The sequence below is a fragment of the Alteromonas sp. G4i35 genome (genome assembly GCF_054960375.1).
In genome coordinates, this window is record NZ_JBHNZD010000009.1 from 115344 (window position 1) to 168080 (window position 52737).

Sequence of the window (52737 nt, forward strand, 5' to 3'; positions counted from 1 at the left end):
AAAGCCGGTGATGTGGTCTTCATTCGCTACGAAGGTCCCCGCGGCGGCCCGGGTATGCAAGAAATGCTGTACCCAACGTCTTACTTGAAATCTAAAGGGTTAGGCAAGCACTGCGCTTTGGTAACAGACGGACGCTTTAGTGGCGGTACCAGTGGGTTGTCTATAGGTCACTGCTCACCTGAAGCCGCCAGTGGTGGTGGCATTGGCCTAGTGGAAGATGGCGATAAAATTGAAATAGATATACCCAATAGAAGTATCAATATTGCTATTAGCGATGAAGAACTAGCAGAACGCCGCGCGAAAATGGAAGCCAGTGATAAGCCTTGGAAGCCGAAAGATCGCGTTCGTGAAGTCTCCACATCACTTAAAACCTTTGCGGCGTTAGCAACCAGTGCCGATAAAGGTGCAGTGCGTGATGTGACTAAGCTGGAAAATCTATAATGGCAGCCGAACACGTTAGCGATCATGAATATTTGAAGAAGATCTTACTTGCCCCTGTTTACGATGTAGCAGTGGCAAGTGAACTTTCCTATATGTCTTTGCTTTCAGCCGAGCTTGGCAATGAAATTTTTCTGAAACGCGAAGATCAGCAGCCGGTAAAAAGCTTTAAGCTGCGCGGTGCCTATAACCGTATTTGCTCACTAAGCGACGAGCAATTGCAAGCTGGCGTAATTGGCGCCTCGGCGGGTAATCATGCGCAAGGCTTAGCGTACAGTGCAAAAATGAAAGGTATTCAGGCGACTATTGTCATGCCTGAAACCACGCCTGATATCAAGGTAGACGCAGTACGACGCTTCGGCGGTGAAAACGTGAATGTGGTATTGCATGGCACCAGCTTTGATCAAGCAAGTAGCCATGCAAAAGCATTATGTGAGACCCACGGTTATACCTTTGTTCCGCCCTTTGACGACCCCGATGTCATTGCTGGGCAAGGTACAGTCGCGCGAGAGTTGCTAGAGCAAAACCCACACCTCGATATCTTATTTATTGCTGTGGGTGGCGGTGGTTTAGCCGCTGGTATTGCGGTTTACTTAAAGCAACTAAAACCAAGCATAAAAATCGTTGCGGTAGAGTCGGAAGAATCGGCCTGTTTCATTAAAGCAAAGGCGCAAGGCGCGCCTACCGAGCTTGAAAGCGTCGGCATTTTTGCTGATGGCGTTGCTGTTAAAGTGATGGGGCAGGAAACTTTCCGTCTGTGTAATCGTTTAATTGATGAAACCATTACGGTTACTAATGATGAAATATGCGGAGCAATTAAGGATATCTTTGATGATACCCGTGTTATTGCAGAGCCTGCGGGCGCATTGTCGGTGGCGGCAATTCGCAAGTACGCTAAGCAACACGACCTCAAAGGTAAGAAGTTAGGCGGCATTCTGTGTGGCGCAAACATCAACTTTCATACCCTTCGCTATGTGTCTGAACGCTGTGAATTAGGTGAGCAGAAAGAAGCGGTCTTTGCGGTTAAAATTCCTGAAAACAAAGGTGCGTTTAAACAGTTTTGCGAGTGCGTTGGGGCAAAAGCAATCACCGAATTTAACTATCGCTATGCCAGTGAGAGCGAAGCACATATTTTCGTGGGCGTTAAGCTTAAAGGCGGGCAGCAAGAGTTTGCTGCACTGCAAAGCGACCTTGAAAGCAAAGGGTATGACTGCGTTAACTTAACCGATAATGAGTTAGCGAAGCTCCATGTTCGTCACATGGTTGGTGGCCGTCCGCCAACTATTCTCAACGAGCAAGTCTTCAGCTTTGAATTTCCTGAGCGTCCGGGTGCGCTACTGAACTTCTTAAATACGTTAGGTGAACAGTGGAATATTACCCTATTTCACTATCGCAACCATGGCGCAGCAGAAGGTTTGGTATTGGCAGGTTTTGATATCGCACCAGAAAGTAGAGATGACTTTAACCAGCATGTTGCTGAGTTAGGCTATAAGGTTGAAGAAGTAACAGACAACCCCGCCTATCGTTTTTTCCTGTCGCAACCAGCGAAGGTCTAAATAGCGAAACAGGCGAAACGAGCCTATCTCCCGTTTTCGCTTTGTATTGCTTCGCGTTAAGCGCAGGTTTACCGGGGAGCGATACGAAGCGGCTCTATCTAGCGTCTATCTTTCAATGAAGTATGGGGATTTTCAATGCCTGCCAAGATAGATTGACGCACAATAAAAAGCCCATGCAGTAGCATGGGCTTTCTCTTTTTACCTAAGCTCCGTAGTGCTGGCAAATTCAGCCAGCTAGCGTCGCCTTAATTCGAAGCGTTTAGTGTAACGTTCTCCAAATGCTGCATCATTTCTGGCCAAATCAGGGCCATAACGTCAGCACGTAAGGCTTCACACTCTTCTGAGTACTTCAAGCTGCCATCTTTTTCAGAGTCCAGCCAGTGGTTTTCTTTCAATGCACTGATAAAGCTAGACAACACATTCTTATCGTAAAACTCTGGTGAGCTTAGCCCGTAGAGAGCAGATAAGCGTTCAGCCACTTGCTTACTTTCGCGCTCAAGCGCACTTCGGCTAATCACTTTTTCTTTATCAAGAATGGTCAATACCACCGCGTAACGCTGAAGCGTTTCCTGCATGCATCGGCTTAACAGCCATGCTGAGTGGAATTGTTTGCAGTGTGCATCTGGCGGCAACAGTTCATCGCCCTCCTGACGCAACAATCCTTTGTTTAGTAGCGCTGTTATAAGCGCATCAGTATGCGCAAGCGCTTCATCTTGGGTAAGGTGCAAGAACAGCTCTTTTTGCAGCAACGGATAAAGCGCCGCAATAAGCTGAAAAATACTGTTCTTCGTGGTGCCTTTCTTCGCGAAGATAGATGCCATAATAAGACCTGGGATCGCGAATAAATGCAAAATGTTGTTGCGATAATAAGTAAGGTATACCGCTGATTTTGGTTGAGGACTGATCAAACGCCCATAATCGTCTTCTTTTACGTCAAAGCGGCCTAATTTCAGCGTATCGCGCAGTAGCTCTTCCGCTGATGAATCTGGAATGGTGGCATCATCGCTGAACGGTACCGCTTTAAACAAGTCCATGAAGTCGCCCATTGCTTGTTTTAACTCTGCTTCACTCATGGTCTGTCGTTTAGAAGACAGTAAGCATAACGACGCTAACGCCATACCATTTAATGCCGCTGCGCGATTAATTCGCGTCATGACATTATTGGCCAGTTCGTTAACCGCAGGTGTCAGCCACGCTGGTTTTTTCTCTGGCTCGGCATCGCGACAATCTCGCCAGTTAGGCACATGATTTTCAAGAAACTGGTTAAGCGCAATGGGTTCGCCAAAATTCACGTATCCGTGACCATAATTCTTGAGTTTACGAATAGCCGAGAACACCTGAAGGTTAGATTCCTTTTTTTTCTTAGAGCCTTTGAGTTCGTTCAAATAGCTCTTCACTTCCATCACGTTTTCATAGCCGATATAAACAGGCACGATACTAACTGGACGGTTAACGCCTTTGAGCATGGCTTGAATGGTCATGGCTAGCATGCCCGTTTTCGGTGGGATCAAACGGCCGGTTCGGCTGCGGCCACCTTCGGGATAGTATTTTACCGAATAGCCTTTGTTAAACAGCAGCTCTAGATATTCTCTGAAAACAGCTGTGTAGAGCTTGTTGCCTGCAAAACTGCGGCGTAAGAAAAAAGCACCGCCACGACGGAACATTTTTCCAACCGGCCAAAAGTTCAGATTGATACCTGCAGCGATATGTGGCGTAACCATACCCTCGTGATAAATCACGTAAGTCAATAATAGGTAATCCATGTGACTACGGTGGCACGGTACGTAGATGATTTCATGACCATTAGCCGCCAATTCACGAATGCGATCGGCATGACCTACACTAATACCGTTATAAATTTTGTTCCATATACGGGTAAGTAGCCTGTCGCCAAAACGAATTAGCCCTTCGCGGTAGTCTGCCGCGATTTCTGTGATGTAGGTTTGGGCAGTCTCTTTCGCTTTTTCATGAGACACCTTCTTGCTTCGTGATTCCTCAGCAATAGCGCGACGCACTGCATCAGAGCCCAACACACTATTATTGAGTTCTTGGCGCTCTAACAGCGTAGGGCCAGTCATGCTTTGGCGCTTTCTTTGAAAGTGAGTGCTTGCTACGCGCACAAGCTTATGTGCAATACTTTGGTCACTACCATGTTGATTGGACATCGCGCGTGCAGAAACGGCTTTAGAGTAGTTAATAAAGTTGTCGCGGCCCAAAAACAGCACAATGAACAACTTACGAAGCCAACTTGGCGCCGCTTTATCAGCAATGAGATCGCTTAAGCCTGGCTTACCACGACCCGGGGCACGGCCCCACGTCACATAGACAGGAACAACTTGTAAATCTAGGTTTTCATGGTCTCTATGCAAATGAAAGAGGTCAGTAAAAACGTCTTCAATTCCCGTATCTTTAGCCGACGAACGGAAAAGAGGCTGGGTTTTGCGTAAAAATAAGGTCGACGAATACTCTCGCCCCGCTAATGTGAGGGTTTCTGTAGGACTAGGTAAACCTAGCGCTTTAGTCGACATTCTCAGTGCAAGTTGGTCTGTCACTGAGTTGGTGGGGAGTAGATAAACGATAGGTTTACTTTTATCTATTCCTAATTCGGTTTCAACGTTAACTGGAATGCTGTGGGCTTTAACCAGTAACTTAACAGGATAATGAAATACCGACAGAAGGGCTTTTCGCATCCACGACATGAATTATGTAATCCTATGAAATAAAAACGGGTGAAGTGTAACACAAACGCGTCACAATCTCGCGACAAGCCAATTTCATCGCTTCTCATGCTGTAATGACTATCCATAACATGGGAAGTTCAAAAGCGCCCTTCTCCTTTTCTTGTGAGTCACAGCCATTTCTATAATGGGTTCGAATACAGAGAACGTAACATTAGCTGTATTTAATTGCGGTACAGCCGGACTGTTACTACTTTTATAAGGGCAAATGAATATGAGCAAGCAGTAGTGGATGATCAAAGCCGGTTAAAGACAATTGATGACTTTATGCTCAATAGCGAAGTGCCGCTAGATCTTGATGATTTAATGATGGTGCTCGCAGAGGCATACAAGGTGCCGATCGCACTCATTGGCGTCGTCGGAGAGTTTGAAGAAACCTTTAAAGCACACTACGGAACCACTCTTTCTAAAGTCACTCGTGAACATGCGTTCTGTAGTCACGTTGTTGAAGAGCGCAAGCAGGTGGTTGTTAGCAACGCGCAAGAAGATCCACGGTTTATGCATAATCCTCTCGTCACCGGAGAACCTCACATTTGTTTCTACGCAGGAACGCCGATCGAGATAAATGATCAGGTAATCGGTGCCGTATGTTTAATTGATACCGTGCCAAGAGAAATAGACGCAAAACACTTAGAAGTTTTAGAGAGAATAGGTGCTTTGGTTAGTCAGCATATTTCGCTTTCAAGAGAACACGAAGCGCTTAAACGCGAGCACGGGCTTATTGAAAAGTCTCCTATTGTGTTGGCAACGTGGCGCTATGATACGTCGTTGAGGCTGGTGTATATCTCGAAAAATAGTGAGCGTGTATTGGGAGTTTCACCCCAAGATTTGCTCACTGGAACGGTGGCATTGAGTGAGGTGCTGTCTGAGGAGGCGGAGGGTGATTTTACCTTTGCTATGCAGGCCCACATGGAAGGTGTGGAAACGCACACCTGCCGTCTTCAGATAAGGACGCCAACGCGTACTATTTGGGTGAGCATGATATCAACGGCAAATTTTCGCGAAGACGGCATGTTGTACTCGGTTCAAGCATTTTTGTTTGACACTAGTGACCAAAAGTATGTGGAAGACAAGCTCAATAAAACCAATCAGCGGATGCGTTTATTACTCGAGGCTTCAGAGTTAGGAACATGGGACTGGAACTTGGCCGCCGATGTTAATCAAGTCAACAAGCGCTGGTGCGACATTGTTGGTCTTGAGTATGAATACTATGACAGTGGCTCCCGCTTTTTTAGACAGCTCATTCATCCCGCGGATTACGTCAAAGTTGAAAAGCAGCTCAACATGCATCTAATTGGTAAGAGCAAAGTCTTTAACACCACATTTCGCATGAAACACACTGATGGCTCTTGGGTTTGGGTTGAAAGTTATGGGAAAACCGTTGAGACAGATGCCCAAGGTAAGCCGGTTCGTATAGCAGGTATTCATAGAGATATAACGCAACGAATGGAAAGCGAACTGCATGAGAGAAAGAAAACCCAGCTCCTTCAATTTATCAATAAAACCCGGGCATCATATCTCCAAAACAATGACTTGACGATGGCGTGTCAGTCCGTATTGGCCGAACTCATAGATATCTCAGATAGCCAGTTTGCCTTCGTCGGCCAAATGAAAGGAGCCGGTAGCTCATCTAGACTTTTCATTCATGCGATTTCTGAAATTGTTTGGGATAACAGTAGCTTTTCTCAATATGCAGAATACAAAAAACGAAACCTCTACTTTAGTAACTTCGACAACCTTTTTGGAACCTCAATTTTAACGGGAGAAGTTACCATTAGTAATGCGCCAAACAGTCACCCTAATTCCAAAGGTGTTCCGCACGGTCATCCGCGCATTAGCCGATTTTTAGGCCTACCTATAAAAGTGAAAGATAAAGTAGTGGGAATGGTCGGTTTAGCGAATAAGTTTGATACCTACACTGACGAAGATGCTGAGTTTCTACAGCCCTTTTTAGATGCATTGGCTGGCTTGTTCTACGCAGTAGAGCTTGAGGAAGCCCGAGCCGTTGCTGAAGAGAAGCTTAGGCATTTGGCGATGACTGATTCTTTAACGGGCCTTTATAACCGACGCGCGTTCCTTGACGAGTGCATCTCATTTTCAAAACAACATTGTCGTGGATGTGTTGCTATCGTCGATATTGATCACTTCAAAAAAGTAAACGATACCTACGGTCACGATGCTGGAGATCAGGCGCTTATTGCTGTTGCGAGAAAAATAGCTAAACATAATCAAACGCCAAATGTCGTGGCTCGATTAGGAGGAGAAGAGTTTGCAATAGTCATGATAGGTGACAAGAAAGAAGAGATCCATAGGCAGCTAGAAGCACTGCGCATTGCTGTTGAAGAAGGAAGGGTGACCTACAAGACAGACACGATGAATTTATCGATCAGCGTTGGCGCAACATTTATCAAAGACACCTTTGAGGCGGATTTCAGCGCCCTCTTATCGCTTGCTGACAAGGCGCTGTACAGAGCCAAGGAGCAGGGCAGAAACCAAGTCGTATGGGATGAATAATAATAGTACGTGGCTTCGCCTACATTAAATATAAGCGTATACGCTCAAGGCGCTGTTGCTAGATTGATAAAGTTAAGTTATAAAAAACGAATATTTTATTAAACTTAATAATTAGGCTTGTTTTGAGCTTTTAACTAAAAAGCCGACATGCCTTTTAAATCAGGGACGATGTATGAAAACTTCGCGCTTGGGTTTTTCTGGCCTTTTTTCTCTTTTAGCTCTAACTGCGTGTGGTGGTGGAGGTGGCTCTGATTCTTCTCCACCTACAAACCCACCACCTCCACCTGAGCCGACAGCACTAGAAATTTTATCAAATCCTTTAGATTACTCAGAGTCACGACTAAACTCGGCGGCAACCACCTATGCTGATGCGAACTACAGTGGAGAAACGAAAGTCTCTACTGTGGATATCAGCGCAGTACAAGAGGTTTACATCACGCTCTTTGGTGACAATACAAGTGGCTCACCCTATGTAGATCAATATGATATCTACACCTTCCTAGATGAGAACGGCAACGTTGAAGGTACGACCGAGTGCTATGAATCAGGATCAGTAACATACTCAGGTAAGCTTGATGAAGACACGGGTAAAGGAACGATTACTGTAGACTATGATCAGTGCATTCAATATTACGACTCCACTCGGTATGACGGACAATTTTCGCTAGTTATTACTGACGCAGGTGAAAACAGCTCCGAAGTAACGTCTTATTTCACTACTTTGTCTATGCTAGACGGTGGCGTGCGCACAACATTAAAAGGCTACTTAAGTGTTGATTTTCGCTACCGCCCACAAACAGGTACGTTTTATGAAGAGACGAGGCAGTATCTTACTGTCACGCACAATGGTGAAACTTACAAGGTCAGTGGCACATCAGCAGAAGGGGTGACAAACAACACCTTCGTGTCTGAACTTAATGGTTCAATCTACATTGCGTCTAAAGGCAAATTGGACTTTGCATATTCTTCTGATCAGGGCGACCTTCCCTATTCGTCATCTGGCTCGCTGGTCGTAAAAGGAGATAAAACGGCTGGAATTGACGTTATTGATGGCGCTGTTCGCTATGGCGAAGATAACAACGGCGATGATATTTACGATGTAGGTGTATACTTTAATAATCTAACAGCGTTTGCCAGCGGAAATCATACTGGCCTTGCGCTTTCAGATATCGATGCGATATCCGTACCTCCTGTAGTGAATCAGCCTTATTACTATGCCTATGAGACTGTCTATACCACAGATGAAGTCACCGTTGAGCCTGGCTACTATCATGATTCAGATACTCCCGACTCAGAGCTGGTGATTTCGTTTCGCTGGTATGTAAATGGTGTAGTCCTTGACGATGTTAATGGTACCACGCTGCCACCTTACAGCGCAGTCTTCGGTGATGAAGTTAAAGTTACCATGGTGGTGTCAGACGGTATTAACGTTGTTGAATCCCAGCCTACTTTCGTTGAGATCGGCAATTCTCCTATGACGCTCACTGCATCGAATATGCCTGAAGTAGTAACTGCGGGCGGATACGTAGAGTTTACCGTATCGATGAGTGACCCAGACAGAGTTGACGATGACGTCGCGGGAGAGCTTATTTCAGCGCCTCCCGGTGCTTCGTTAAATGCGGAAGGTCTGATGACCTGGAATGTACCTGCGAATCAACTTTTCAACGCTCAAACTTATATGTTTAGTTTCGCTAGCTTAGACGGAACTGAATCCCAACAAACGCTCGAAATCACTTCTTATGCGGACAAGGCCCCGGCTTATGCTCGTACTACTGTGATGACACCAATTTATAATCACGGCTTTGCTATTGCTTCGACCAATGGTGTAAGTGAACTTATCACGGTAAATGCTCGCAACGTGGGCGGATTTTCGCTAGAAGGCAATACGCTTAAAAATACCTATGTGTATCCGTATAAACTGCCAACTAAAGGCGAAATTAGAAGCGTGCATACCCAAGATGTTGATGGTGACAATAATGATGAAATCTACCTTCTTACTCAACAGGGATTGTCTGTAATAAAAGACCGCGAAAGTAACGCAGAAGCGGTGTTTATTATTGAAGATAGTATTATTTCTGGCTTATTTTACGACATCAATGGTGACGGAGTTGATGAAGTTGCTTATTTATATGGGAGCGAATATTACAATGCGACTTCTATTGCCATTGTAGATGTTCGCACAGGTGAGCAGTTGCAACAGTACGATATTGACGGCGTCAATAACCTTGCTTTTGGTAACGTAGATGATGACGCATCGATAGAAATGGTAACGAACAATGGTTATGTATTTGATATCGAAAGCGGTGCCAACCAATGGCTATACGGTAGCGGGTTCAGCGACGCATTTGTTGTGCTGGGTGATATGAATAACGATGGTGTAGATGAAATCATCGGTGCCGATAGTTGGAATGATATCTCAATCTACTCAGCAGTATCGAAAAGCAGTTTGGCAACGGCGGAACATGGAGACATTTGTGATATCGCCTATAGTAAAGAAAGCCCAGCTACAGAAGGAATAGTGGTTGTCTCCGAGTGTCAGTGGGGACAAGTTAGAGGTTTTGCATTAGAAGCGGGACAAATCTCTGAGCAGTGGGCTCTTAACCACAACACTTACAGTGGCATGTCACTTCTCATTGACGATTTAGACAATGACAATGTGGACGACATTATTTGGACTGGTGATAATCAAATTTTAGTAGCGCAACAAGATGCCAACGGTGAATATGCCTTGTCAGATATAAAAGGTGCGCCGCGCGCGAGTAGATATCATGCCGCGGGTTGGGCACCTTATGGCGATAATGATGAAAGAGCCGTCTTTGTTAGCGATACAAGTAGTTACGAATCATCTATTCAGATTTTATCGGTAGATAAAGAGGATAACTTTGCGATAAGTGCTGAGGTTGGCGAAGATGTCTATAACTATAGCAAACCGGTCGTTACAGACTACAACAATGACGGTGTGGGTGAGTTACTAATAGGGGCACTGGATTATAGTTCGTCGTTTAATGTCGTGAGACTTACAGATAACGCTATTCAGTGGACACTGAACAATAATCAGAATAGTGAAATTTCGTTTATTGAAGCCATTGACGTAAATAACGACAGTTACGCCGATGCAGTTATTATTGAGAACAATCGACTTAAAGCGTTTGATATCGAGAATCAGGTGCTTATCGACTCAATCATTAACGATTTTTCAATTAATGCGCTTGCTGCCTCTGAAAAAGACGGTGTGCATTATTTTGCTGTTGGGGGCTATAGTTCGCTCAAGCTCTATAAAATGCAGGATGGTGAATTTGTTGGATTGAATGAATTGGAAACCAATTGTGACCAATTGCTCACGGTAAATTTTGATAGTGATAGCGAACTTGAATTTGCGTGTTTAAATAGAAACTACAACACCATCAATGTTTATGACGTGGCGAGCGATGCATTAGAACTCAAAGACGCTATAGCACCGTCATTCTACCCTCAGTATATAGCGGCTGTTCCAACGACGTCGTCTAATCAGTCGATTCTCGCTATCTACCAGCCTAACGAGAATGACTATTCGTACAATTATTATGACAGCATCGCATATCGCGTGGTTGAGGTTGATAATAAAGGCAATGTGGTGTGGCAAAGCCCTGGACTTGGGCTCGATAATGTTGAAGGCATGCGCACACGTCAAAATAGTGATGGGGAGCTGGAGTTACAAATTAGTAACCCGAACATGGCTCTTCTCGTAAAATAAGAGGAAAGCACTTGTCGTAGGCTATTGCAGATCGCAAAAGACGCGGCAAGTGCTTGTTATTTAGTTTTAGGTGTATATACTTACAGGAACTGTATGAACAGACAGGTCTTTTATGCGCCCACTCACAGCTCGACAAACCGAAGTTTTAGAACTTATTAAAACAACCATGTTAGAAACGGGAATGCCGCCTACTCGTGCGGAAATAGCCCGTCAGCTTGGCTTTCGTTCTGCTAATGCAGCAGAGGAACATTTGAAAGCATTGGCGCGTAAAGGCGTGATTGAAATTTTGCCTGGTACGTCTCGTGGCATTAAGCTCAATATCCCTCTTGATAACGACGCACAAGAAGAAGAAGGCCTACCGTTAATTGGGCGTGTTGCAGCCGGTGAGCCGATCTTGGCGCAAGAGCATGTTGAATCGCACTACAAAGTCGATCCTGCACTGTTTCAACCCCATGCCGACTTTTTGCTACGCGTTAACGGTATGAGCATGAAAGACATTGGTATTTTAGACGGTGATCTTCTCGCTGTTCATCGCACCACTGATGTACACAACGGTCAGGTGGTTGTGGCGCGTGTAGATGAAGACGTCACCGTAAAGCGTCTAGAGAAACGCGGGCGTGAAGTATTGCTTCATGCTGAGAATGATGAGTTTGCACCAATAAAAGTTGATTTGGCGACTGAACATTTTGCGATAGAAGGCATTGCGGTGGGTGTGATCAGAAACGCTGACTGGATGTAGTATTTTAGCTTGTTTGTATAAAAGCGGCGCGTTAGCCGCTTTTTTTATGTCTTTTGTTCCTGTTTTTTTCCTCAATCTGCCAACTTAGGTTTTATCCTGCCCAGCAAACCTGTTGGTTTTCTGCGCGCTTATTTTTATCATTACTCACGTTATTCTTTCTATGAATGCTTCAAGTATTTTCCATTTTTTATTTTGAATTTTGTTTGAAATCGACATTGAGTAATCGATTACTTATTGATTTCTTAACTAGTTAGTCGAGCATTTACTTTAACCCCGTGTTCAAAATGCCTGTTTGATTCCAAGGGCATCTCACAGCAATGGCTTTCTCTTTTTGCACGTGAAATCCCCCGCGACCATTTTAGTAAATGATTAAAAATTAACCACTTCGTTAAATTTTTAATAGAAAAGACTAGACGGCACGACATTATTGCGCAATTCTTATACAGAGATTAACAAAATAATAACAATGGCTCTAAATTTGTTTTACAAGTTGAGGTTATGGGTCAATCGTTCGCAAACCATTTGGTAGGGCATCGCGCAAATTAATCAGCGTCTTTGACCACGCCATTACGGAGGTGCTGAGTGAAACAACTAACGACCGTTTTCGTAAAATGGTGTTCTAGTATACCAATTTTGCTTTTTTCCCCTTTGCTTTTTGCGCAAGAAGCAAGCGAAGAAGCCTCTTCGCTTAATTTGAGACGCGGTGCTACCGACATCAGTGGGCAGGTATACGACCTCCATATGTTGATGTTCTTCATTTGTGTAGGTATCGCGGTTGTAGTTTTTGGCGTGATGTTCGCCTCAATGTATCTACATAGAAAGTCCCGTGGCGCCAAGCCAGCTAATTTTCACGAAAACGTGAAGGTTGAAATTGCTTGGACCGTTATTCCTTTCCTTATTCTTATCTTCATGGCGGTACCCGCAGCGAATACTCTAATTGCTATGGAAGACACGTCTGAGCCTGACATGACGGTGTTAGTAACAGGCTCTCAATGGAAATGGCATTACAAGTACATGGATAGCGATGTAGAGTTTTATTCTTTACTCGCCACTCAGCGCGAGCAAATAGAGAACAAATTCCAGAAAACAGATAACTACCTGCTTGAAGTTGACCGCCCTCTGGTTATTCCCACAGGTAAAAAAGTACGTTTTCTTATTACTTCTGACGACGTTATCCACTCTTGGTGGGTTCCTGACTTTGCCGTGAAAAAAGATGCCAACCCCGGCTTTATTAACGAGTCTTGGGCCAAGGTGAATGAGCCGGGTATTTATCGCGGACAGTGCGCAGAGCTTTGTGGTAAAGACCACGGCTATATGCCGGTTGTGGTAATTGCTAAAGAACCCGCCGAGTTTGAAAAGTGGATGGGCGAACAAGAAGAGATTGTTCGTAAAGCAAAAGAAGAAGAGCAGCGTCTACTTTCTATGAATATGTCTATGGATGAACTGATGAAAGAGGGCGAGCGAGTATACAACGCAACGTGCGCTGCTTGCCATATGCCAAATGGTGAAGGTTTACCTGGCGTGTTCCCGGCATTAAAAGGCAGCAAGATGGCACTAGAAGATCAGCAAGGTCACATTGACATCGTGCTGCATGGAAAGTCAGGAACAGCCATGCAAGCGTTTGGAAAAATGCTAAGTCTTAAGGAAATTGCCGCCGTAGTCACTTACGAGCGAAATGCCTGGGGCAATAAAACTGGCGATATGGTTCAAGCCAAAGATGTCAACGCAGTGGCAAACGGAAACTAGGAGCAGACAATGAGCAAAGCAACTGAAGTTATTTCGCCAGATACCTCTGCGCCTCATGACGGTCACCTACATGATGACCATGAACACCACGATCATATTCCTAAAGGGATAACGCGTTGGTTGTTTACCACTAACCACAAAGACATAGGCACACTTTACCTGTGGTTTGCCTTTATTATGTTTTTAGTTGGTGGTGCGATGGCCATGGTGATCCGCGCTGAACTATTCCAACCCGGTCTACAAATTGTAGAGCCAAACTTCTTTAACCAAATGACTACGGTACACGGGCTTATCATGGTATTTGGTGCAGTAATGCCAGCCTTTACTGGGCTCGCAAACTGGCTTATTCCCATGATGATCGGCGCCCCTGACATGGCGTTACCGCGCATGAATAACTGGAGCTTCTGGATTTTACCAGGTGCCTTTCTCATTCTATTGAGCTCGCTCTTTATGGAAGGCGGCGGCCCTGCTTTTGGATGGACTTTCTACGCGCCCCTTTCAACGACTTACAGTGGCGATTCGACAGCGTTGTTTGTGTTCTCTGTTCACATCATGGGTATTTCATCCATTATGGGTGCGATTAACGTGATTGTGACCATCTTTAATATGCGTGCGCCAGGCATGACCTGGATGAAAATGCCGCTGTTTGTATGGACGTGGCTTATCACGGCATTCTTGCTGATTGCGGTAATGCCAGTGCTCGCCGGTGCGGTTACCATGGTGTTAACTGATAAGTTCTTTGGCACGAGCTTTTTTGATGCTGCTGGTGGCGGCGACCCGGTTATGTTCCAGCATATTTTCTGGTTCTTCGGGCACCCTGAAGTGTACATTATGATCTTGCCCGCTTTCGGCATTATCTCGCAAATTGTTCCTACCTTCTCTCGAAAGCAGCTGTTTGGATACGCGTCTATGGTTTACGCCACGGCGTCGATTGCGCTGCTCTCTTTTGTTGTGTGGGCTCACCATATGTTCACCACGGGCATGCCGGTGTACATGGAAATGTTTTTCATGTTTGCCACCATGCTTATCTCGGTGCCTACTGGCGTAAAAGTGTTTAACTGGGTAGCGACCATGTGGCGCGGCTCACTGAGCTTTGAAATGCCAATGATGTTCGCTATTGCCTTTATTGTGCTGTTCACCATTGGTGGGTTGTCAGGGCTAATGTTGGCGATCACGCCCGTGGACTTCCAATATCACGACACTTACTTCGTTGTAGCCCATTTCCACTATGTACTGGTAACTGGCGCGGTCTTTTCCATCATGGCTGCGGTGTATTACTGGTTGCCTAAATGGACGGGAAAAATGTATGACACAGCTTTAGCTAAATGGCATTTCTGGTGCTCACTGGTATCGGTCAATGTGTTGTTCTTCCCTATGCACTTTGTGGGTTTGGCTGGTATGCCACGCCGTATTCCTGACTATGCATTGCAGTTCGCTGATTTTAATAAATGGATAAGCCTGGGTGGTTTTGCATTCGGTTTATCTCAGCTCATCTTTCTTGCCCTGCTTATCAAGGCATGCAAAAAGCAAGGTGAGCCGGTATCAGCGCAAGTTTGGGACGGCGCAGAAGGATTGGAATGGGAAATTCCATCACCCGCTCCTTATCACACGTTTGAAACGCCACCTGTCGTTAAGTAACGGTAGGTGGAGTTGTGAATAGGTCATTCCTTTCAACCGGCAAAAGCCGATGGGAATGACATTCACACATTGCAGGTGGTGAGGGAGATAAACGACTAAACAAGCGTTTACCAACCTTCATCTATGGATTTACCCGGAGGTCACGTGATGTCACAGCAAAGCGCAAACAACAAGATGGTTATTAAACTTGTTGCTATTGTCATTGGCATGTTTGGCTTCGGCTTTGCCCTTGTTCCCTTGTACGACGTATTTTGCGACGTTACGGGAATTAACGGAAAAACCGAAGGCACGGCTGCGGTTTATCAATCGGTTGAGATTGATGAGTCGCGAGAAGTGACCGTCGAGTTTATTACTCGCACAAATACCGGTATGCCCTGGGAGTTTCGTGCTGAAACCAAGCGCGTGAAAGTGCACCCTGGCGAACTTAATACGGTATCGTTTTATGTGAGAAACCCTGCATCAAGCAATATCGTAGCTCAGGCCATTCCCTCTGTATCCCCCGGAACGGCAGCACTGTACCTGAACAAGACTGAATGCTTCTGCTTCAATCAGCAGCCATTAGATGCGGGTAGTGAAGCCTATATGCCCATGCAGTTTTATGTAGACCCTCAGCTACCTGAAGAAATTACGTTTTTTACCTTGCAGTACACACTCTATGACGTCACAGCGCGAGCCAGTGACCTAACGACAACACCGAATCCCTTTATGGCTTCAACACCATCAAATGGCGAATAGGCCGAAGGGGTAAGGAGAAGAAAATGCAACCCGAAGTACAGAATCACGAATACCAAAAATATTATGTACCCGCACAAAGTCCATGGCCCATCGTAGGGGCCGTTGCTCTATTTCTTATCGCCGTAGGTGCGGGCAATTATGTGGTGCAAGCAACCAAAGGTGAAACAGGCTATGGCGGTCATATCCTTTTAGCGGGGATAGCAGTATTGCTCGTTATGCTTGTAGGTTGGTTTAAAAATCAAATAGACGAATCTATGGCAGGGCTTTACAGCGATCAGCTGGGGCGTTCATATCGACAAGGTATGAGCTGGTTTATCTTTTCAGAGGTGATGTTTTTCGCTGCGTTTTTCGGCGCCCTCTACTACGCGAGATTTATTTCCGTTCCGTGGCTGGGCGGCGCATCGAACAACGCTATGACCAATGAGGTCTTATGGCCGACCTTTGAGGCCATGTGGCCGCTGGTGTCAACGCCAGGCGGCACTTCCACACAGGAAATGAGTGCTGCGGGGTTGCCCACAATCAACACGGTTATCTTGCTTATCTCATCTATTACACTGCACTTCGCTCATGTGGGACTAGAGCAAAACAAACGCAAACAGCTAACCCTAATGCTGGGTATCACTATCTTACTTGGATGTGGGTTCTTGTTCCTACAGGTAGAAGAGTACATACATGCGTATCGCGACTTGGGGCTTACGCTTCAGTCAGGCATTTACGGCAACACCTTCTTTATGCTCACAGGGTTTCACGGCATGCATGTGACCCTTGGCACCATCATTCTAATTGTACTGTTTTTTAGGGTCTTGAAAGGCCATTTCACGCCTGAAAACCACTTCGCGTTTCAGGCGGGGAGCTGGTACTGGCACTTTGTAGATGTAGTGTGGGTCATGCTCTACATCTTTGTTTACGTACTTTAAAAGGAATCCCCAAACTCAGTAAGGCCTTGGGTTTGGGGTAATTAAACCGGTACCAATAGCGATAAGAATAATAATAACAATGACGGCAGAAGTGAGCACGCGTCGACCAATGTACTTACTCATAGGCCCTTTTGATGTGTCGTTTTTCATCATGATTCGCATCGCCATGAACAAGTTCACAATCATGTACAGCACCAACGCAACAAGGACTATTTTTATCAACATATTCACCTCTGTTTTTATTCTAATTTTGCATGGTGCGAAATAATCATGTTTTCTCGCACTCGCCACGTTATTCCTTGGTTACTCACGGGCTTTAGTGTGGCGATTATGTGCGGTTTAGGGTACTGGCAACTTGATCGCATGGTCCAAAAGCAACAACGCTTAGCTAGCATAGCGCAAAAGCAAAGTAATGGAACCTTGAGTTTAGAAGAGGCGTTGTCTCATGATGATCCTCGGGATATTACCGTATCGTTCAGCGGCGCAATAGACGCTAACCATGTGTTGCTATTAGATAATCAGATTCACAATCAGCGGGTGGGTTTCGATGTCATCGTACCGGTAAATACCAATGTCGGGTGGCTCTTGGTTAACTTTGGCTGGGTGCCTGCGCCAGACTTAACGCGCACGCTACCGGATATAAGTTTTACAAGCCAAACGCGCGAATTAATCGGCGTGCTTAGCGTGCCGGGTAACAACCCCTTAGTGAAAGAAACCAACATGGCTTTGTCGCAAAGCCCCGCGCTGGTACAACACATAGAATTCCCTGCACTAAGCAACGCCTTAGAGCGCAAACTTTTACCCTTTATTCTTCACCTTACCACGCCTGACCCCGCGTTTATTCGTGAACATCAGACCGTCGTAATGTCTCCTGAAAAGCACCTTGGCTATGCAGTTCAATGGTTTGGTTTAGCTATTGCCGCTGCAGCCATTGGCGGCTTTGCAATTAGTAAGAAAGGACGTAGTTATGAGTAATGCTGCTTCGAAAAAAACATTAATTATTATGGTAGCCGTGTTTGTTTTACCTGTTGTTTTGGCAAAGCTCGCACTTGATAACGATTGGTTTACTAAAGGCGCGACAAATAAAGGTCAGCTGCTCGCGCCGACCATCGACATGAGTGCGCTTTTAGAAAACGCGGAACCTAAATGGCGTTTGTTGTATGTGATGCCAAGTAAATGTGACGCAGTGTGCGAGAACGCACTTTTTAGCATTAACCAAGTGTGGCTTGCGCTAGGTAAAGAATCGGACCGTGCTCAAGCAGTGGTCGTTACTACCGCTTCAAGCGACCAAACTGCGATAGCCGCGCTAGAAGACTACCCTTTTGTCGAAACCTTACCCGTTACTACACCAACGGCGCTTGCCTCTAGCAGTGTTTATATTGTTGATACGCAAAATAACGCCATGCTCTTTTACGACATTAAAGACGATAGAAAAGACGCCGTGATGGAAAGCCGCAACATGCTGGCAGATATGAGAAAGCTCCTAAAATTATCGCGTATAGGATAATGGCCATGAAAAAATTAACCCTATTCAGTATTTTTTTGGCGGCGGTCGTTATTATTCTCGGTGCGTATACGCGTTTGACCGACGCGGGGCTAGGATGCCCCGACTGGCCTGGATGCTACGGTAATTTAACCGTGCCTTTGAGTGAGGAAAAAGTGGCACAAGCCAACGCTGCTTTTCCCGAACGTCCAGTTGAGGCGTTTAAGGCGTGGAATGAAATGATTCACCGCTATTTTGCAGGAACGCTGGGGCTGTGTGTTCTGGCTATTGCCATTATTGCTATTCGGCAGCGCGACAAAGGAATGCCCGTTAAATTACCTCTGTTACTGCTGGGGCTTATTATCTTCCAGGCAGCACTTGGTATGTGGACCGTGACGCTCAATCTGCTTCCCGTCGTAGTTATGGGGCATTTGCTGGGGGGCTTCTCTGTACTCTCTTGCCTGTTTATTCTCTACCTCCGCTTGCGCAACACCGCAGGCGATGCATCGAAAACTAAACAAGCGCCCATAGCGTCAGCTATGCATGATCAGGATATTACCGACTTACCTCAAGCCAAAGTCTTTCAACGAAACCTTAAACTTTTCGCCTTCATTGGGCTTGGCGTGCTTGTTACCCAGATTGCTCTTGGTGGATGGACTTCTGCCAATTATGCTGCGTTGGCCTGTACGGAAATGCCGGTCTGTGAAAGCGGTTGGCAGGAAAGAATTGATTTGGCAGGTGCATTCAGTGTGCCTGATGCAGACAACTATGAGTTTGGTGCTCACGATTACGGCGAACGAGTTACCATGCACATAGTGCATAGGTTCGGCGCGGTCATCACGTTTTTATACTTGCTAGCACTAGGTATAAGTGTGTTGGTAAGCCGCTACACCACAAGTAAACAAAAATATGTGGGTGCGTTTATGTTGGTAGCATTGTGCACGCAAGTGGCATTAGGACTTAGCAACATTATCTTTATGCTGCCACTGGCTATCGCTGTAATGCATAACGCGGTCGCAGCCGTGTTACTTCTCTCCCTACTCAACCTCATTTTTACCGTATTTTTGGCACTAGAAAACGATAACGTCTTCGGTACAGAAAAACGAAATACAGGCTCATTCTCAGGTTCGAAACCACTGCAGGGTGCAGGTGCATTTAGCATCCACGAAGCGCCTTTGCACGACCCTTTAAACGCGTCAACGTCTTCTCATATTCTCCCTAAAGCTCCAGGAGGTTTCCATGGCTAAATCGGTCTCTTTACATGCGCGCACTTCACGTCAGCACAATGTAGTCACGTGGCGAGATTACTATGAAATGACTAAGCCTAATGTCGTCATGTTGTTGCTGTTAACCGCGTTAGTAGGCATGTGTTTAGCTACGCCTTCGTGGGTAAACGCAACCGTACTTATCTGTGGCTTATTGGGTATTGGTATGTTGTCTGCGTCTGCTGCGGTTATTAATCACGTTGTCGACCATAAGATAGATAGTGTGATGGCGCGTACTTTTAATCGCCCCGTCGCAAAAGGCAAGGTTAGCGTAAACAACGCGCTGTGGTTTGCAGGCGTTTTAGGTGTGGTTGGATTTGTAGTGTTAGCTCTTTTTGTGAATATGCTAACCGCGTGGTTAACCTTAGCAAGTCTAGTAGGCTACGCGTTTATCTACACGATGTATTTAAAGCGAGCGACACCGCAAAACATCGTGATTGGCGGTTTAGCAGGGGCTGCTCCACCGCTTCTAGGTTGGACCGCGGTTACAGGGGAAATACATGCCCATGCCCTGCTTTTAGTGCTGATTATCTTTACCTGGACGCCGCCGCATTTTTGGGCGCTCGCTATTCATAGAGAAAAAGATTACGCCAAAGCGAAGGTGCCCATGCTGCCGGTAACCCACGGTGTGTCATTTACGAAAACGTCAGTGTTGCTGTATACAGTATTGTTGGGGCTTGTATGTTTGCTGCCCTATCTTACAGGCATGAGCGATCTCATTTATTTGATTGGCTCAAGTGTGCTTAACATTGGGTTTTTATACTATGCATTAAAGTTAAAATTCGATGCAGAGCCACAAACTGCAATGAAAACTTTTAGGTTTTCAATTATTCATCTCATGGTATTGTTTGTCGTATTACTCTTAGATCACTACATACCACTGAGTTTATGAATCAACGAACTACCGTCGGCCTTGTTGCATTTTTAGCGCTATGTGCAGGCATCGTAGGGGCGCTGTATATCGCGCCCCCAAATGTTGAAAGTCAGCCTGAATACTTTCAGACTTACCCAGAGCCGAGAGCATTATCACCGTTTTCACTTACATCTCATGAAGGTGAAGTGTTTGATAATTCGTCGCTTGAAGGGCAGTGGAGCTTAGTATTTGTGGGCTATACCTTCTGCCCCGATATTTGCCCAACTACCATGGCTGAACTGAACGGCATATATCCTGAACTAAAAGCATTAAATAGTGTCGAACCTATTCGAATTGTTTTTGTATCCGTTGATCCAAATCGCGATTCAATTGAAAGACTTTCAGAGTATGTGAGCTATTTTAATGAGGAGTTCATTGCCGTAACTGGAGAGCACAAGGCGCTATTCCCGTTTGTACGTAATTTAGGAATGATGTATGCCATTGCTGAAAGTACCGATAACCCCAACTATTTAGTTGATCACAGTGCATCTGTCGTACTTGTCGACCCTGAAGCTAGGGTGATAGGAAGATTCAAACCAAAAAGAGAGCCAGGAAAGCTATCGATAAGTGATTCCCAGCAAATATTGGCTGATATGCCAATAATAATCTCGAAGCAGTAATATGGAAATCAAAATAAGGCAAGGTGTGGCATCTGATGCTGCGCAAACTACGCCGCTTATATTGAATGCGGCGCAGTCTTTGTTAACGTCTATTTTTGGACAAAATAAAAATAAAACAGCTGAGGGCTACCTGTCTCATGCATGGGAGCTCGGTGGCGGGCAATATGGCTTTAAGAATCATTGGGTGGCGTGTAGCGGCGACGAAGTACTCGGTGTTGTGACCTCTTGGCACAGCAAACTTGGTGCAACATTTGATAGGGCGACCCTTGATAGCATCACATCGTACTTTACCCTCGATGAGGCTATGACAGTGCTCATGCGCAATCAGACCGTGGCCATCAATCTTACGCCGCCTACTAATACCGAACTCATGATAGGCCATCTGTCTGTTGAAGAAAGTGCCCGTCGAACGGGCGTGGGAACGATACTGGTAGATGCTATGCAAGCGCGAGCAGAAAAACTGAACAAACGTAAAGTGGTACTAGATGTTGAAGTGTCGAACGTGCCAGCCATTCGTTTCTATCAGCGTCATAGTTTTGAGGAAGAGTCGATAAATAAAGGTTTTATTCGATTTTCTAAACCTGTATAGGTAAGCGTTTCCTTATATAAGTGCGAGCCCAATCGATATGCGCTCGCGCTCAAGCCTAGATGTGCCTTATCGACATGCCCTAGTCTGGGTAATTGCCGTTCTCATCTGCCACAAAGAAAGGCGTAGAGTACCAATAATAACGCCCTGATTGCGCATTAGACGGTGCTGTACAATTCACACGTGAACGTCCTACTGGAAGCGTTTCATCGAGGGTAAACGTAAGCACATTTTCTTCTAGGCTAGTCTCGATAGGGTCGCCGCCGAAAAAACAATTTACTTGTGTAAGGCGAACATCGTCACTGTCTATCGTTAAACTAATGGGCGATGACAGGTTTCGCGCTGTCATACGAGGGTCTTTATGTGAACTTTGCGTCACTGGCATGGCAAGACTATTAAGCTTGGTCTTTAGCGTTGCCAAATTGGCGTAAGGACCGGCCGCGGGGAAGCGCGGTAGTGCCTGCATGTCGCTAGATGGGCCCACAGCCCCGGAATGCTGCCCGAATCCTATGTAACCTTCAGCTTTGAGCTTCCTAGCGAGCGCCGTATTGTACTCGCCAAATGGATAGGCTAAATATTTAAAACTGATATCTAATTTATCTTCTATCTTCTTTTCAGCACGTGCTACGTTTTGCCATACTTTTTCTAACCATGCGCGTTCTCCCATTTCCTGCTCACCGTTTAGCATATGAAGGTGGTCTAGCGTGTGGTTGGCAAAAACAACGCCATCGTTATGCATAGCAATAACTTGCTCCCATGTTAGCTGCTTAGGACCTACGCCGATTTCATCAGGGTTGATAAACACGGTATAGGGAAAACCTAGGTCAGCCAGTATTGGGTGAGCATTGTCTAAAATGTTTGCGTAGCCATCGTCAAACGTAATCGCAACTGCATTTTCTGGCAGTGTAGTGTTGTGTTGTATCGCAGAAACAACGTCCTGAAGCGAAACAACAGTGTGGTGTGCGTCCAAGTATTCCATGTGCGATTTAAAGGCTTCAGGTGAAATACTGGTACTGGCTGGTGTTGAAGACGACACATGGTGATAAAGCAAAATGGCGGCGTTAGGCGAGGTGCTCACACTAGAGTCGATGTTATTACCACTTTGTTCCTTTGTAGTGGAAGTCGCATCAGCAACAGGGTTTGCATCTGAGCTTGAAGCAATGCTAGGTGAGACCAACAAAACATTGAAAATTCCCGCAAGCATTGAAGATAAGATCTTCAAACGCGTACGACTCGTCGTTCTATTTTGAATTACATTGTTGGTTTTCATATCATCATCCACTGAGTGCCTAATCAAATTCAATAGCATGGTAAACTCCAAATAATGCGACTTGGCCAATCTTATACATGGTCAAGCTGGTACGCATTTCACTTATGCCGCTGCATAGGTTGATAGTATATAGCGAAATTAACCCCTACTGAGATCATTTATGTCCCCTGCCCAACTAACTCAGCGCTCCTTTTTTGACGACCATTCCCGTCTGTTGGCGTTAGCGCTTCCCATGATCTTAGCGAATATTACTACGCCTCTATTAGGTTTGGTGGATACCGCGGTTTTGGGACACATGTCTTTACCAGCCATGCTTGCAGGGGCTTCGGTGGGCGCACTTATCTTAACGCAAATATACTGGGTGTGCGGGTTTCTTCGCATGTCATCAACAGGCTTGAGTGCACAAGCTAAAGGCTCACCGAACAATACATTAGAGTCAGCAAAAGTGCTGTGGCAAACGGTGGCGGTTGCTCTAGTGCTGGGGGCTGTGGTACTTGCTCTTCAATCTCCTATCTTGTCTATAGGTTTAGCTTTAACTCAGCCAAACAGTGAAGTTGCCCTGCATCTTCAAGACTATTTTTCGACGCGGGTATGGGGCGCACCAGCTGCCATGCTTAATCTGGCATTAGTTGGATGGTTAGTAGGGCAGCAAAAAACGCGCAGCGTCATGGCTATTCAAATTGTGGGAAATTTATTGAATGCGGGACTCGATGTAGTGTTTGTGTTCGAGCTTGGTTTGTCTGTAGCTGGCGTGGCGCTGGCCAGTGTTATCGCTGAGTATACCATGGCTATAATGGCGCTAGCGGTGGCGTTTAAGCGCGTTGGCGGTGTCGCGGTGAGTGCATCGTGGTTTAACCGTGCAGCTCGGAAGGTACTGATGAAGCTTAACGGTGACATGCTATTACGTAACTTAGCATTACAGGGCTGCTTAGCGTTTCTCACCATTCAAGGTGCACGTTACGGGGAAACGTCGGCGGCCGTCAATGCCATACTCATGCAGTTCTTTGTTCTTATTGCATTGGGACTTGATGGCATAGCCTATGGGGTGGAAGCGCTGGTGGGTGAAGCCAAGGGGGCGTCAGACAGCAGCGAAGTGAAACGACGCACCTACCAAGGGTTAGTCTGGTCGAGTATTTTTGCCCTTGTTTATAGCTTGATATTTTTCGCTGGCGGTGAGGCCATTATCGCGCTGCTTACCGAACATAGTGACATTGTAAAAGCTGCGCTACCTTATCTTGGTTTAATGGTATTACTTCCTCTATTAGCGCATTGGTGTTTTTTGTACGATGGCGTATTTGTTGGCCTTACCCGAGCCAGCGCAATGCGAAATACCATGATAATTAGTGCACTAGGCGTGTACTTCCCCGTTTGGTATCTCACCAAAAACCAAGGTAATGTCAGCCTGTGGTACGCCCTTCTTGCCTTCTTGCTCGCCCGGGGCGTGACATTGGCTTGGAGCTTTTATCGGTTAAATAAACGCGGTGAGCTAGCGATACCGCAAAGCTAGAGTTTTATAATGCTTCGCTGACCTTACTTAGGGAAGGCGTGCTGAGCACGCTGCCTCTCTCAGTTTTTCTAGGGCATCATTCAGTATTATTCTTGCTACTGTGTTTTTTTCGCGGTTCTTTTTTGCACAATGATAATAGTATGTAGTTCAGGGTGCTGATCGAATTCAACGTGACGAACAAACCCGCCTGCTTCAATCAATATTTCTATGTATCTATGTAGCCCCAGCGAGGCGTAGTAGACTTCTGGACCCATCACTTCGTTTGTGTGTTGGCCGCTTTCATCTGTACCCCCACAGCTAAAAAGCAACACTCCGTCATCGTCTAAGTGAGCCACTAGCTTCTTAAGCAAAGGCTCTTGCTGCGTTAGGGGAATATGCCAAAAGCTATCCCAAGCGCTAATAAACGAATAGTGCTTGGGGATAGTGAATGTACACACGTCGGCGCAATAGAAGGTATGAGCGGGTAATTGGGACGTCGCAATGGCCAGCATATCTTTGGAAACATCAATGCCTTCGTAAGCTAGCCCTGCGCTTTCGATAATCGGAACAAAACGATTGGTGCATCCGCAACCTATGTCTAGTGCGTAGCCTCGTTTCTTTGGTTTGTCTTTATTGCTCGCTTCGCCCTTACCAAGCGCTTCTCCCTTATCAAGCGCTTCGCTGGGCACCGTATCAGGCTCTTGTGATGGGGTGTCCGCTAAAAATGACAATGCTTTTTGGTAGGCGGTTAACCCATTTTTCTGATTAAATTCAGGACGAGTCCAAAGGTGTGTAATGGTGTCGTAGGCCTTGCCAGTTTCTTCAGGTGTCATATTCCCTCTGTTAGCTGCGCTTTTACTGGTTCAAGGTTAATTCATCTAGCAACAATGTATAGTGCAAAGAAGAGAAAAGGCGAAACCCGTTTAGGATATTGAGCGGCCAGACAGTAACACCTATGTAGTTTCGTTTGGTTAGGGCTTATATGTAGACATAACTAGGCATTACCCAAAACGCTATTACTCAAAGTGCTATTATTCAAAGGGCTTTGGGCCAAATAGACAGCTAAAAGTGAATAGCCTGCAAAAAGAGCGTGATCATTTAAGCAGGCAGCACTTGAGCTATTTTCTTACGATGTGCGTGGCACAGAGCTTGTTGCCTGCTGGGTCTCGCAGATAAGCAAGATACAGCTGGCGTTCCCCATTGCCTCGAATACCCGGTGGGTCCTCGCATGGCACGCCCCCATTCTCGCTTCCTACTTTATGCCATTCATCAACGATGTCTGGTGTTCGAGCGGCAAGGCCGAGTGTGGTGCCATTACCGTGTGTGGCAGCCTCTCCGTTAATCGGCTTTGTTAGCGCTAAAATACCTTTCGGCGTATAGTAAAAAACCCGTCCGTATTCATCAAAAACGCCTGGTTCGTATCCTAATACTCCTAAAATAGCATCGTAGAATTTTTTTGATGCTTCAAGGTCGTTCGCACCAATCATTACGTGGCTAAACATAGCTGTGTCCTCTGAAAATAGTAGGGCCAATTCCCTTTTATCAAAGTTAGGTTATGTGTGTTTCGCTACTTACCCTTTGCTAACGCTTTAGGGAGCTAATGCAAAATCTACCGCAGCTGAAGCATGAATAGCGGTAGTATCGTATAACTTAACTTTGGTGTGATGTTGTTGAACTAATAAGGCAATTTCTGTGCAGCCTAAAATGATGCCTTCAGCACCCTCGGCCGCCAGTTCATTTATAATGTCAATATACGCGTTACGGGATTCAACACAAATCACGCCCTTGCATAATTGTTCATAAATAATGTTATGAACCGTGTCTCGTTGTTGGGCATTTGGAGTAACAACCTCAATGCCAAAAATCTCTTTAAGGCGGGATGTATAAAAGGTTTGTTCCATGGTGAAGCGGGTGCCCAGTAGCCCAACTTTCTTAACCCTATCTTGTTGCAACACGCACCCCGTAGCGTCGGCAATGTGAATAAGTGGAATAGTGATCTTCTGCTCTATGTCAGCTGCTACTTTGTGCATGGTATTGGTACAAATTAATATGGCTTTTGCCCCCGCAGTTTCTAAGTGCTTCGCCTCGCGGATCAGTATATCGGCGGTTTTATCCCATTCTCCTTTATGCTGAAGCTGCTCTATGTGGGCAAAGTCAACGCTGCTTATTATCAGCGGTGCGCTATGAAGGCCGCCAAGTCGAGCATTTACACCACGGTTTATGGCTTGATAGTAACTGACCGTTGATTCCCAACTCATTCCGCCAAGCAGGCCCAGCTTCTTTGTTGTATTCACCACAGCTCCCTTTTATTTTGTTAGGCACTTTGCGCAACCTCTAATCTACCTATAACCTGAGACGAGCGCTAGGCGAACATAAATGAACGGGAGACAGCTGCGTAATGTAGAGTATGGCGTATGGGTAAAACTGAGTGCAAGCGACTGGCTTACATAAAGAATAGGGCAAGAAGATATGGCGTAGAGCCGGAAGTAATCAGAATTTAGGCGGCGGCTTTTTGTTTTTCATAAAAGAAAAGCGCTGAATAAAAATTCCCCAGTAACCCAACATGGCGATAGCGAAACCGACAAATAATATAAGAAGGCTCAGGTAATGCAGCGTGATATGAAGTTCACTTAAGGTAAACAACAGCAAGACGCCGACAACGAAAATAGATAGACCTATTTTGAATCGTTGCCAGCTTTTGTGAATGTCTTGCTTTAGCATGAGATAGTTATCGAGATATGCACTTAAGCAAGTGCAATATTACGCTTAGTAGTAAGAGTGCTCACCCGCTTGGTGCTCAGTCGCATCGCGCACGCCCTTAAGCTCGCCAGCGAATTGCTCGACCATTTGCTTCTCAATACCTTCTTTAAGCGTTACGTCTACCATTGAGCAACCATTGCAGCCGCCGCCGAACTGAAGTATGGCATAGCCATCGTCAGTCAGTTCTGTCAATACAACATTGCCACCATGGCTCGCTAACTGAGGATTGATTTCCGACTCAATCATATAGTTAATTCGCTCAATTAATGGTGCGTCGTCAGACACTTTACGCGCTTTTGCATTAGGTGCTTTTAAGGTTAACTGTGAGCCCATTTGATCGGTAACGTAGTCAATTTCCGCTTCCTCTAAATAAGGCGCGCTTTCTTCATCTACGACCGCATCGAAACCATTAAATGGCAAACGGGTATCTGTTTCTTCAACCGCGTCTGGTGGGCAATAGGACACGCCACACTCAGCCGACGAAGTGCCCGGATTTACGACGAATACACGAATATTCGTGCCAGACTCTTGTTTACTCAACAGTTTTACGAAGTGAGCCTGGGCTTCTTCTGATATAGTTATCATCAGCAAGTCCTACATATTTTGAAATTTGGATTATTGTATCAAATTTACCTGAGTAAAACAGTCAGGTATTAATTAAATAAATTATTCCAGTGAATCGAATTTGTTGAGAGGCGTGCACATCGACACTATTCTCAACCATAACAACAAGACGGGAAGCGCTATGTTCGCGAAATTGCATTACACCGCCAAAAAGAATCCATTCTCACTCGTTTCATTATTAGCCCTTGGTACCATCGCCTTTGGGGCAACAGCCAGTCAGAAATCATTAGCACAACCCGCCTCTGCTTCAACTGTTACTATTGCACCTGATGTAGGCGGGCAGCCGGTGACAGCATACTTACCTGACACGGTATCCTACAACCCAGCTATTCCCACGCCTGAATCGATACTAGGCGCCAACATTGGCGAGTGGCATGTGCGTCACGACCAAGTCGTCAATTATATGAAACTACTTGCCGAGAAGTCTGACCGTATCACCATTGAAGAAACCGGCCGTACTCACGAAAACCGCCCACTTCTGTTACTGACAATCACAGCGCCCTCAAATAGAAACAATATTGAGGCGATGAGGCAGCAACACATTGATGCAATGGAAAGCGGCAAGAAAGTAGGTAGCGATGCTCCCCTTATTTTCTACATGGGCTACAGTATTCACGGTAACGAGCCTTCCGGAACCAATGCTTCACTTGCGTTGGCTTATTATTTGGCCGCGGCTGAAGGTAAAGAAATTGATGCCTTGTTGAATAACAATATTGTGCTGTTTGATCCGTCTTTCAACCCCGACGGGCTTTCTCGATTTGCTCAGTGGGCAAATATGCACAAGGGCAAGCAGCTGGTTTCTGACAGTCGACATCGTGAACACGATGAGGGGTGGCCGTCAGGTAGAACAAATCATTACTGGTTTGATTTAAACCGCGACTGGCTATTGCTGGCGCACCCAGAGTCGCAGGCGCGAATTAAACAGTTTCATAAATGGCGCCCACATATCCTCACCGATTTTCATGAGATGGGGACAGACAGCACCTATTTTTTCCAGCCTGGTGTGCGCTCGCGTAAAAATCCACTGACGCCTGATGAGAACGTAACGCTAACTGAAGCGCTTGCCCAGTATCATGCTGCCGCGTTTGATGAGCAAGGGGAGCTCTATTTTACCCAAGAAGCGTTTGACGATTTCTACGCAGGCAAAGGCTCGACCTACCCAGATTTACACGGCAGTGTGGGTATTCTTTTTGAGCAAGCAAGCTCACGGGGCCACATTCAGGACTCTATTAATGGCAAGCTTGCCTTCAAAGACACCATAGCAAATCAAATTACTACGTCTTTAAGCACTTTTAGAGGCGCATTGGCAAATAAGGCTGCTATTCTCGATTATCAATCGGGTTTTGTTAAGAGCACACAGTCACTGGCTGAAAAGGATGAGCAGGTAGGTTTTGTTGTTAGTGCATCGAATGACACAGCTCGCTTTAACGCATTTGTTGCATTGCTTGAACAGCATCATATTAATTACGAGGTGTTAACGAAAGATGTTGAGGTAAGCAAAGTTCGCTATGGTGCAGGTAGCGCGATTTATATTCCTTCAAACCAGCCTCAATACCGTTTAGTAAAGTCAATTTTCTCTACCCAAACCTCGTTTGAGAACAACACGTTTTACGATGTATCAACGTGGAATTTGGCTTTGGCTTTCAATTTGGATTACGCGCCTCTAGATAGGGGCGATGCGCGAAGCCTAAAACTTAGCGACAGCACCGCACTTGCACAACCAACACTTAACGATATCCATCCAGATGCATACGCGTATGCGTTTTCATGGCAGCAGTACTATGCGCCAGCCATGCTGCAAACGCTATTGGAAGCAGGCGTGAAGGTACGCAGCAGTGAAGAAGCGTTCTCTGCTATTAAATATGACGGGAAAAACGTTGAGCTTCAGCCTGGCAGTATTATTGTGCCTAAAGGTTTGGGTCAGCCAGAAAACCTGGCGGCTATTTTGCGTGAAGCGCAACAGCAACTTCAGGTGCCTGTGTTTAGTTTGCGCAGTGGGTTAACACCCACTGGGCACGATTTGGGTAGCCGGAGCATGGCACCTGTTACCTTGCCACAGGTGTTAATAGTGGGCGGCGAAGGCACCAGTGAATACGAAGCAGGTGAAATATGGCACTATTTCGACACAAAAGTGGGGCTGGCTGCCAGTATTGTTGAGCAACAACATCTGACAAGCGCGCTTAATGATCCGAGCGTTACTTATACGCACCTTTTATTCCCTAGCGGTGGATATCGCTTTACCGAAAGTGAAAGAACTCAAATTGAGCAGTGGGTGAAAGCCGGTGGCGTGATCGTGGGGCAGAAATCCGCGTTGCGTTATTTCGCTCAACATAAATGGTTAGACGTAGAAATTGTTAGTCGAGAGAGTATTGATAACGCGTTCGATGAAAGCGAACTCAGCTATAAAGATGGCGCATCGTTATACGCCAGAAAGTTGGTGGCTGGCGCTGTGTTTGAAGCCAATATCGACAATACTCATCCATTGTTCTACGGCTATGATGACGACACACTGCCCATGTTTAAAACCAATAATATGATAGTGGAGGCCAGTAGCTCACCCTTTATAACACCTGCACGCTACACTGATGAGCCTCTCATGGCTGGGTTTAGTGACAAAAGAATGGTTGCGCTAATGGCTGAATCAACTGCTGTGACGACTCAAAAAATGGGGCGCGGCGTTATCATTGGCTTTACCGACAATACGCAGTTTAGAGGGTACTGGTATGGCACGAACAAGATGCTGGCCAATGCAATCTACCAGTCTCACTTTATTCGCTAAATCAGCTTGAAAGGCGCGGCGAATGCCGCGCTTTTCAGTATCACCGCTTCTGCTCACTAGGCTTTCTGATACAGACTGCTTTTAGGCGGTGGCGTAAATGCCGCGACCCACACCTGAATGTGTAAATTTGGGTAGCGTTTTTTGAGCCTTTTACTCAATGTATTCACGGTCACGCCGGTGGTGAGTACGTCATCGACGATTGCAACGCTGAAGTTGCTGCCATCTTTAATGCCTTGCGCTATTGCTATCTCATCATCGATACACTGCGTCGATAGACTAAATACACGGCTTGCGTTTTCGGCTCTCGCCATTTTGGATAAGTGATGCTGCACGCTAAAGCCCCGTCGTTTGGCCCACGACTGGTTAACTGGAACATTCAGCTCACTGCTTATGCTTTCACACAGAAGCGTAGCCTGATTGTAGTGCCGTGTAGCAAGTCGCCATGCACTAATTGGCACCGGAAGCAGCACATTGGGCACTGATAAAGTGCACTGTCGCATTTTATGGACAAACCAGTTACTTAATACTTTTCCTGCCGTAAGGGAATGCGTAAACTTTAACTGGTGAACCAGCGATGACATTGGCCACGTATGAAGTCCCAAAACGCGTAACGCGTCATAGTGGCTATGCTTGACGTGGCCTGCCACAGGGCCATATTGAAGTAAGTTACTTCCGTGCAACGTGGCATCGAAAAAAAATATGTCATCTTCACACCAGTGACATACTGGCGTAGGACTTGCCTGATAACATAGCAAGCATGAAAGGTTCATAGTGTTGATTCCATCAACTTCCTTGAATTGTCGAACGTCGACCTGTTTTCATTATTTCGTGTTGCCTCAAAAACACGTGACTGCCTAAGGAGGTGTAAATGGAAAGTTTGCATACAAACGGCGAGCTTGTCACCCGTACTCAGGGTACAGGCGTAGATGTGGTATTTCTTCATGGTTGGGGTATGAACAGCGGAGCGTTCACATCCTTTATTCCTTATTTAAGCGATAATTTTCGCGTCACCACCATAGATCTTCCTGGGTTTGGGGAAAATGCAGAGTTCGTCCCGTCACCGTATAACGTGGAAACATTGGCTCAATCCATTGTGAACCAGCTTCCAAACCAGTGTGTGTTGGTTGGGTGGTCATTAGGTGGCCTAGTTGCGCAAAAGTTAGCGCTGTTAGCACCAGAAAAACTTACCGGACTGGTAACGATTGCTTCAACACCTCGATTTATAGCAGGGCCTTGTTGGCCGGGTATTGCTGCCGATTTACTTTCAATGTTCGAGACTCAGCTTGAAAAGAACTATCAGAAAACACTGGAACGTTTTTTGGCAATTCAAGCGATGGGCAGCGAAACGGCAAAGCAGGATATTAAGGCGATCAGAGAACAGGTAACCCAATTCCCAGATCCCGCCGAGGAAGCGCTTAAGAAAGGTTTACGCATATTGTCTACTGAAGATATGCGTCAAGACGTGGGGCGAATAACTACACCCACGTTACGATTGTATGGCAGGTTAGATAGTCTAGTGCCGACCAGCGGAATAGATCGTATATGTGAGCTACATCCGCAGGCTGATACCGTTGTTCTGCCTCATGCGTCGCATGCGCCGTTTATTTCACATCCTCAGCAAACTGCTGACATTTTATTTCGCTTTGCCGCTGGCGTTTACCAGCAAAAGGCGTCTTAATAAAGCGATGACATGAAGCTTCAAACCGCGGCTTGCCGATAGTTTGAAGCTTTTCTTATCTTTGACAGCTTAATAAAAATCGCCTGCTTACAATAAGTTAATGACAGGGTGTGATACATGTCTTTCCATTTGTGTGAAATTGGTTAATAATTGCACATGAGAGGTTAGGGGTAGTGTATGACAAGTATTGATGGTTTAGGTGCAGGCTCTGCATTTGCAGCGGCTCAATATGGTTTACAAAATGCCAGCGACGGAATTTCGCAGGCAGCATCAAATATTGCTCAGCGAACTGCTGAGGATGCGGTAGCACCCGCTCAACCTATTGCGACCAATACCGACACAATAAACACGTCATCGAATTCAACGTCTACCTCCACGCGTCTCACTGACGACTTAATCGCGCTCAATGTAAACGAACGTAATGCCCAAGCCTCTGCCAAAGTATTAGGTGTTGCCGATGAGATGCTTGGTACCATCATAGACGTGCTTGCGTAGGTGGAACAGTTACGGTGAATATCGTTACACCAATCCTTAACGCCATTGCTTATCCCACGGCGAACATAAATACAGAGTCTGCACGTAGAGATAACGTGCAGCGTGAAACTATTCCTCAAGCGTCAGATTCCCAGCAAGGGGCTTCTCAAAAAGGCTTGGGGTCAGAAGCCGATAAAGCGAAGAGCCCCGGCCAGCCGCCAGCGCCGGTTACTTACGAACGCCCTCAGGTACAAACAGAACTTCAAGCTGCCTTTCAAAACGTATTTGGGCAACAGAAAGATAATGCGCAAGATGAGAGTGCAGGCAAGCAGGGCGCGCAAGACAGGCAACAAGAACAGCAAGAGAAACAAGACGCTGCTGAAATTGAGCAGTTAAAAGCCCGGGATCAGGAAGTGAGGGTTCACGAGCAAGCGCATGCTTCAACAGGCGGTCAGTACGCCGGTGCTCCGCAGTATGAATACACTACAGGCCCTGACAATAAACGCTATGTGACCGATGGCGAAGTGTCGATTGATGTTTCAGAAGAAAAAACGCCAGAGGAAACGCTGAAAAAAATGGAGCAAGTGCGCGCAGCCGCCCTCGCACCAGCTGAACCTTCATCACAAGATTTAAAAGTGGCTGCAGAGGCTTCTCAAAAAGCCACAGAGGCCCGTAGCGAGATTGCCAAAGGCCAAACAGAAACGGCTTCAGCAGGTTCTACCTCAGCACAAAGCAATGGCATTGTTGCAGACACTGGGGCAGCCGTGCAGCCCGATACAAATATAGGCACCGCAACCGATTCTATTGCGGATATGGTGTTAGATAATCAATCTTCATCAGCAGACACACAAGGCTTTCAGGCAAATGAGTCTAATGTGATGCAAACACGAATTGGCCGCATTCAAAATGCTTATTTGCAAGCTTACACCCCCTCTAGAGAAGGTTTATCGCTTCAAGCATGATAACGTGCAATTAACGCTAGCTGCTTAACATTGCACGAACGATTTAGCCCGTCATAGCTAAGGGCTAAATCGCGAAAAAAGCACTTTCACTTCCCTTGCATTGCCTTCAAACCAGCAGGCCCTAATAATCCAGTATTGCCTTTGTAAACGGATATTTAGGTGAGCCGCCAGTGATGTCTGAAAGTACCGAGTTCATGGTATCTACGTCGCTATCGAAGCCGCCGTGGGACGTGGCGGCGGTGGCATCACCTACTTTCCCCTCACTGTACTTAAACGTCACGTTAGGCAGCGGCTGATTAAACACAGCCATACCTAACAAGGGCATCTCTGGTTTGGATTCAAACGCATTTGATACTAAATAGAGCAACGACTTCTGGTAAATGCGCGCCACGTGGTCATCTTTTTCCAACGCTTCAGATAAGTTGTAAACCGTGGTCGATTCAATGTGTTTCCTTTCGATAAGCTCAGAGAGCTTTTCGTTGAATAAGGGGTAGCTAATGGCTGGAGCCAGTAAATGCAGACTCTTAATCGTTATGTTTTCATCAACTTTACACAGCCTAGATAGGCTGTGGGCATGAAAAATAGAGCCTGCCGAATGACCGACGACATGCAGCTTAATATCTGAATTGCCTTTCAAGTAGGCGGCCAATTGCGTTAGGAAGTACGTACCATCTGATGTGGTACGGGTAAAGGGCGTGCAAGCGTCTGATTTCATTTCTCGCCACAGTGCGCCGCCTACTTTACGTGTTGCCCATTCTAGTATGCGGTCAGTGTAGTCAGTGAAGGCTCCAACTTTGTTGCTAATCTCTTTATTCTTAAAGCCCAGAATATCCTTGAGTTCTTCTAGCATACCCGTGTCGTACATGAAGTGAATGGGGTAAATATCGTTTTTAAGAAAGGTGTCTTTCATTGCTGCAATGCGTTTAGCCGAAGCTTTTATGCTATTTAAGCCGCCGTGTGCATATAGCATTACATGGCGATGGTTACTTTCGGAAAGTTTTTCAATAATGGCATCGACGTGGTTTTTATTGCTCCAATATTTACTTCTGGTATCAAAGTGTCCGTCGTCGAAATGAACGAAGTGATCTTGAATGCTCACCCGTGGTGTGGAGCGAGAAAACAAACCCTGTGCAATAGAGCGCGTAGCCTGATGGTAAGTTCCTGTGCCTGAAATAGGAAGTGCGAGTTGAACAACCCATGCATCCATAACGTTTAACGCCCAGTCATCGTAACGCCAAAGTGCCAGCCCTGACTTCTTCCAATCCGTCCCCCAGGAGTTTTGGATCCAGAACCCTTCATCGTTATAGCCAACAATGGCAAACGCATGGCCACCCATGGGTTCAGGCCTTAGGCTTATTACATCACCTTCGCTATCTTTCCAGCCTTCATGAATTCTGGCAGAAACAAAGATTACGCCCACTTCGTTAAGCGCCGCATGAAAATCGCTAATTTCTCGTTCAATACGGTAGTACGCACCTAGCCTGTGATTGCTTGCATTGTTAGCAATAGCTAGGGTCATTTCAAATTCGTTGCTGTGCTTAATATCTTCAGTTAGTGACTCGTTACATACGCCACTGTTGTACCACCCCTTAATTGCACCGCGGCAGCTAGAGCCTTCATACGCTTCACCTAACCACTCATCATTACGTTTAGCCATGGCATAAAGCATCCACGGGCTAACAGTATGTTTTCGGCCTTGCTGACGGTAAATGAAATTAATGGTAGCGGCCAATGCAAAGCCGGTACACGCTCCATCTTTTCCTTGGTCTAAAATAACCAAATTGCCTGGCGGGTCGATAAAAGGCTTAAGTGGAGTAAGATTCGGTTGGTAATAACGATCCCGAAGGTCGGGGTAATCGGCGCTGACATTCAGCATGTTTTTTGAGACAGGCGAGTTCATAAAATCATCCTTTGATGAGGGCAGATAATCTTTGCTGTACAGTTGGATGATTACGCTCGTACACCAAAGGTTAGTGGCCCTTAGCTCATTATGGTTGTCCGAAAGTGCTGCCTAGAAAAAGGCTGTGGTCAAATGAGCAACATTACCTTCGTTAAACGTTAAGGCTCTAAAAGCATGTCAACGGCCTTGCTAAACGCTACCAATATACGAACTTCGGTTTCGGTGTGACCTACACCTCTTCATTATTTCGGTATTCTCTATTTTGGTGCTTTTGGTTAAAGAGTTTTTGGGCACATAAAATTTCTATGCGCCCGAACTAATGTACCACAATCTAATGTAGCAAAAACGGCAGGCTAAATGGAAGCGTGATACAAAAAGGGCCTGTCAGTGACAGGCCCTCTATAAGCAACAGTAAATTCGCTACTGTTTACTTTTTTGCTTTAGCAAATGCATCAGCAAAGGCGTTGCCCATGGCGCTGTTTTGAGGCTGGCTGTTGCGATTGCCGCCACCCTGATTTGAACGAGGGTTTGCTTTTGCGTTAGCACGCCCAGCCCCTTTACTTTGTGGTTTTCCTGCTGCTGGTTTACCGCCTGCATTATTGCTTTGACTCGGTGTATCGTCTAAGCGCATGGTGAAGGAGATACGCTTGCGAGGTACGTCAACTTCAAGCACTTTTACTTTGACGATATCGCCTGCTTTAACTACCTCGCGTGGGTCTGAGATAAACTTGTTAGTCAGTGCTGAAATATGCACCAGTCCATCCTGATGTACGCCTACATCAACGAACGCGCCAAAATTGGCTACGTTGCTAACCACACCCTCTAAAATCATGCCTGGTTTAAGATCGTTAATGGTTTCAACGCCTTCTTTAAACGCGGCAGTTTTAAATTCTGGACGAGGATCGCGGCCTGGTTTATCCAGCTCTTTTAGAATGTCTTTAACCGTTGGCAAACCGAATGCGTCGCTGGTAAAGGTGTCTGGCGACAGGCTTTTTAGCAGCTCGGTATTGCCGATGATGTCATTAACAGCAACAGCAGTCGTATCTACAATTTTATCTACTACTGGGTACGCTTCGGGGTGAACCGCAGAGGCATCAAGTGGGTTTGTGCCGTTTACAATGCGAAGGAAGCCTGCCGCTTGCTCAAAGGCTTTAGGCCCTAAACGTTCGACTTTCAATAGCGCTTTACGGTCTGGGAAAGCACCATTGATGTCTCTGAAATTAACAATGTTATGCGCTAGGGTTTTATTTAAGCCCGATACATAGCTCAAAAGCGCGGGCGATGCAGTGTTTAAGTCAACGCCAACGGCGTTTACACAGTCTTCAATAACACGGTCTAGCGACTTGCCTAACTGGCTTTGGCTTACGTCATGCTGATATTGGCCTACACCAATAGCTTTAGGCTCAATTTTAACCAGCTCTGCCAGCGGGTCTTGCAAGCGTCGAGCGATAGACACTGCGCCGCGGATTGACACGTCAAGGTCAGGCAATTCTTTTGAAGCAAGCTCAGAGGCTGAATACACCGATGCACCCGCTTCACTGACCATAATTTTTTGTGCAGTAAGCTCGCTGTTGTTCTTGAGCATTTCGCCAACGAGTTTGTCGGTTTCGCGTGAGCCTGTACCGTTGCCAATGCTGATCAAATCTACCTTGTATTGCTTGCACAAAGTGGTGAGCGTACGAATAGATTTATCCCACTGGTTTTGTGGTGCATGTGGGAATATGGTGTTGGTTGCGACCACTTTTCCTGTGCTGTCTACGACCGCTACCTTAACGCCGGTTCTCAAACCTGGATCTAAACCCATAGTGGTTTTTGCACCTGCAGGTGCAGCCATCAACAGGTCGTTTAAGTTTTTAGCGAATACCTCAATGGCTTCCTCTTCAGCGCGCTCACGAAGGGCGCTGAATAGCTCAGTTTCCATGTGTAAACCAATTTTGATTTTCCACGTCCACTGTACAACTTGAGCTAAGAAGTCATCTGCACCACGGCCGCGGTGCATAATATCGTAATGGCTGGCAATAATATGTTCGCAATGCGATGGGCCGTTGTCTTCTGACTGCGGGTCGGCATCTAGCTGAATGTGTAGCATGCCTTCGTTGCGGCCTCTAAACATCGCCAGCGCGCGGTGAGATGGTACGTTCTTGTACTTTTCACTGTGTTCGAAATAGTCTTTATATTTGGCGGCTTCTTGCTCTTTACCTGATACAACCGTGCTTTTTACATAAGCGTTTTCAGTTAAGTACTTGCGCACTTTTGCCAGCAGTGTAGCGTCTTCGGCGAAGCGCTCCATTAAGATATAGCGGGCGCCTTCTAATGCTGCTTTAGTATCAGCAATGCCACTATCTGCGTTAACGTATTCGCTTGCTGCACTTTCAGCATCGGTATCTGGGGTAGAGAATAAGGTATCAGCGAGAGGTTCAAGGCCTGCTTCAATCGCTATTTGGCCTTTAGTGCGTCGGCGAGGCTTGTACGGTAAGTACAAATCTTCCAAGGTAGTTTTGCTGTCAGCACTGGTGATACTGCTTTTAAGCTCGTCGGTTAGTTTGCCCTGTTCCTCGATAGATTTAAGGATTACATCGCGGCGCTCTTCAAGCTCTCGCAGGTAGGTTAAGCGCTGCTCCAAGGTACGCAGCTGTGTGTCATCAAGGCCTTGTGTCACTTCTTTTCGGTAGCGCGCGATAAAAGGTACGGTAGACCCTTCATCAAGAAGTTTAACAGCGGCAGTTACTTGCGAAGGTTGAACGCTAAGTTCATCTGCAATTTTATTGATAATCATAAGTCGCTCTAAGATACTAAAAATTCGCGTCAGGCAATGGCGAATAAACGGTGTGTGAAAGGCTTATATACACAGCGTCGGTAGTGAAAATAGGAGCGGTGAGTATATCACCGCGGTGTAGGGGAAGTCGTCTGATCATTGTGTTACAAATGGGTGATTAAATAGGGCATATTAGTGCTCACAGTTTGTCTGTTGCGTCGTACCAAATACGGTTTATCCACCACTCTTTCGTGCCCGTTTCGGTTTTTACAACAAACTCATCGTCTTCTTCTTTGCCAAGCAGTGCTCGCGCCATCGGAGAGTCGATAGAAATGTAATCCTTTCGGCCGAAAATTTCGTCGTAGCCCACGAGCCTAAGTTCCATCACCTTGCCCGCTTCGTTTTCAATTTCAACCCAGGCACCAAAGAAGACCTTACCCTCTTGCTGTGAATCGTAGTCCACAACCTTTAGGTTTTCCAAGCACTTGCGAAGATAGCGTACGCGGCGATCAATTTCCCGTAACTTCTTCTTATTGTACTGGTAGTCGGCATTCTCGCTTCTGTCACCAAGGCTCGCTGCCCAGGTTACCTTGCGAGTAATTTCAGGTCGTTCTTCACGCCACAAGAAATCCAGTTCTTGTTTAAGCTTTAAGTAGCCCTTTCGAGTGATAAGCGGTGTTTTCACAATGTCCTATAAATAATCCAGCTAATTACCCCTACTTTATGTGGGTAATAAGGCAAAACGCAATCTTTCTGTACGTCAAAAAGTGACAAAAGAGCCAGATTGAATAATTATTGAACATAAACCTTTCGTTTAGTGTCGTAGTATAAATAATAGTCAAACCATTAGGGGAAATGAATGCGTAACAGGATACCAATGTTGAACCGTCGAAGGTCGGGGAACGATCCGTTCCAAACCAGCGGTACTATCATCGGTTTTATGCTGTTTTTAAGTGGCGCGCTGTTATTGTTGTATGCCTTGCTTGATATCGTTGTTCGCTTAAATAGTATGCAAACCGTGATATATCTTATTTTAGGTTGTGCTATGTATAAGGTGGGTCAGTCTCTGTTAAATCATTTTGCTACGTTTAAGGTACACACAGAAAGACGGCGCGCCCCTCAGCGTTAAAACCTTTTGTTTTAAGCACCAAGTTTTAAGGCGAAATTGTTCCAAAAAGGCTTGGAATAGACCGTGAAATTTGGTCGATTTAGACTAAGCTTATTAGTGTAATTCGAGGCACCAAGCATATTGAATAACCCACTTTACTATTTGGGTACGCGCGTGGTGAAAACCCACTGGCTCGTAGGGAAAAGGTAAGCAAGGATCACGCTGACTCACTAAAACAAAAAAGCCGACGCTATGCGTCGGCTTTCTCTTTTTCTTAAAGCACTAACTTATTCCGTTGGCGCTTCTGCTTCAGGCTTAACCACTTCTAGCAACTCAACGTCAAAGATAAGCGTCGAGTTTGGCGTGATTGCGCCAGTAGAACGCGCACCATAAGCAAGTTCAGATGGGATATGGAAGCGATACTTTGCGCCTTCTTTCATCAATTGAACGCCTTCAGTCCAACCAGAAATAACGCGATTAAGTGGAAATTCTGCTGGCTCGCCACGCTTGTAAGATGAGTCGAACTCTGTGCCATCTAGCAAGGTGCCACGGTAGTGAACTTTAACCATGTCTGTCGCTTCTGGGCTTGCACCCTCGCCTTCTTCAAGTACTTCGTACTGAAGACCAGACTCGGTAGTTACCACACCTTCTTTCTTACCGTTTTCTTCTAGGTAAGCTAGGCCTGCTTCAATATTTTTTTCAGCGGCTTGTTCCGCCATTTCTTGCTGCTTAGCGCGAAGTACTTCTTCGCCTTGTTGAGCGATTTGCTGAATCTGCTCTGGCGTAAACTTAAGGGTGTCGTTTAGACCGTCTTTAAAGCCTTGTTGTAGCGCATCTTGGTCTAATGTTAAACCCAGTTGCTCTTGTTGTTCGGCACGGTTGCTAACGAACAAACCCATGCTTGCGCCCATGGCGTAAGCTTGCTTTTGCGTATCTGTCATTTCTTCTGCTGAAACAGAAGTTGTTTTTGCACTATCAGCGCTTGTAGAAGCGGCCTCATCAGATGTATTTGGCTGGCAAGCGAAAAGGCCTAGCGCAGCGATAGTAGATAAGGCAACGAGCGACTTCTGCATAAAAACGTCTCCATAAATTTTTATCATCATGCGTCTATGTCTATACTGCTGCATCCAAGGCAGTGTGCACGATAGTTAAAGATGCGTGATCCATGCTATGTTAAACCTAGCGTTTACAAAGCGAAACCCATTTGATTATGTTTAGGCCTCAAATGTTCCATAGAATAGCGTTACTCATCGTACTTATAGGTAATTCCATGGGATGCTCTGTCCCTGATAGTACGCCAATACAGCAGTGGCGTCATGTAGAAGAAGGCGCCTATGCCGCAGATATTTCTACCGACGGCACGTTAGCGGTGGTTTCTGGCGTGAATAACGGGGTAAACGTATGGCGAATTGGACAAAGTGATCCCCTTTATCACTGGAGCCACCAAGGTGAAGGTGACAACCTGGTCATGTCAGTGCACATTAGCGCCGACAAAAGCTATGTTGTGACCGCTGACCGAGAGGCGTTTGCCTTATGGAGTCTGGAGACCGGCGAGCCTGAAGGTTTTTGGCGCATTGACGAGTCATCAATTAGAGATGTGGTGGTTACCAATAATGGTAACGGCATATTGGTGGCGCGCTCAAATGGCAAAGTTATGTACTTTGAACCTCGTACTTCGCGTCGACTAGAGTTTTTAGGGCATCAAGAAAAGGTTAACTCCATTGATATTTCCCCTAACGGTAAGTTCGCATTGACGGGGGGCAACGATTACATAGCGTATTTATGGAGCACTGACACTGGGCAAATAATTCATACATTCACCCACCCCACGCGAGTAACAAAAGTAGCGCTTGATGATGAAGGCCGCTTTGCTTTTACTGCGGACAGCCAGAGCAAGTCGCAAGTGTGGAATGTGCAAACCGGGCAGCCTGTGGCATCCCTCAAATATGCAGCGCGTCAGAAAATCTTCACAGACGTTGAGTTTTCCAAAGATGGTCAGTTTTTACTAACAGGCTCTCCCGCCAGAAAAGTATACCTGTGGGATTTGGAAACTGGCGAGCAAGTGCAATCCATTCAGGTTGCTTCACGAGAGTCAGTTTCACCACCAACCGCAGTTGTGTATGGCGTCGCCTTCCTCCCCAATGATAATATATTGTCCATAAGCAGTAGTGGCCTTGCCGAAGAATGGCAACGAGAGAGATAGAGAATTTACATGACAGATAAAAGCGCTGAGCATTTACAACAGCAAATAGATAGCGCGAATAGCTATATCGAAGAGCTTCAAACTAAAGTTGCGTTTCAGGAGCACACCATTGAGGCGCTAAACGATGCGCTGTCTTCGCAACAAAAGCAGCTTGACGATTTAGCCTTTAAAGTACGCCATGTCGTTGACCGCGTTAAGTCTATCGAGCCGTCTAATATTGCTAAGCAGTCAGAAGAAACCCCGCCTCCGCATTACTAGAACAATTGAAGCGCACTAGTAATTGCAACGCGGTATTCATTTGGATCACGTCCATTGGCGATGACACTTATTGCGGGGCGCTCATCGTGGGGAGAGGCCTGTGAAGACATCAAAGGCGCTTCGTTGATGTGCAGTAGTGTTGAAAAAACATCACGCTAGTTCATCTTGTTATGAGTTAGGCGAAGTCTTCATTTAGCCAGAATATACATTTGAATTACACTTGCGCCCCGATACAAAGGCTTCAGCAAAAAGAAGCCTTTTTTACTATTTAAGAGAGTGAGTTATGAGCGATTTTGATATGGATGCGTTTGATAGCATCGATTTTGACTCTGTTGAGCAGTCAGTAGCAGAGAAACAGGCTGAAAAAGACAAGCAAGAGAGTCAAGAGATTGAAGGTATGCGCGACGGCGCCAACGACTGTGGCGATAGCTGTACTATTTAAGCGCGCTCAGCGGCGAGGGCTCTTAATTTTCAGAGCCTTCCGGCGCTTCCAACTTATCCAGCTCGAGTCTATCCAACTCTATACTTTTCTCCACATCGCCGTTAAAAGCCTCGATAAATGCATTTTTTAAAATCGCGGTAAATGCCTCCCATGTTTGGGTGTCAGGGCTTGATAAATCGCCTTCAACAGGAATGCGTGTGGCAATTTGGTCTTCGCTTTGGTTTTCAAACAGTTCGGTGACAAACGCGGAAATGGCTTCGATACTGCCTTCAATAAAACCATCGCCGTCACGTTCAATGTCACCCTTCCAAGAAAATACCTCCACATTATGCAAAATGGGTTTGATATAGCCTTTTACTTTCCCTTCATTAGACGCCACTTCGGCCGCAAGCGTGAGGGTGCCGGCTTCCAGATCAAACGGTGCGTAGGTATCAAGTAGGTTCTTAAAGTTCACTAGCCCAACGTTGTCAGCTTGAATATCAACGTCAAATGTGGGGGCTGTTGTTGCGGGGTTGAGTTTAGCGTTTAAGGATATCGTGCCCTGCTGTGCCGTTTGTCCTTGCGCTTTGGCCGTTGCTACACGTGAGTCTGACAAGTTATCGCTATTCACCAAGTTATTCACTTCAAGCTGAATATCATGAAGCGCAATGTCGATAGCCGGAGAAGTATCGGGGTTGTGGAAAGCGACTTTTCCTTGGTTAATAGTTAGCTTATCGATGCGTAACGGGAAGAGTTGGTCGGCGATAGATAACCAGTTTTCATCCTTACCAGACTGGCTTCTCTCCTCCGTGCTGCCGTCTACAAAATTAATCTCGGGGGAATTAACAATGACTTTTCCCACCGCTGCACCTTTGAAAAGCTGTGACCATGAAAGCGTAAACTCCACATAGTCAGCTTTAAATAGCGGTCTATCTACTTGCCCGTTCGCCTTATAAAGCAAAACATGTTCTAAACTGTATGCGCCGCGCCATAGCATTAAATCTACATCGCCCACGCGGCCGTTATACTCTTTTGACTGACTCAGCGTCGTGTTGATGTATGACGCTGCGGCGTAAGGCAAGTAAAGTCTTATGGCAATAAGCGTAAGCAACAAGGCTATAAGGACATAGCAGACACGTTTTTTAGCATGTTTCATATTCACTCCTTTGCGAAGGAAATACAAAAATTATGCCTGAGCAACCTCTTTTGTTAGGTAATGAGGATACCCAGTGTTGGCGTGGCATGAAGAGACGTTTGCAAAAAGCCTGAGCACAGCGTTGTAAGGTGTTACACAGGCTTAACGGTAAGATTTACTGAGACGTGGGTAGGAATGTTAGTGCGGTTTAAAGATGCCAATCACATTTTCGTTTGAGCGTGTGGCGGCACTCACCTTTTCATCAGTTTGCGCTTCATTGTATCCACACGCAACGCACTCCAACTTTTCTACGTTATTTTCAAAATATAACGAAATCGTATCTAGCTCTTGGCATTTTGGGCACGTAGCCCCTGCAACAAAGCGGCGTTTTACACGTTTTGACATACATACACCTTTGGAGAATTTCGCGATTATTATACCTTGAAATGGTAAGTGTTGATCAGCTTTTACCTTAAGTTTTTGATATTATACGCGCCCTAGTTTGTTCCATCACAGGTTACTCATGATAAAGCTTTCAAATGTATCGCTACTTCGCGGTCGCAAAATGTTGCTAGAAGAGGCGTCGGCGCAGGTTTTTCCAGACCACAAAGTAGCGCTGATTGGCAGCAACGGCTGCGGAAAGTCCACGCTTTTTGCACTGCTGAGAAGTGAGTTAAGTGTCGATGCTGGCGACTGCAGCGTACCGAATGACTGGCGAATTGTAAGCGTGGCACAGGAAACGCCAGCAACTGACCGAACTGCGATAGACTATGTGGTGGACGGTGACAAACATTTACGTAATCTACAGGCGCAATTAGAAGCCGCTGAAAAAAGCGGCGACGGTGTAAAGATTGGCCAAATTCACGGGCAGCTCGAGCAAGCGGGAGCATACGACGTGGAAGCTCGCGCAGCGACCATTCTGTCGGGTCTTGGGTTTACCAATGTGCAGTTAAGCGCACCAGTTAGCGATTTTTCAGGTGGCTGGCGTATGCGCCTAAACCTAGCTCAAGCGCTACTTTGTCCTTCAGACTTACTGCTGCTTGATGAACCTACTAACCACTTAGACTTAGACGCCGTTATTTGGCTAGAGAAATGGCTTCAACGCTATGCGGGAACGCTATTGCTGATTTCTCACGATAAAGCTTTTATCGACAACACGGTTGCGCAAATTATCAGTGTTGAACAACAGAAGCTTATCACCTACACCGGTAACTACTCGTCTTACGAAACCCAGCGCGCTGAACGTATTCGCTTGCAAAACATTGAATATGAAAAGCAGCAGCAAAAAGTAGCGCACCTCAATTCGTTTATTACCCGGTTTAAAGCTAAAGCGAGTAAAGCTAAGCAAGCGCAAAGTCGTATTAAGCAGTTGGAGAAAATGGAAACCTTGTTGCCAGCCCATATGGCAAGCCCATTTAGCTTTTCTTTTGCGCCGCCGTCGGCACTGCCAAACCCGCTTGTGCAAATGGAAAAGATACAGCTGGGTTACGACGACCATATTGTGCTGCAACAGGTGAAACTCAATTTAGTACCTGGCAGCAGAATAGGTCTTCTAGGTCGAAACGGGCAGGGTAAGTCTACGCTAATCAAACTATTGGCGGGTGTGCATGCGCCAAAACAAGGTGTTTTTAATACGGCTAAAGGCCTTAAGATTGGTTACTTTGCTCAGCATCAGTTAGAAACATTAGATGCTAACGCTACTCCGCTTCTTCATTTGCAGCGTATTGACGAAAAAGCCACCGAGCAGCAACTTCGCGACTACCTGGGTGGATTTGGATTTAATGGCGATGAAGCATTAGCGCCCGTGGCACCCATGTCGGGCGGTGAAAAGGCGCGCTTAGTATTGGCGTTAATTGTTTATCAGAAGCCTAACTTATTGCTGCTGGATGAGCCTACCAACCACTTAGATTTGGAAATGCGCCATGCGCTAAATATCGCGCTTCAAGGTTTTGAAGGCGCCATGGTACTGGTCTCGCACGACCGCTTCTTACTCTCCTCGGTATGTGAAGATTTCTATTTGGTAGACAGTGGCGAAGTTGAACCATTTAAAGGCGACTTGGACGACTATCGCGACTGGATTTTAAAACAGCAGGCAGCGGAAAAAGCCAAGGCCAACAGCGACGCCAAAAACGAAGAGCAACAAGAGACTGGCGCGCAGAGTAAGCCGGAACGCAAATTAGATCGTAAAGAAGAAAAACGCCGTGAAGCCGAGTTTAGGCAAAGGGTTGCGCCACTTAAAAAAGCCATTGAAAAACACGAAAAAGCCATGGAAAAATGTGGTGCTGCTTTGGCTGAGGTGGAAGCGTCACTTGCCGATACTTCGCTTTACAGCGAAGACAAAAAGGCGCAGCTTATGGGCCTACTCGACAAGCAAACTCAACTTAAGCAACAGCTTGAAGAAGAAGAGATGGCATGGCTAGATGCCCAAGAGCAAATTGAGCTAAAACGAGAAGAGTATGACAATGCCAACGCCTAATATCGAAAACCGCGCGTTTTGGGAGTATAGCGTTTCTCGCTATACCAAAGGTGATATGGCTCCCCTTGCGCTTTTACTGCAAGACAACCACAAGGTTAATGTAAACGTTCTCTTGCTGATTTGCTGGTGTTTAGAGAATAATGTCATCATTAATTTGCCACAGCTTAAGGCAGTGATTGCGGCATCCAGTGCGACCGAAGAAAAGTTACAGTATCACCGTGCAAGGCGAAAGGCTGCGAGCCCCGAAAAAGGCGGAGACCAAGCAGAATATGACGCACTCAAAGCACAAGAGCTAGAGCTTGAAAGACAGCAGCAGCACGATATTGTTGCGTCGTTCAACGAGCAGCCAGTCACGCATCTGGGTCAGGGGCAATCTGTATCGTCTAACGTATTTAACGCGTCTATCGCAGCGTTTATAAATGCATACGGACTGCGAGACAACAACGAGGCGCGCCAACTAGTGAGCCTAGTGGTTAACCAACTATCGTAAAAACACAATAAGAAAACAAAATGAGTAAATCAGCGCTATCGCATGGAAAGATAATAAAAAGCAGCTTTAAGGTGCCAGGGTGGGCGAAGAACCGTCATGTGCAAACCATATGGCCGCGTTTTATTCAAAAGCGGTTGCCTTTGTCTTACGACATGGAGCGCCTTACATTACCGGACGATGACTTCGTCGATGTGGCGTGGGGGCCAAAACCGCAGGAAACATCGGGTATCGTGGTGATGTTTCATGGTTTAGAAGGCAGTATTAAGTCGCATTACGCGAACGATATGATGGCGCAACTTTCTGTGAATGGTTGGCAAGTGGTGATGATGCACTATCGCGGCTGTAGCGGCGTGCCAAATTTAAAAGCGCGGGCGTATCACAGTGGAGAAACAGAAGACCCCAGCTTTTTCTTAGAGTGGCTTCACGATAAATTTCCACGAATTCCTAAAGTGGCCATCGGCTTTTCCCTTGGCGGCAACATGCTATTGAAACTGTTGGGCGAAAACCCTGCGCAAAAGTGGCTTAAGGCAGCGATTGCCATTTCTTCACCTCTTAAACTTTCTGAATGCGCTAAATCAATTAACCAGGGTTTTTCTCGCGTATATCAAAAGTATTTACTTACTAGCATGAAGGATACGCTGCGTAAGAAAATGGAGTACATCGATTATCGCAAGCTTATACAGCTAACAAAATCTGATGTGGAAGAGATCACCAGCTTTACCCAATTCGACGAGAAGATCACAGCGCCGCTTCACGGCTTTGCAGACGCTCAAGACTACTATGAAAAGTGTAGTGCGTATCACTTTTTAAGCGCGATCCACTGTCCTACACTGGTATTGCATAGCATTGATGACCCCTTTATGAATCACTTAATTGTGCCTAAGGAAGAAGAGCTTGCGCGCAACGTTACCGTGGAGCTAAGTGAACGAGGCGGTCACGTTGGGTTCATGCAAGGTTCTATATTAAATCCTAAAGTATGGCTGCACGAACGGGTGAAACGTTTTGTAAGTGAAGCCTTACCTGTAAATACTACGTGTCGTTATGTCAGCCGCTAATGTTGATGTCCTAATAATTTACCCAAACGCTTTTTATCAGGAGTGTGAATGATAATCCCCATTGACGCGCTAGAAGCCGATACGCTTTATAGCTTGGCTGAGTCTTTTGTTCTGCGAGAGGGCACGGACTACGGCGCTGAAGAAGTTGCGCTAGATGTGAAAGTGCAGCAAGTGTTAAACAGACTCAAGTCGGGTGAGGCGGTGCTGGTCTATTCAGAGCTTCATGAAAGTGTAGATATCAAAAGAAAAGAAGATATTGAGCCAAACGAAGCTGAAGAACAATAGACACAAAAAAGCCGGGTCGAGCAACCCGGCTACCTACCTGAGGAGAGGAAGGCTTAAAACGCGTAACGTGCAGTTACCTGCATAATGTCTAAATCATCAATGATTCTGTAGTTTGCACCCACAGCCCATTGTGGCGTGATGTAATAGTTAGCGCCTACTCTAAATGTCGCTTCACCATCGTCTACATCGTAGTAGCCAACTTCACCCGCCAGCTCTACCTGCTCTGTGATCATCGAGCGAAGGCCAGCATTAATGCTGTAACCTGTTTCGTCGTTTACGTCACCGTCAATACGCTCTAAGTTGGCACCAAAATACGCGTCTGTTGTCGCGTTAACAGGTAAACGGTAACCCGCACCTAGTGTCAGCATATCAAAGTCAAAGTTGCCCTCTTCAAAGAAGCTATACTCGCCGTTCAGGTACCAGTTGCTGTTTAATAGGTATTTACCGTTAACGGTTAAACCGTCTGGTTCAAAAGACTCATTGTCGTCAAAGTCCATTTTGGTGTAACCACCTTCTACGTAACGCCAGTCAGGCTTGTCGGCCATAGCTGTAAGAGGAAGTGTTGCCGCAGTTAGTGCTGCTGCAATAAGTGTGAATGATTTACGCATGTGATAACTCCTTAGTATGTTCAGTAACCCACCTTGTTCATCGTGAATGTTCTCGATTTGCAAACCCGAGCGCAGGTCAGCGCTTAACAGCGCGCTACAAAAGGCTACTTGGTTGATGAACACAAAGCCGTACTTGCCTTCATGCCATCTTTATTATTTCCGTTAAGAAATAGTGTCCGATTTATTTATCAACATGATGAATAGCAAAGCGTTTGCCAACTTCGTACTAAATCACTATTTTGATATGTCTTAATTTATCTATGTAGCTAATATTTATAGATAAAATACGACTGGCTTTTTAGAGGCTACACATTTGAAATGTTCAAAATCAAAGTTTGATGTATTCCTAGTAAAACGTTGGCACATAAAACTGTCTCTAAAAAACAACAGTTATCCTTTTGTCTAACTCATCGGACATTTTTACAAGCCAGTGTTCTCCAATAATCCACAATGTGTGTGTTTGTAAAGCATTGTAAATTATGAAAAATATAAAAAATAACGGCGACTATTTCGTGTTGGAACAGCTTTTGCTCAAGTCTCTGTGTGTTATCCAACATTCACTTTAGCCCTTCGGCAAGGAATTCGGTTTTTCACGATATTAGTGGATAAAGAAAGGAAGAGAGCGCCTTTCTCGCGTGGCTTCAATCAATACCGTTTTTGTAAAAGACGCTTTTCAGTAAGTAAGGCGTGTAGCGAGTTGTTGATGGTCATCTGGATAACCATTGTTTTCATAAGGAGAGGACAAATGGCTAAGCCAGTTTCAATTTTCGGTAAAGATTTACAAACGAATGTGCGCCAGCGCAATAAGCTGTCACACCTTCTTTTAGCGATGAGCAGTGTCATCGCATTATTTGCGTTTCAACAAGCCGGTGCAGTTGAGGTTAACAACGACAATCAGCCTCAAAAAGCATCGCCGGTTCTTCAGTCAATTATTGATGCTGCACGCCAGTCAGCGACAGAGAGCTACGAGCAGGACGATCACGGGTTAAACAGCAAGCTTAAAGAAATTGACTACACCACGTATCGTTCAATTCGCTTCAAGCCCGAGCAGAGTCTTTGGCATGGCGAGAATGACTACGAACTGCAGTTTTTTCACCCGGGTTTTTTATATGAATACCCTGTCACTATCCACACTATTGGTGAAAGCAATAAGCCTGAACGCCTAGCGTTCAACAGTGACATGTTCAACTACGACGGGTCTGCGTCGGAGTTAGCTGGTCTAACGGACGAAAAGTCAGGGTTTGCTGGATTTCGCGTTCACTACCCTATCAAGAACGAAGAGTACAAAGACGAGTTTGCTGTATTTTTGGGGGCATCATACTTCCGTCTTGTAGGTAAAAATCAAGTGTACGGTATCTCTGCACGAGGTCTTGCTATTGATACGGCGCTAGCTAAAGGCGAAGAGTTCCCCCACTTCACTGAGTTCTGGGTCATAGAACCGAGTGAGGGTAAGCCTATTACTGTTTATGCGCGTCTTGAAAGCCCTTCTGTAGCGGGAGCGTTCAAATTTGTTATACAGCCTGATATTGATACCAGCGTTAAGGTAGAGAGTTGGTTATTTGCCAGAGATGACGTGAGCAAGCTAGGCATTGCACCATTTACCAGTATGTTCTTGTATGGCGAGAACACAGAAAAGCGTCATGACGACTATCGTCCAGAGGTGCATGATAGTGACGGTGTACTCATGGTAACTCACGCTGGTGAAGAAATTTGGCGCCCGCTGACTAACCCTGCACGCCTTCAAGTCACGTCACTTAGCGACGCAAACCCTAAAGGATTCGGCATGCTTCAACGCGACGGTGAATGGGATAATTACCTCGACGCAGAGGCTAATTACCATATACGCCCGGGGCTTTGGGTGACGCCAGAAGCAGGTTTTGAGAAAGGCCGATTAGAAGTCGTCGAAATTCCGACTAAATCCGAAATTCACGACAATATCGTGGCATTTTGGACGCCTGAAAAGCCATTCAATTCGGGCGAATCACTGTATTTCGCTTACGAGCTTAAAACCGTAGAACAAAATCCGTTTGTCAGTGAACTGGCCTCAGTTGTACGTACCCGCCAAGGCAAGGCTGTGTTGCCGGGTGACGAGTTTAAAAACGACAGTCTAAATACGACACGACAGTTCAGCGTGGACTTCAGCGCGCCTTCTGCCATTGCTTTTGATAACGAGTCGATGAAGTTGGTGGTACAGGGTACTAACGGCACGATTTCTCAGCAGCGACTTTACCCCGTTGCTGATGGACAAGAGTGGCGGGCCACCTTCTTTGTTAAGCCGAAAGAAAAGCAGACGGTAGATATGCGCGCTTACATAGAGAAAGACGGTAAACGTGTGAGTGAGGTTTGGAATTATGTCTACCAACCAAAATAATCGCGCTTGCATAACGGTATCGGACGAGGCTAAAGCCGTGCCTCAGGTTAAAAGTGATGGCACTGCACGTGCTTCACACTTCATCTTAAAAGGAGAGCATATGCGTTTGTTTATCATGGCAATGCTAGTTATTCCAAGCACGGCACTGGCCGGTTGGAGTTTGTACGAGATCTTTTTACCTAACGGCCTTACCAACTTAGAGATTGCACAGTTGGGGTTGGGGCTAACCCTGTTCGCATGGTTGTGTATGGCGTTTTGGACAGGCATTATCGGTTTCTTTTTGCAGCTTTTTAACATTGACCCGCTAAGCTTGCGCAGAAATCAAACGCCTCCTGATACTTCTGTGTCATTAACGCAAAAGCACGCCGTGGTTATGCCGGTTTATAACGAAGACACCCGCCGTATCATGGTAGGATTTGAAGCCTGTATTCGCGAGTTGATGGAAAGTGAAAACAGTTCGAAATTCGACTTTTTCATGCTTAGCGACACCCGCGATATGGAAAAAGCGGATGCAGAGCTACGTGCCTTTTCCCGATTGAAGAAACGTTTAGGTGCGTTCTCTAGCCAAGTGTTTTACCGTCGTCGCGAACAGAATCTGCACAGAAAAGTAGGTAACCTCAAAGAGTTTTGTGAACGCTGGGGGGCAAACTACGAGTCGATGATCGTGTTAGATGCTGATAGCGTGATGAGCGGTGAGCGCATGCAAGACTTGGCGCGTCGTATTGAGCAAAACCCTGATACGGCGTTAGTACAGACCATTCCAATGCCGGTACGTCAAAACACCTTCTTTGGTCGTTTTGTGCAGTTTGCTGCTCACCTTTACAGCCCAATGTTGGCGACAGGTCTATCGTTTTGGCAAACAGACAGTGCAAACTATTGGGGGCACAATGCCATTATTCGTATTGCACCATTTATGCAGCATTGCGGGCTACCTACCCTCGAAGGACGCGCGCCTTTTGGTGGTGAAATTTTAAGTCATGACTTTGTTGAGGCTGCGCTACTGCGCCGTGCTGGCTGGCAGGCCTACTTGCTTACCGACACCACGGGCAGCTATGAGGAAGTGCCAAGTAACATTGTTGACTACGCGATTCGCGACCGTCGTTGGGTGCAGGGCAACATACAGCATTTAGGGTTATTGAACGTTAAAGGTCTTAAAATGGCAAACCGCCTGCACTTCTTATTTGGTGCGTTTGCGTACATCTCTTCACTCATACTATTTTGCATGTTGGCGCTAGGTACAGCAGATGCGTTAATTCGCGCCACGTCAGTGCCAGAGTTCTTCGTGTCTGAATACCAGCTTTTCCCTAGTTGGCAGGTAGCGCGCCAAGACATGATGATGGTAACCATGTGGGGTACGGCGGCGTTACTATTCTTGCCTAAACTTCTCGGTATTACCTTAGCTTTAATAAAACGTCGCGGCGAATTTGGTGGCGCGTGGTCTTTGCTTAAAGGGGCAGCAATTGAATTAACTATGGCCGTGCTTATTGCGCCGCTAATGATGTTCTATCACAGTTATTTTGTGATTAGCGTTTTTGTTGGCCACTCTGTTAAATGGGAAGCGCAAGAGCGTGAAGGACGCAAAGTGCCATGGAAAGTTGCAATTAAACACACGCAAATTATGAGCTGTTTAGCGGTAGCGTGGGGCGTAACGACCTTCTATTTCACCCCGTCGCTATTTATGTGGTTGTTACCTGTATTGGTAGGCATGGTGTTAGCGGCGCCGGTTATCCGCTTAACAAGCAGCGATAAACTAGGCATAGCCATGCGTAAGTGGGGCGTGTTTGTCATTGACCAGGAAGTGAATGAGTGTAAAGCACTTAAGCGTTTACGCGTTGCAATGGGGTATTTCGCTATATCACAGCACAAGGCAGAAGTACCTGCGCTTCCTGATAACGTGTGGCAGAGCATGCCAGAGCAAGTACTAAGTCAAAAGCCATTGCCTATGCGCCACAGGCTTCCTAACAGCGCATAATAGACTCACAGTAGATATCAAAACAAAAAAACCGCACATGTGTGCG

General features: G+C 46.0%; 45 protein-coding genes (1 of these 45 cut by a window edge). 30 read left to right on the forward strand and 15 right to left on the reverse strand.

Annotation, left to right across the window (positions count from 1 at the left end; translation table 11 throughout):
* On the forward strand, nucleotides 1–441 hold the end of the coding sequence (gene ilvD / locus ACFI6L_RS07440) for a dihydroxy-acid dehydratase (RefSeq protein ID WP_462573697.1). The gene continues 1410 nt to the left of window position 1, outside the view; the window shows 441 of its 1851 coding nt (coding positions 1411–1851); its start codon lies off the left edge, out of view; its stop codon occupies nucleotides 439–441.
* Entirely contained in the window at nucleotides 441–1994 is a 1554-nt protein-coding gene (gene ilvA / locus ACFI6L_RS07445; RefSeq protein WP_014977809.1) for a threonine ammonia-lyase, biosynthetic, read from the forward strand. Before ilvD ends, ilvA begins: the two co-directional genes overlap by 1 nt.
* 245 nt (nucleotides 1995–2239) lie before the next feature.
* On the opposite strand, the gene plsB is transcribed toward ilvA, so the two are convergent.
* Nucleotides 2240–4693, reverse strand: coding sequence for a glycerol-3-phosphate 1-O-acyltransferase PlsB (gene plsB, locus ACFI6L_RS07450; protein WP_014951390.1), 2454 nt, complete (start codon nucleotides 4691–4693; stop codon nucleotides 2240–2242).
* Nucleotides 4694–4960: 267 nt separating this feature from the next.
* Between plsB and ACFI6L_RS07455 the strand changes: the two genes are divergently transcribed.
* From ACFI6L_RS07455 to ACFI6L_RS07485, 7 genes are all read left to right on the forward strand, one after another.
* Nucleotides 4961–7246 carry a sensor domain-containing diguanylate cyclase gene (locus ACFI6L_RS07455; protein ID WP_342324175.1) on the forward strand — a complete coding sequence of 762 codons (2286 nt, stop codon included), beginning with the start codon at nucleotides 4961–4963 and terminating at the stop codon, nucleotides 7244–7246.
* A gap of 172 nt (nucleotides 7247–7418) precedes the next feature.
* The gene (locus ACFI6L_RS07460) at nucleotides 7419–10979 is read left to right on the forward strand and encodes a COG1470 family protein (protein WP_462573698.1); all 3561 of its coding nucleotides are present in this window, start codon (nucleotides 7419–7421) and stop codon (nucleotides 10977–10979) included.
* Nucleotides 10980–11091: 112 nt separating this feature from the next.
* Nucleotides 11092–11718 (forward strand): transcriptional repressor LexA, encoded by a 627-nt coding sequence (gene lexA, locus ACFI6L_RS07465; protein ID WP_014951387.1) that lies wholly within the window; start codon nucleotides 11092–11094, stop codon nucleotides 11716–11718.
* 582 nt (nucleotides 11719–12300) lie between these two features.
* A complete protein-coding gene (gene coxB, locus ACFI6L_RS07470) occupies nucleotides 12301–13464 on the forward strand; it encodes a cytochrome c oxidase subunit II (RefSeq protein ID WP_462573699.1) in 1164 nt (387 codons plus the stop codon).
* 9 nt (nucleotides 13465–13473) lie between these two features.
* Nucleotides 13474–15102 carry a cytochrome c oxidase subunit I gene (ctaD, locus tag ACFI6L_RS07475; RefSeq protein WP_014951385.1) on the forward strand — a complete coding sequence of 543 codons (1629 nt, stop codon included), beginning with the start codon at nucleotides 13474–13476 and terminating at the stop codon, nucleotides 15100–15102.
* A gap of 147 nt (nucleotides 15103–15249) precedes the next feature.
* Nucleotides 15250–15837, forward strand: coding sequence for a cytochrome c oxidase assembly protein (locus ACFI6L_RS07480; protein ID WP_014951384.1), 588 nt, complete (start codon nucleotides 15250–15252; stop codon nucleotides 15835–15837).
* Nucleotides 15838–15860: 23 nt separating this feature from the next.
* Nucleotides 15861–16754: a cytochrome c oxidase subunit 3 gene (locus ACFI6L_RS07485; RefSeq protein ID WP_239238989.1), complete on the forward strand. Its 894-nt coding sequence runs from the start codon at nucleotides 15861–15863 to the stop codon at nucleotides 16752–16754.
* A gap of 15 nt (nucleotides 16755–16769) precedes the next feature.
* On the opposite strand, the gene ACFI6L_RS07490 is transcribed toward ACFI6L_RS07485, so the two are convergent.
* A complete protein-coding gene (locus ACFI6L_RS07490; RefSeq protein WP_039221374.1) occupies nucleotides 16770–16979 on the reverse strand; it encodes a DUF2909 domain-containing protein in 210 nt (69 codons plus the stop codon).
* A gap of 45 nt (nucleotides 16980–17024) precedes the next feature.
* Between ACFI6L_RS07490 and ACFI6L_RS07495 the strand changes: the two genes are divergently transcribed.
* Genes ACFI6L_RS07495 through ACFI6L_RS07520 form a run of 6 tightly spaced genes read left to right on the forward strand, consistent with a single transcriptional unit; the run spans nucleotide 17025 to nucleotide 21624 of the window.
* Nucleotides 17025–17729 carry an SURF1 family protein gene (locus tag ACFI6L_RS07495; protein ID WP_239238992.1) on the forward strand — a complete coding sequence of 235 codons (705 nt, stop codon included), beginning with the start codon at nucleotides 17025–17027 and terminating at the stop codon, nucleotides 17727–17729.
* Entirely contained in the window at nucleotides 17722–18261 is a 540-nt protein-coding gene (locus tag ACFI6L_RS07500; protein ID WP_014951380.1) for a hypothetical protein, read from the forward strand. Before ACFI6L_RS07495 ends, ACFI6L_RS07500 begins: the two co-directional genes overlap by 8 nt.
* A 5-nt stretch (nucleotides 18262–18266) precedes the next feature.
* Nucleotides 18267–19484, forward strand: coding sequence for a COX15/CtaA family protein (locus ACFI6L_RS07505; RefSeq protein WP_239217864.1), 1218 nt, complete (start codon nucleotides 18267–18269; stop codon nucleotides 19482–19484).
* Nucleotides 19477–20394, forward strand: coding sequence for a heme o synthase (gene cyoE, locus ACFI6L_RS07510; protein ID WP_014980735.1), 918 nt, complete (start codon nucleotides 19477–19479; stop codon nucleotides 20392–20394). The genes ACFI6L_RS07505 and cyoE overlap by 8 nt, the downstream gene beginning before the upstream one ends.
* Nucleotides 20391–21035: an SCO family protein gene (locus ACFI6L_RS07515; protein ID WP_014977801.1), complete on the forward strand. Its 645-nt coding sequence runs from the start codon at nucleotides 20391–20393 to the stop codon at nucleotides 21033–21035. The genes cyoE and ACFI6L_RS07515 overlap by 4 nt, the downstream gene beginning before the upstream one ends.
* A gap of 1 nt (nucleotide 21036) precedes the next feature.
* Nucleotides 21037–21624 carry a GNAT family N-acetyltransferase gene (locus ACFI6L_RS07520; RefSeq protein ID WP_371342175.1) on the forward strand — a complete coding sequence of 196 codons (588 nt, stop codon included), beginning with the start codon at nucleotides 21037–21039 and terminating at the stop codon, nucleotides 21622–21624.
* Nucleotides 21625–21703: 79 nt separating this feature from the next.
* Here the strand turns inward: ACFI6L_RS07520 and ACFI6L_RS07525 are convergent, their stop codons facing one another.
* Complete coding sequence (locus ACFI6L_RS07525; protein ID WP_371342174.1) at nucleotides 21704–22930, reverse strand: polysaccharide deacetylase family protein; 1227 nt, start codon at nucleotides 22928–22930, stop codon at nucleotides 21704–21706.
* Nucleotides 22931–23051: 121 nt separating this feature from the next.
* Between ACFI6L_RS07525 and ACFI6L_RS07530 the strand changes: the two genes are divergently transcribed.
* On the forward strand, nucleotides 23052–24398 hold the full coding sequence (locus ACFI6L_RS07530) for an MATE family efflux transporter (protein ID WP_371342173.1): 1347 nt from the start codon (nucleotides 23052–23054) through the stop codon (nucleotides 24396–24398).
* A 95-nt stretch (nucleotides 24399–24493) separates the two neighbouring features.
* On the opposite strand, the gene ACFI6L_RS07535 is transcribed toward ACFI6L_RS07530, so the two are convergent.
* From ACFI6L_RS07535 to nfuA, 4 genes are all read right to left on the reverse strand, one after another.
* A complete protein-coding gene (locus tag ACFI6L_RS07535) occupies nucleotides 24494–25210 on the reverse strand; it encodes a class I SAM-dependent DNA methyltransferase (RefSeq protein ID WP_239239001.1) in 717 nt (238 codons plus the stop codon).
* Between the two features lie 285 nt (nucleotides 25211–25495).
* Entirely contained in the window at nucleotides 25496–25879 is a 384-nt protein-coding gene (locus ACFI6L_RS07540; RefSeq protein ID WP_014951372.1) for a VOC family protein, read from the reverse strand.
* An 87-nt stretch (nucleotides 25880–25966) separates the two neighbouring features.
* Nucleotides 25967–26671 carry an aspartate/glutamate racemase family protein gene (locus ACFI6L_RS07545; RefSeq protein ID WP_014951371.1) on the reverse strand — a complete coding sequence of 235 codons (705 nt, stop codon included), beginning with the start codon at nucleotides 26669–26671 and terminating at the stop codon, nucleotides 25967–25969.
* A 472-nt stretch (nucleotides 26672–27143) separates the two neighbouring features.
* Nucleotides 27144–27722, reverse strand: coding sequence for a Fe-S biogenesis protein NfuA (gene nfuA, locus ACFI6L_RS07550; RefSeq protein WP_014951369.1), 579 nt, complete (start codon nucleotides 27720–27722; stop codon nucleotides 27144–27146).
* A gap of 160 nt (nucleotides 27723–27882) precedes the next feature.
* Here nfuA and ACFI6L_RS07555 point away from each other — a divergent pair, with 160 nt between their 5' ends.
* Nucleotides 27883–30540: a M14 family zinc carboxypeptidase gene (locus tag ACFI6L_RS07555; RefSeq protein ID WP_156079053.1), complete on the forward strand. Its 2658-nt coding sequence runs from the start codon at nucleotides 27883–27885 to the stop codon at nucleotides 30538–30540.
* A 56-nt stretch (nucleotides 30541–30596) separates the two neighbouring features.
* Here ACFI6L_RS07555 and ACFI6L_RS07560 read toward each other — a convergent pair whose 3' ends face one another.
* Nucleotides 30597–31310, reverse strand: coding sequence for a ComF family protein (locus tag ACFI6L_RS07560; RefSeq protein ID WP_014951367.1), 714 nt, complete (start codon nucleotides 31308–31310; stop codon nucleotides 30597–30599).
* A gap of 98 nt (nucleotides 31311–31408) precedes the next feature.
* Between ACFI6L_RS07560 and bioH the strand changes: the two genes are divergently transcribed.
* The 3 genes from bioH to ACFI6L_RS07575 all read left to right on the forward strand — a co-directional run bounded on the left by bioH (nucleotide 31409) and on the right by ACFI6L_RS07575 (nucleotide 33654).
* The gene (gene bioH, locus ACFI6L_RS07565) at nucleotides 31409–32218 is read left to right on the forward strand and encodes a pimeloyl-ACP methyl ester esterase BioH (RefSeq protein ID WP_014977794.1); all 810 of its coding nucleotides are present in this window, start codon (nucleotides 31409–31411) and stop codon (nucleotides 32216–32218) included.
* 177 nt (nucleotides 32219–32395) lie between these two features.
* Nucleotides 32396–32713 carry a hypothetical protein gene (locus tag ACFI6L_RS07570; RefSeq protein ID WP_014951365.1) on the forward strand — a complete coding sequence of 106 codons (318 nt, stop codon included), beginning with the start codon at nucleotides 32396–32398 and terminating at the stop codon, nucleotides 32711–32713.
* A 14-nt stretch (nucleotides 32714–32727) separates the two neighbouring features.
* The gene (locus ACFI6L_RS07575; protein WP_061486835.1) at nucleotides 32728–33654 is read left to right on the forward strand and encodes a putative metalloprotease CJM1_0395 family protein; all 927 of its coding nucleotides are present in this window, start codon (nucleotides 32728–32730) and stop codon (nucleotides 33652–33654) included.
* 121 nt (nucleotides 33655–33775) lie between these two features.
* On the opposite strand, the gene ACFI6L_RS07580 is transcribed toward ACFI6L_RS07575, so the two are convergent.
* The 3 genes from ACFI6L_RS07580 to greB form a co-directional block, all read right to left on the reverse strand.
* Nucleotides 33776–35554 carry a C1 family peptidase gene (locus ACFI6L_RS07580; RefSeq protein WP_371342171.1) on the reverse strand — a complete coding sequence of 593 codons (1779 nt, stop codon included), beginning with the start codon at nucleotides 35552–35554 and terminating at the stop codon, nucleotides 33776–33778.
* Between the two features lie 427 nt (nucleotides 35555–35981).
* Nucleotides 35982–38330 (reverse strand): Tex family protein, encoded by a 2349-nt coding sequence (locus ACFI6L_RS07585; protein WP_462573700.1) that lies wholly within the window; start codon nucleotides 38328–38330, stop codon nucleotides 35982–35984.
* A 178-nt stretch (nucleotides 38331–38508) separates the two neighbouring features.
* Nucleotides 38509–38994 (reverse strand): transcription elongation factor GreB, encoded by a 486-nt coding sequence (gene greB, locus ACFI6L_RS07590; protein ID WP_014951337.1) that lies wholly within the window; start codon nucleotides 38992–38994, stop codon nucleotides 38509–38511.
* Nucleotides 38995–39168: 174 nt separating this feature from the next.
* Between greB and ACFI6L_RS07595 the strand changes: the two genes are divergently transcribed.
* Nucleotides 39169–39438 carry a hypothetical protein gene (locus tag ACFI6L_RS07595; protein ID WP_170826521.1) on the forward strand — a complete coding sequence of 90 codons (270 nt, stop codon included), beginning with the start codon at nucleotides 39169–39171 and terminating at the stop codon, nucleotides 39436–39438.
* Between the two features lie 266 nt (nucleotides 39439–39704).
* On the opposite strand, the gene fkpA is transcribed toward ACFI6L_RS07595, so the two are convergent.
* Nucleotides 39705–40490 (reverse strand): FKBP-type peptidyl-prolyl cis-trans isomerase, encoded by a 786-nt coding sequence (gene fkpA, locus ACFI6L_RS07600; RefSeq protein WP_014951335.1) that lies wholly within the window; start codon nucleotides 40488–40490, stop codon nucleotides 39705–39707.
* Nucleotides 40491–40687: 197 nt separating this feature from the next.
* On the opposite strand from fkpA, the gene ACFI6L_RS07605 reads away from it, so the two are divergent.
* From ACFI6L_RS07605 to ACFI6L_RS07615, 3 genes are all read left to right on the forward strand, one after another.
* On the forward strand, nucleotides 40688–41620 hold the full coding sequence (locus tag ACFI6L_RS07605) for a WD40 repeat domain-containing protein (RefSeq protein ID WP_168463679.1): 933 nt from the start codon (nucleotides 40688–40690) through the stop codon (nucleotides 41618–41620).
* Between the two features lie 9 nt (nucleotides 41621–41629).
* Nucleotides 41630–41878, forward strand: coding sequence for a SlyX family protein (locus tag ACFI6L_RS07610; RefSeq protein ID WP_014980717.1), 249 nt, complete (start codon nucleotides 41630–41632; stop codon nucleotides 41876–41878).
* A gap of 283 nt (nucleotides 41879–42161) precedes the next feature.
* Nucleotides 42162–42320, forward strand: coding sequence for a hypothetical protein (locus ACFI6L_RS07615; protein ID WP_012520154.1), 159 nt, complete (start codon nucleotides 42162–42164; stop codon nucleotides 42318–42320).
* A 22-nt stretch (nucleotides 42321–42342) separates the two neighbouring features.
* Here the strand turns inward: ACFI6L_RS07615 and ACFI6L_RS07620 are convergent, their stop codons facing one another.
* Together ACFI6L_RS07620 and ACFI6L_RS07625 are read right to left on the reverse strand one after the other, a co-directional pair.
* Entirely contained in the window at nucleotides 42343–43455 is a 1113-nt protein-coding gene (locus ACFI6L_RS07620) for a DUF748 domain-containing protein (RefSeq protein ID WP_462573701.1), read from the reverse strand.
* Nucleotides 43456–43632: 177 nt separating this feature from the next.
* The gene (locus ACFI6L_RS07625) at nucleotides 43633–43839 is read right to left on the reverse strand and encodes a YheV family putative zinc ribbon protein (protein WP_012520152.1); all 207 of its coding nucleotides are present in this window, start codon (nucleotides 43837–43839) and stop codon (nucleotides 43633–43635) included.
* Between the two features lie 118 nt (nucleotides 43840–43957).
* On the opposite strand from ACFI6L_RS07625, the gene ACFI6L_RS07630 reads away from it, so the two are divergent.
* The 4 genes from ACFI6L_RS07630 to ACFI6L_RS07645 are packed head-to-tail and all read left to right on the forward strand — an operon-like array spanning nucleotide 43958 to nucleotide 47740.
* On the forward strand, nucleotides 43958–45910 hold the full coding sequence (locus tag ACFI6L_RS07630; RefSeq protein WP_462573702.1) for an ATP-binding cassette domain-containing protein: 1953 nt from the start codon (nucleotides 43958–43960) through the stop codon (nucleotides 45908–45910).
* The gene (locus ACFI6L_RS07635; RefSeq protein ID WP_014977787.1) at nucleotides 45891–46400 is read left to right on the forward strand and encodes a TIGR02444 family protein; all 510 of its coding nucleotides are present in this window, start codon (nucleotides 45891–45893) and stop codon (nucleotides 46398–46400) included. The genes ACFI6L_RS07630 and ACFI6L_RS07635 overlap by 20 nt, the downstream gene beginning before the upstream one ends.
* 20 nt (nucleotides 46401–46420) lie before the next feature.
* Complete coding sequence (locus tag ACFI6L_RS07640) at nucleotides 46421–47455, forward strand: hydrolase (RefSeq protein ID WP_039221438.1); 1035 nt, start codon at nucleotides 46421–46423, stop codon at nucleotides 47453–47455.
* Between the two features lie 48 nt (nucleotides 47456–47503).
* Nucleotides 47504–47740, forward strand: coding sequence for a YheU family protein (locus ACFI6L_RS07645; protein WP_061486828.1), 237 nt, complete (start codon nucleotides 47504–47506; stop codon nucleotides 47738–47740).
* A 53-nt stretch (nucleotides 47741–47793) separates the two neighbouring features.
* On the opposite strand, the gene ACFI6L_RS07650 is transcribed toward ACFI6L_RS07645, so the two are convergent.
* Nucleotides 47794–48348 (reverse strand): outer membrane beta-barrel protein, encoded by a 555-nt coding sequence (locus ACFI6L_RS07650; protein ID WP_014977785.1) that lies wholly within the window; start codon nucleotides 48346–48348, stop codon nucleotides 47794–47796.
* Between the two features lie 745 nt (nucleotides 48349–49093).
* Here ACFI6L_RS07650 and ACFI6L_RS07655 point away from each other — a divergent pair.
* Nucleotides 49094–50719 (forward strand): OpgD/OpgG family glucan biosynthesis protein, encoded by a 1626-nt coding sequence (locus tag ACFI6L_RS07655; RefSeq protein WP_462573703.1) that lies wholly within the window; start codon nucleotides 49094–49096, stop codon nucleotides 50717–50719.
* Nucleotides 50700–52691, forward strand: a complete 1992-nt coding sequence (mdoH, locus tag ACFI6L_RS07660; protein ID WP_462573704.1) for a glucans biosynthesis glucosyltransferase MdoH — start codon at nucleotides 50700–50702, stop codon at nucleotides 52689–52691. Before ACFI6L_RS07655 ends, mdoH begins: the two co-directional genes overlap by 20 nt.
* The last annotated feature ends 46 nt before the right edge of the window (nucleotides 52692–52737 follow it).

Excerpts from the sequence above, each read along its gene's own strand:
- ACFI6L_RS07555 (WP_156079053.1), top strand. The coding sequence starts at position 27,883 with ATGTTCGCGAAATTGCATTACACCGCCAAAAAGAATCCATTCTCACTC.
- ACFI6L_RS07535 (WP_239239001.1), bottom strand. The coding sequence starts at position 25,210 with ATGACACCTGAAGAAACTGGCAAGGCCTACGACACCATTACACACCTT.
- ACFI6L_RS07585 (WP_462573700.1), bottom strand. The coding sequence starts at position 38,330 with ATGATTATCAATAAAATTGCAGATGAACTTAGCGTTCAACCTTCGCAA.
- ACFI6L_RS07625 (WP_012520152.1), bottom strand. The coding sequence starts at position 43,839 with ATGTCAAAACGTGTAAAACGCCGCTTTGTTGCAGGGGCTACGTGCCCA.
- ACFI6L_RS07560 (WP_014951367.1), bottom strand. The coding sequence starts at position 31,310 with ATGAACCTTTCATGCTTGCTATGTTATCAGGCAAGTCCTACGCCAGTA.
- ACFI6L_RS07615 (WP_012520154.1), top strand. The coding sequence starts at position 42,162 with ATGAGCGATTTTGATATGGATGCGTTTGATAGCATCGATTTTGACTCT.
- ACFI6L_RS07460 (WP_462573698.1), top strand. The coding sequence starts at position 7,419 with ATGAAAACTTCGCGCTTGGGTTTTTCTGGCCTTTTTTCTCTTTTAGCT.
- fkpA (WP_014951335.1), bottom strand. The coding sequence starts at position 40,490 with ATGCAGAAGTCGCTCGTTGCCTTATCTACTATCGCTGCGCTAGGCCTT.
- ACFI6L_RS07515 (WP_014977801.1), top strand. The coding sequence starts at position 20,391 with ATGAATCAACGAACTACCGTCGGCCTTGTTGCATTTTTAGCGCTATGT.
- ACFI6L_RS07495 (WP_239238992.1), top strand. The coding sequence starts at position 17,025 with ATGTTTTCTCGCACTCGCCACGTTATTCCTTGGTTACTCACGGGCTTT.
- plsB (WP_014951390.1), bottom strand. The coding sequence starts at position 4,693 with ATGTCGTGGATGCGAAAAGCCCTTCTGTCGGTATTTCATTATCCTGTT.
- ACFI6L_RS07485 (WP_239238989.1), top strand. The coding sequence starts at position 15,861 with ATGCAACCCGAAGTACAGAATCACGAATACCAAAAATATTATGTACCC.
- ACFI6L_RS07525 (WP_371342174.1), bottom strand. The coding sequence starts at position 22,930 with ATGCTATTGAATTTGATTAGGCACTCAGTGGATGATGATATGAAAACC.
- ACFI6L_RS07480 (WP_014951384.1), top strand. The coding sequence starts at position 15,250 with ATGTCACAGCAAAGCGCAAACAACAAGATGGTTATTAAACTTGTTGCT.
- ACFI6L_RS07605 (WP_168463679.1), top strand. The coding sequence starts at position 40,688 with ATGGGATGCTCTGTCCCTGATAGTACGCCAATACAGCAGTGGCGTCAT.
- cyoE (WP_014980735.1), top strand. The coding sequence starts at position 19,477 with ATGGCTAAATCGGTCTCTTTACATGCGCGCACTTCACGTCAGCACAAT.
- ACFI6L_RS07530 (WP_371342173.1), top strand. The coding sequence starts at position 23,052 with ATGTCCCCTGCCCAACTAACTCAGCGCTCCTTTTTTGACGACCATTCC.
- nfuA (WP_014951369.1), bottom strand. The coding sequence starts at position 27,722 with ATGATAACTATATCAGAAGAAGCCCAGGCTCACTTCGTAAAACTGTTG.
- ACFI6L_RS07490 (WP_039221374.1), bottom strand. The coding sequence starts at position 16,979 with ATGTTGATAAAAATAGTCCTTGTTGCGTTGGTGCTGTACATGATTGTG.
- ACFI6L_RS07505 (WP_239217864.1), top strand. The coding sequence starts at position 18,267 with ATGAAAAAATTAACCCTATTCAGTATTTTTTTGGCGGCGGTCGTTATT.
- bioH (WP_014977794.1), top strand. The coding sequence starts at position 31,409 with ATGGAAAGTTTGCATACAAACGGCGAGCTTGTCACCCGTACTCAGGGT.
- ACFI6L_RS07650 (WP_014977785.1), bottom strand. The coding sequence starts at position 48,348 with ATGCGTAAATCATTCACACTTATTGCAGCAGCACTAACTGCGGCAACA.
- ACFI6L_RS07595 (WP_170826521.1), top strand. The coding sequence starts at position 39,169 with ATGCGTAACAGGATACCAATGTTGAACCGTCGAAGGTCGGGGAACGAT.
- ACFI6L_RS07630 (WP_462573702.1), top strand. The coding sequence starts at position 43,958 with ATGATAAAGCTTTCAAATGTATCGCTACTTCGCGGTCGCAAAATGTTG.
- mdoH (WP_462573704.1), top strand. The coding sequence starts at position 50,700 with ATGTCTACCAACCAAAATAATCGCGCTTGCATAACGGTATCGGACGAG.
- ACFI6L_RS07570 (WP_014951365.1), top strand. The coding sequence starts at position 32,396 with ATGACAAGTATTGATGGTTTAGGTGCAGGCTCTGCATTTGCAGCGGCT.
- ACFI6L_RS07645 (WP_061486828.1), top strand. The coding sequence starts at position 47,504 with ATGATAATCCCCATTGACGCGCTAGAAGCCGATACGCTTTATAGCTTG.
- ctaD (WP_014951385.1), top strand. The coding sequence starts at position 13,474 with ATGAGCAAAGCAACTGAAGTTATTTCGCCAGATACCTCTGCGCCTCAT.
- ACFI6L_RS07620 (WP_462573701.1), bottom strand. The coding sequence starts at position 43,455 with ATGAAACATGCTAAAAAACGTGTCTGCTATGTCCTTATAGCCTTGTTG.
- ACFI6L_RS07655 (WP_462573703.1), top strand. The coding sequence starts at position 49,094 with ATGGCTAAGCCAGTTTCAATTTTCGGTAAAGATTTACAAACGAATGTG.
- ACFI6L_RS07635 (WP_014977787.1), top strand. The coding sequence starts at position 45,891 with ATGACAATGCCAACGCCTAATATCGAAAACCGCGCGTTTTGGGAGTAT.
- ACFI6L_RS07580 (WP_371342171.1), bottom strand. The coding sequence starts at position 35,554 with ATGAACTCGCCTGTCTCAAAAAACATGCTGAATGTCAGCGCCGATTAC.
- ACFI6L_RS07520 (WP_371342175.1), top strand. The coding sequence starts at position 21,037 with ATGGAAATCAAAATAAGGCAAGGTGTGGCATCTGATGCTGCGCAAACT.
- lexA (WP_014951387.1), top strand. The coding sequence starts at position 11,092 with ATGCGCCCACTCACAGCTCGACAAACCGAAGTTTTAGAACTTATTAAA.
- ACFI6L_RS07640 (WP_039221438.1), top strand. The coding sequence starts at position 46,421 with ATGAGTAAATCAGCGCTATCGCATGGAAAGATAATAAAAAGCAGCTTT.
- ACFI6L_RS07610 (WP_014980717.1), top strand. The coding sequence starts at position 41,630 with ATGACAGATAAAAGCGCTGAGCATTTACAACAGCAAATAGATAGCGCG.
- ilvA (WP_014977809.1), top strand. The coding sequence starts at position 441 with ATGGCAGCCGAACACGTTAGCGATCATGAATATTTGAAGAAGATCTTA.
- ACFI6L_RS07500 (WP_014951380.1), top strand. The coding sequence starts at position 17,722 with ATGAGTAATGCTGCTTCGAAAAAAACATTAATTATTATGGTAGCCGTG.
- ACFI6L_RS07540 (WP_014951372.1), bottom strand. The coding sequence starts at position 25,879 with ATGTTTAGCCACGTAATGATTGGTGCGAACGACCTTGAAGCATCAAAA.